Raw genomic sequence first — 43,354 nt, forward strand, 5'->3', positions numbered from 1 at the left:
CTAATAGCCGTATTGATGAGTTGTTGCCGTTAACGCCGGAATTTATCGAAGCATTAAAACAAGAAAAATTATAGATGGTCGCGCCGGACGCTTACAATATATTCATAAGATAATCCATGGAACCATATCTGACAATTCCCTGTTCTGCAGCGATCTGGGCAGCGCAAACTGTTGTGCGACATACGGCTGGTTACGATGGAAAGCGGTATCGAGACAGGCGATCTGGACCATGCCAGGATATAATTTCGCCAGGATTTCAATGGCTAAATTTGATAAGGTTGATGCAGCGGGGCGAGTGGAATAAAACTTTTCAGGTCTGAGAGAATTGCTTCATTCACCATTACCGGTGACGAAAACTTTACACCACCATGCACGACACGATGACCTGCAGCAATAAGTGAAAAATTACCTGCTTGATCATTTATCAGTCTACAATCACTGACAGTGCCTGATCATGGGTGCGTATCTTTGTGGTTTCTGTACGCAACCGTTCTGTGATGACAAGTGTGTCGCCATGGTTGTCTACCAGAGTAAAATCATTCTGATGCCCAATACCGGTCAGTTTTCCACGATAGTGCATATTAAACGAACGCGTGTTCTGTGCTGAGGCATAGACAGCAAACTTGATACTGGACGAACCGGCATTAATGACAACAATTGCTTCCTGCATTTTGATCCTGTTTTAGAGGTAAACTAAAACTGTTTCCGGTATTTCGTAAAAATAGGGTAAAGGGGCGTCTCCTTGGTAAGGATACTGCCTGACAATCGTTCGATATATGCTGTATATCGTATACCAGTTGATTTTATTTTTAAACTTAACTGACCATAGCTGAAAGTCCACGACAGGCGTTTTAGCCTTTGGCGTCGCATCTTGCCCAACAATCTCATCAATTTTCGACTCAACACGCTGCATCAATTTCCTTGTCAAGATCTGCGGCAGGTGCGATGGTTTAAGAGCCGGACAGGCTACGCTTCTTTAGCTGTTTTGTGTGTGTGACAGAAGTCTGAACAAAGCCCGATTGCAGATACGTGTATCATCAATTTCCAGAATATCAGAGAAAGTTTCTGAATGAATTATTTTACGGAAAGTCTGTGGTGATAAGTTCTGGAAAAATACCGAGTCCTATGATTAATGAATTGATTACAATCACGCTGGCGAGGGTGCCTCTCGGCAGTGGAACGATATATTGCCCTGTTCTTTCTTTTTCCTCTGCAAAAAAAATGATCAGGATATGTAAATAGTAGTAGAAGGCAATTGCAGTGTTGATTACTGCAATAATGGCCAGAATGAAATGACCAGCTTCGACCGCCGAACCAAAAGCGAGTAATTTGGCAACAAATCCAGCTGTCGGGGGCAGGCCTGCGAGGGCCAGCAGGCTGATAGCCATGGATATTCCAAGAATGGGATACTGTCGTCCAAGCCCACGATATTCCTCCAGACTTTGTCGATCCTTGTCTGACAGGGCGAGTGCGGCAACAACGGCAAAAGCACCGAGATTCATCAGTGCATACGCCAGCGAATAGTAAATGGCAGCGTCGCGTCCCAAAGAGTTACCGGCTGCCAGTGCAACGAATATGTAACCGATATGTGCTATCGATGAATAAGCAAGCAGCCGTTTTATATTCTGCTGAAATAACGCCAGAAGATTACCGGCAAACATGCTGATCACCGCAAGAATCCATAGCAGTGGCAGCAACGCTTCCCATACCGGCTGTAGATTCAGGCATAACAGACGAATAAGAAATATCAGTACGGCTGCCTTAGCGATACTGGCGAACAAGGCCGTTACCGGGGCGGGGGCAGCCTGATAGATGTCAGGCGACCACATATGAAAGGGCACCAGCGCCAGTTTAAAACCCATACCCACCAGCAACAGGGTGACGGCGATTGCAGGCAGATGCCCGTCAGATAGCGACTGACTAAGTGCGGTTATGTTCAAACTGCCGGAATTGACGTAGGCCAGAGTCGTGCCATATAAAAAAAAAGCCGCAGCAATACCTGCGAGCATGGCATATTTTATACCGCCTTCAATTGCGTGTTTCTGTTTTGGTAGCCACGCAATCAAAGCGAAAAGCGGTACTGACAGAATCTCCAGCCCGACAAAGGCCATCACGAGATTCTGAGAAGAAATGAATAGCACCATTCCAAGCGTTGTGAACAGTATCAGGCTTAAATATTCTTCCCGCATTTCTTTCTGAGTCGGCGGGTAGTACAAGGAGAGAACGGTTATGACTATCGCGCCGAGCATGCAAAGCTGGATGAATAAACGACTCAATCTGTCGAATACTAAGATCCCGTCTATTTCATGGGGCACTTTCCACAAAATGGTCGCAGCGGTACCGAGTATTAAAACTATAATTGTAACGGCAGTCAGAGTGCGCGTTGATACATGTCCAGGCAAGATGCCCAGGCCGAGTACAGTGATTCCACCCAGACCCAGTATAATAAAAGGTCCAAGATTGATCAGGTCAATGGCTTGCATCTTCCGTTCCTGTGATGACAACCGTATTCAATTCGATAATGGTATCGGTCGGATTCTGCAAATAATCCAGGAAAGGCGCAGGATATAAACCCAGCCAGAGTACAAGAATTGTCAGTATCGCAAGAACCGATAACTCCCGAAGATCAAGGTCGCGCCATGCCGGGCTTTCGTTTACTTCGCCGAGCATGGCACGCTGATACATCCAGAGTAGATAAATCGCACCCGCAACAATACCCATGGCACCAGCGATGGCGAACGAGGCGGAAATCTGGTAGACGCCGGCTAACACTAGAAATTCACCGACAAAATTGGCCAGTCCCGGCATTCCCATGGCAGAAAGTGTGAACAATAGCAGCATTGTGCCTAAACGCGGCATCGGTAGCAGCAATCCTCCCATACGAGACAGTAAACGGGTGTGCGATCGTTCCTCGAGCATGCCGACAATGGCAAACATCGCACTGGTCGTTATACCGTGAGCGAGTATCAGTATCATGGCGCCATGAAGGCTTTCCTGGTTCCAGGCATAAATTCCCAGTACGACAAAACCGAGATGGCTGATGGAAGAGTATGCGATCAAACGTTTGAGATCTTCCTGTACCAGTGCGAGGAAGGCGCCGTAAAGAATGCCGACTACACCCAGTGCCATCGCGAACGGTGCAAATTCGAGAGAATCTTCAGGAAACAGTGGCAAACAGAAGCGCAACAGACCGTAGGCTCCGGTTTTCAATAGCAGGCCAGCCAGTATGATACTGCCGGCAGTTGGTGCTTCTGTATGCGCATCGGGCAGCCAGCTGTGAACCGGAAAGACCGGAATTTTTACGGCGAACGCCGCAAAAAAACCCAGCATGAGCCACATTCCGGTATTGTCAGGGAGATCGGTGTGCAGCAGCGCGAAGTAATCGAAGGTATAAGTTCCGGTCTGCTCACCATGAATGAAGTACAGTCCCAAGATTGATACCAGCATTAACAAAGAGCCTGTCAGCGTAAAAAGAAAAAATTTATAGGCAGCATATAGCCGTCGTTCATGGCCCCATATTCCGATTAAAAAATACATCGGAACCAGCATGAGTTCCCAGAATACATAGAACAGGATCAGGTCAAGTGCCAGAAAAACACCCATAATACCAGCCTCTGTAGCGAGCAGGAGCGCAGCGAAAACAGGCCAGTGAAGCTTGATCGAATGCCATGATACCAATATCGCGATTGGGATGAGTAAGGCTGTCAATAAAACCAATAGCAGGCTGAGTCCATCCATGCCGAGCAGAAATTGAATGCCCATGGAAGGAATCCAGGATGCTCGGACGATGTACATATATCCATCAGATCCGGGATTGGCAAACCACCAGAGACCCAGGGCAATCAGAAGCTCGGCAGCAGAAAAAAGCAGTGCCGCCCTGCGGGCCATGACAACATTGTTGTGCCACGCCAGAACGATCAACAGGGCGCCAGACAAAGGCAAAAAGATTAAAACACTCAACCAGTACATCATAGATTTACCATAACCAGTAGCCCAATAAGAAGACAGCTCCAGCACAAATCATCAGAGCATAACGATTCAACAGGCCATTTTGTGCGGTGCTGAGTTGTGCATGTCCGAAACGTAATCCCGACAGCAAACCATTCAATCCCCTATTCAGCACGCCGTACTCGAATCCGGTGCGACAATATGTGGCGAAAACCTTGTATCCGCGTGTCATTTTATGCAGCATAGCGTCAATCAGTAGTGACTCTATCAATTTAAAAAAATGGGCCAGTCTGAAATAACCGCCTACCAGCACAATTTTATACGTAGCATCAAATTTCCAGCCATCACGCAAGAAATCCGATAGAGGAAGGCGGTAACCTGTTTTTTCGCGGCGCACCAGCAAAAAAGCAATGCCCGCGCCCAGTAGAGGCAGTAAACTGGCTATCAACTGCAATACGTATACTGTCGCAAGCGGTGGATGTGTTGCTGTACCAAATTCATTCTCTAACCAGGTGCTCCAGAGTTGCGGTCCCGGCCATCCGGCCGGGAACTCCACAAAACCGGCTGTAATACTGAGTAAAGCCAGGATGAACAGCGGCCAGACCATCATTCGATTGACGGGCGATATTGAAACAGCCTTTTGAGAATTCTGAAATAACAGAAAATAAGTCCGGAATATATAAATTGAGGTTACCAATGTACCCAACGCCGCAATAACCCAGAGCAGCTGACCGGTCGATGCCGGCCAGACGGTGGTCAGAATGGCTTCTTTGCTGTAAAACCCGGCGGTGATCACGGGGATACCCGCAAGCGAAGCGGCGCCGACCAGAAAACAACCGTGCATCAGAAGAGAGTGACCACCATGGCTTCCCAGACGGTGAATGTCATGCTCATGGTTGTTGGCCTGAATGATTGCACCTGCGGTGAGAAACAGCAAAGACTTGAAAAAAGCGTGCGTAACCAGATGAAACAGCGCGAATGCATATGCGCCGCAGCCCAGCGCTAGAAACATATAACCGATCTGGCTGATTGTTGAGTAGGCCAGTACGCGTTTCAAATCATTTTGAGCCAGTGCCGAGCTGGCCCCATAAAGTATCGTCACCGCGCCAATGGCTGCTACCGTCCATTGTACCAGCGGTGTCAGTTCAAATAGCGGATGCATACGGGCAATCAGGTAAACCCCGGCCGTCACCATGGTGGCGGCATGAATCAGTGCGGAAACAGGACTCGGTCCGGCCATCGCATCAGGCAACCAGACTTGTAGTGGAATCTGTGCTGATTTGCCGACAGCACCGGCGAAAATCATGAAAGCTGTAATTGCGGCCAGTTGCGAATTAGGCTGCCACTGTTCAGAGATGGCATCAAACAAAACTGGCAGCGATAGCGTATTAAATTGACTGAACAGCAGAAAGATACCAAGCGCCAGCGACAGATCGCCGATACGCGTGGTGATAAACGCCTTGCGCCCCGCAGAGGCACGCACAGGGTCGCGGTACCAGAAACCGATTAAGGCAAATGAGCAGAGTCCGACCAGTTCCCATCCCAGATAAAGTAATAGCAGATTGTCGGCCAGTACCAGCAACAGCATGCCGCCTAAAAACAGATTAAGAAAAAAATAATAGCGGCGGTAGTCATTGTCTTTCGCCATGAAGGCAATCGAATAGAGGTGAATCAGTAAACCGACGCCGCTGACGACACTGACCATGACCAGAGAGATCCGGTCAAGCATTAGCCCGACAGTGGGGCGCCAATCACCAACAGCCACCCAGGTGTATACTGTTTGTTGCAAAGGTTGAGCATTTGCAGCGCCGTTAAGCCATGCCAACAGCACGGTCAGAAAAGCGGCTGCTGCTGCGCAACTAGCAAGAACAGCGATATGCCTGTATCGCAAGAACCCACCCAGCAAGACGATGATCAAAGCGCTGAGGATGGGTGCGCCGGGTATCAACCATAGCAACTGATTCACGGCGGACCTCTGTCGATATTGTCTTTGAGCAGCTTTAAATTGTCTGCCCGTGTTGTATTAAGGCGCTCAAATACAAGCCACACCAGAATCAGCGCAATCGCCAGTTCAGCAGCCGTGACAACCGTCAGGAAAATCGTCAGTACCTGACCATCGGCGTTCGTCCAATACTGACCGGCCGCTATGGCTGTCAACGCGGCGCCGTTGAACATAACTTCCAGTCCCATCAAAATAAACAGCAGTTCGCGTCGCAGCATGATGATCAGCAGCCCCAGCGTGAATAGCAACGCGGCAATGATGAGACTATGGCTGAGCGGGATCATAAGCGCTTCTTTCGGCTGAGATATAGTACGGCAATGAGCGCGGCCAGCAGTAAAATAGCCGCAGCTTCGACCACCAGAAGATAAGGCCCGAATAACGACTCACCGACCACTTTGGGTTCGATAACTGTAATTGTTTCATCTGCGGGTTCGGGTAAAAGTCCGAAAAATAACACCAGCAATTCCAGCCATAGAATCAATGCCAAAAAAGCAGGTACTTTCCAGCCAGCAGACAAAAACGGCAGTTGTTCCTGTGTTGGTCGCAGATTCATTACCATAATTAAAAACAAGAATAACACCATGATGGCGCCTGCATAAATCATGACTTGCAGTGCAGCCAGCAATGGAGCGCCGAGCAGGAAAAACAAGAGTGCCAGCGCCAGCAAGGCAATGACAAGATACAACGCGGCATGTATCGGGTTGCGGACGATCAGTATTGAACCGGCCGCCAGCACAGTAACAGCAGCGGTAAGATAAAAAATAATTTCATACATAACTGTTTCCACAGATTTGATACAGTTTCCGATTATTCTTGCTATATGCCCTCATGTACATTACGCTGATTATGGTAAGTTGCTGTCACGATCGACGGGCGGAGTGTCGCATTCAGCTTCACCGATTGCCTTGCCGGGTATGGCTACGCCAGCGCGACGATAAAAATTGTAACCGGGATGTTTTCCCTGTCCGTCAATCAATAATTGTTGTTTGTCGTAAACCAGGCTTGCATGGTGTTTTTCACACATTTCAAAATCCGGTGTCAGCTGGATGGCCAGTGTCGGGCAAGCCTCCTCGCAAAATCCACAGAAAATGCAGCGGCTGAAATCAATGGTGAAAGTTTCAGGGTAGCGCCGTCCTTCGTCCATTTGTCGCGACTGCAGGTGAATGCAGTCCACAGGACAAACCGCCGAACAGAGATAGCAGGCTACGCAACGTTCCTCGCCGTCAGGGTCGCGCGTCAGCACGATGCGTCCACGCCAGCGGGCTGGCAAAGAGCGTTTTACATCAGGGTATGGTATCGTATCGCGCTTGGTAAATGCATGACGAAGCACTGTCCATAGTGATCGTAGTATTCCGGTTCCTTGCGTTGATTGGTAAGATGGGATTGGTTTTTTTAGCATGAACTTCACCCTTTTATCCAGAACAGCCCGATTACGGCTGTTATCATGAGGTTAATCAATGCCGCAGGTAATAACAGTTTCCAGCCAAAACTCATCAGCTGATCGTAACGCAACCTGGGCATGCTTGTACGCAGCCAGAAAAACAGCAGAATCAGTATCAGCATTTTTATTGCAAACCAACAGACACCTGGCAGCCAGGGGCCGTGCCAGCCGCCTAGAAACAGTACGGTTGCAAGTGCGGCAATCAGCAAAACACCTATGTATTCACCCAAGAAGAAGAGTGCAAACTGAATGCCTCCATACTCGGTGCTATAGCCTGCCGCCAGTTCATTTTCCGCTTCGGGAAGATCAAATGGCAGACGATTTGTCTCTGCAATGCCGCAAATCAGAAATATAAAAAAACCAATTGGCTGCAAAAAAATAAAAGGTAACGACTGGGCTGCGACAATATCGACCAGACTGAATGATCCGCTTAGCATCACTACGCCCATTAGCGCAAGCCCCATGGGTAATTCGTAGCTGATCATCTGTGCCGCCGACCTCAGACCGCCAAACAGGGGATATTTGCTGTTTGAGGCCCATCCGCCAAGCATGATGCCGTAAACTCGCAGTGATGAGAGTGCCAGGACAAACAACAACGCGATGTTGATGTCAGCCAGCCACCAGTCATCATCGACGGGTACGACAGCGAAACTCAGTAGCGCGGTAAACGGTACAATGATCGGTGCAATAGTATAGATACTGCGATCGGCAAAAGGGGGAATGAAATGCTCTTTGGTGATCAGCTTGAGAAGATCAGCGACAGGTTGCAGCAACCCAAAGGGACCTGCACGGTTTGGGCCGAGCCGGTCTTGCAACAAGGCAAGTACACGCCGTTCTGCATATACCATGAATGCGGCAATTAAAAACAGAGAAAGCAGAACCAGCAACAGTATTGAAAATGCAAACAGCCATTGAGTGATCGTCATACAAGTTGCTCCAGATTAACTGAATCTCCATGGCCGATACCCAGTCGGGCGAGTATGCTGCGCTGGATAGCGACAGTCCCATTTGCAACGCTCGGGTTGATCTGTATGGATGTTTCCACAGAACTGACAGAATTCCATAGTCTGACTCTGGCACCGTTTTTTAAACTCGCACGAACGGCTGATTCGGGATTGATCAGTGCTGCGTTTGGAGGTGCAAGTTTCGTCAGAGCAGGGGAAAAACCGGCGAGCGGATCGTCACCTAACCAGCTTGCCAGTGCTGCTTGCCAGCCGTTATTAGATGAATGCGACTTGGTTTGAATCAATTCGCTATACTGTATGGGCAAGTGTTGGGCGGAAATGTGCGCACCTGGCGTACCGGGTGCTGGTGCTTGAAAACCGGGAAAGCTGTCCTGTAGCATGGATGCGGCATCACGGAGTGGATTTCCCAGTAAGTGGGATATCTCTGAGATGATATCTGCTGTGCTGGGTAGATATTCCGGACGATGAAAGACTGTGGAAAATCCCTGGGCGCGACCTTCGTAATTGACGAAAGTGCCGCTACGCTCAGGCCAGGCGGCAACGGGGATCAGTATATCGGCAGCCTCTGCCGTAGCGGTTGCGATACAGTCAAGCACAATCAGTGTATTAATATTTTGGCGTGCTGCGCGCCAGCGTGCTCCGGAACGTGGCTCGCTGAGCGGATCGCTGCCGGCCACGATCAGTGTCTGGACTTCGCCTCGTTCAGCTGCTCTCAGCAAAGTAACCGTTTCGCCCGCCGCGGAAAGCAGGGCGGCGCCGTAGGCATTGGGTCCGGGTAATACATAAATGAGTTGTGCTGTTGACTCCAATGCTTTTGCCAGTTCCGCCAGCGCGATTATGTCTTGTGCAGTTGAAGTTTCTACAACACCGGCCATCAGAGGCTGGCGTGCCTGTGAAAGTGTAGCAGCGATTGTTTTTATAGTTTGAGTGACTGCATCGTTAGCCCCGGACTGTCTGCTAATCTGCCTGTACAGTTGCGTTAGCATATCGTGCATTTTACGGGGGGCAATAGTTGCAGCCGTGGATGCGAATTGCGTCAATTGCGCGGCGCTGCTGTGCAGCATGGCCAGCTTGGCGCCATTGCGCCAGGCCTGGCGCAAGGCAAGGTCAATCATTGGTGCATGAAAGGTCAGATCGCCTGTAATTAAAGCAGCGTCAGTCTGTTCCAGGGCTGCGAGATGCGGTGTATTGTCGAGTTCCTGCATCCGGCTGACTGCGGTGAGTGTTGCTGTCTCCAGTTCGGGATCATTGAATGCTGTAAAAATCCCTTTCAAATCATTTAACAAACTCCGAAGCATCACGTTGCCTTCCAAATCTTCGCGCACGGATCCGATCCCGCCAGTACGCTCCGCTGCAGCCTGTATTTCTCTGGCTGCCGCAGCAAGAGCACTCCGGTAATCTGTATTGGTTCCGGAAACCCGCGGCGACAAGGGACGGGTATTGTGTTCACTGTACTGATGGCCGTATTGCCCCCTGTCGCAAATAAACCAGCGGTTCAATTCTTGGTGTTTGCGATTGCGTACTCTGCGTAGCGTGCCATCCCGGGCTCCTGGCAGTGTATTGCAGCCGACGCTGCAATGTGGGCAAATCGACGGTGCTGTTTTTAAATCCCAGGTGCGTGCAAAATGCTGCCGAAAGACAGCATCGGTAAATACGCCAGTCGGACAGATTTCAACCAGATTGCCGGCAAAGGGGTTTTCCAGCGGGCCATCCTGAAAGCGGCCGAAATAAACTTCGTTACGCAAGCGCATGGCGCCAAAGTCATTGCCCAATGCATAGTCCTGGTAAAAACGTGTGCATCGGTAGCAAGTGATGCATCGGTTCATTTCATGGTGGATCAACGGGCCAAGATCCTGGTTAGGGAAGGTGCGCTTGTTACCACGGTAGCGGCGGTATGACGGGCCACAGGCAACAGTCATTTCCTGCAGATGACACTCACCTCCTTCATCACAGATGGGACAGTCATGAGGATGATTGACCATCAGCAGCTCGATAACATGTCTTCTGACCTGTTGTGCTGCTTTGGCTGAGAGCGATACTTCCAATCCTGTTTGGGCAGGTTCAAGGCATGCCATAACCACGTGCGCGGCTTTATCAGAATCCTTGGGTTTGATTTCGACAGCACAGAGACGGCATGCACCCAGACTGCCAAGCGCAGCGTGATAGCAAAAATGGGGAATTTGGATATCCGCTTTCAGCGCGGCCTGCAGAATATTTTCTCCAGGTTCGAATGGAATGCTGCGGCCGTCAATCAGAATCGTATCCATTTTACACCGCTTCCTTTCCGCTAGCATCAAACGGGCAGCGTTGGGTTATGACATGTTGCTCGTAGTGTTCATAATAATTTTTAAGGCTGCTGACGAGTGGCATGACTGCTCCGGGTGCAAATGCGCAAAATGACTGCGTAGCTATTGTGGAACAGAATTCATCCAGCAGTGTCAGATCATCGGCTGAACCATTTCCGGTTGCGATGGCGGTCAGAATTTGTGCCAGATAAGGCAATCCGTCGCGGCAGGGAGTGCAGAATCCACAGGATTCACGTGCAAAGAAACGCGTGAGATTCAGCACGGTTTCGATCGGACAGGTGGTGTCGTCCAGAATAATCAGGCTGCCTGTACCGAGCCGGGAGCCTGCTTCGGCAACCGGATCGAAATCCATCGGTACATCCAGATGTTGGGGTAGCAAAAATGCAGTTGAAGCGCCGCCGGGTAGAAAACCGAGCAAAGTTCTTTCGTCATTATCCAAACCTCCAGCGTGTTTGAAGATCAATTCCCTTGCCGGCGTGCCGCAGGGCAATTCGAATACACCCGGATGCTTTACTTTGCCACTGACGCAGAACAGCTTTGTTCCGCAGCCACCATTGATGCCAAGACGGCGAAACCATTCGGCACCGTTAATCAGTATATGCGGAACATTGACCAGGGTTTCAACATTATTGGTAGTCGTTGGCTGGCCCCAGAGTCCATGCGTGCTCGGACGCGGAATTTTAGGACGCGGATTGGGGCGTTTGCCTTCAATGGCATTGATCTGGGCGGTTTCCTCGCCACAGATATAACGTCCGCCACTGAGGTGCACTTCGATATGCAGATCAAAACCGCTGCCCCCCAGATTGCGCCCCAACAATCCGGCTGTTTCCGCTTCACGGATTGCCTGAATCAGCCTGTGGCCACCTTTGGCGTACTCACCCCTGACAAATATAAAAGCGCGTTCGGCCTGAAGTGCGAAGGCAGAAACAATAACGGCTTCAATAATGGCATGTGGAGCACCGTAAAGCAGGTAGCGATCCTTGAATGTGCCCGGTTCGGATTCATCAAGATTACATACCAGATAACGCGGTGACGGCGCATCTGCTCCCCGCAAACGCCATTTCATCCCGCATGAAAAACCGGCGCCGCCCCGACCGCGTAGGTTGGCTGCTTCCACTGTTTCAATTATTTTTTCAGGTTTGAGGTCAAATGCGGCACTCAGACTGCGATAACCTCCAATAGCCTGGTAAGCGGCCAGATTCTGCGGATTGTCCTGATCGAGATGGCGGGTCAAGATGGCTTCCATACACTATTCTTCTGTTTGTAGACGTTTCAGCAACGCTTCCAGCAAGGTGCGACTCAAAGGACCTGCAGCTTCGCCGTCAACCAGGGCTGCAGGTGCCTTGTCACACAGGCCCAGACAGATGCTTGGCAGGACGGTGGGGGCGTTTTCTGACGCGAGGTTGCCGAGTGAAACACCAAGATAGTGTTCGGCTGCGGTCAGTAGCTGGTCTGCGCCGCGCATGCTGCAACAAACGCTGTCGCATATTTGGACAATGTGGCGTCCAGTCGGGCGACGGTAAATCAGGCTGTAAAATGTCGCCAGTTCTTCAATCTCTGTTGAGGACAAACCAGTAACTTCGGCAATTTTTTCAATGGCGGCGTCGTCAAGATATCCGGTTTCGGATTGTAAGGACAGCATGGCCGGTACCGCTGCTGCCCGGCGATCCGGATGATCGGGTGGCAGATTGGCCAAATCTTTTTGCAATGTATCTATATCAGTCATACAAACGCTCCCGTTAACGGTCGATATCAGCCAGGATATAATCAATGGAACCGAGAATGGCAAACAAGTCAGCGAGAAAATGCCCGGTTGCAAGTAACGCCAGAGCCTGCATGTGCGGAAAAGAAGGCGTACGGATGCGCAGACGGTATGGGTGTTCGGTGCCATTACTGACTACATAATAGCCATTCATGCCTTTGGGTGCCTCAGTAATGAACAGGCTTTCTCCTGTAGGAAACGTCATGCCATGCCCTACAGTGATAAAATGATGAATCAGTGTTTCAATATCCTGCAGCGTTGCTGCTTTTCTCGCAAAGGCGTAACGTGCCTGGTCGGAGAGTATCGGTCCTTCCGGCATATTTGTCATTGCCTGTTCGACAATACGCAGACTTTGCCGAATTTCTTCCAGCCGTAATTCGGCGCGGGCGAGTGAATCACCTTCTGTAGCAGTCGGCACATCGAAATCATAGTGTTCGTAGCCGCTGTAGGGGCGGCGTTTACGCAAATCCCAGTCAACCCCGCTGGCGCGTAGATTGGGGCCGCTGATTCCCCAGTCAATTGCATTCTGCGCGGACAATATGCCGATGCCACGACTGCGGTGATGCATAATAGTATTACCGGTCAGTAATGCTTGGTATTCATCGACCGCATCAGGCATGCGCTTTAAAAAAGCCTGCAGTGCTGTGTGCCACCCCTCTGGTAAATCCAGGGCAACGCCGCCGATACGGAAAAAAGCCGGATGCATGCGACCACCCGTTATCATTTCCATGACATCGAACAGATATTCGCGATCGCGAAATGTATAAAATGGCGGAGCCAACGCACCCAGGTCATGTGAATAACTGGCCAGCCAAACCAGATGACTGGAGATACGAAACAGTTCGCAGAGCATGACGCGCATGACCTGTGCACGTTCCGGCACTTCGATTCCGGCTAGTTGCTCGACTGACAGGACATAAGGCAATTCATTCTGTACACCGGAGAGATAATCGATCCGATCGGTATAGGGAATATAGCTGTGATACGTCTGGCGTTCGGCCATTTTTTCAGCACCGCGATGGTGAAAACCGATCTCCGGACGTACGCTGCGGATTGTTTCGCCTTCCAGCCGGACAACCAGGCGCAGCAAACCGTGGGTACCGGGGTGGGTGGGGCCGATATTCAGCGTGATTTCATCTTCAGCGTTTCCGGGTTCGTGATAGTCCTCGGCACGATAGCTCTCCATGATTGTACGATAGCGTTCTTCCGGAAGACTGTAGGGCGCCATTTCTGTGGCGCGGCTCGGATGTTCCTTGCGTAGAGGATGGCCTTCCCAGTATTCAGGCATCAGAATACGCCGCAGGTTTGGGTGATCGCTGACATTAATACCGAACATGTCGTAGAGTTCGCGCTCGTACCAGTTGGCACATTGCCAGACAGAGCAGATGCTGGGCAATACCGGATCGTTTGAAGGTATGTGCACCTTGATACGCAGGTCCGTATTACCGGATAGCGATAACAGTTGATAAAATACTGTCAATCTGTTCTTGCGTTCTGTATCGTCGATTGCAGAAAGATCGAAAAGCATCTCATATCGCGGTGTCGCAGTATATTTTAGAAATTTCAGGGTGTCGGCAATCTGCTCCGGTGCCACTGATACAGTATTAATACTGTCGCACGGCAGTTCGTCGATAACAGCGTTGAAGCGGGTTGCTAGCTGACTCATGAGTTCCGCATCCGCATCAGTCATCTTTGTCTCCGACTCTCAGACCAAGCGGACGATGTTCGCGGCCGATCGAATCCTGTAGCAAAACCAGTCCTTCAAGTAAGGCCTCGGGTCTGGGCGGGCAGCCTGGTACGTAAACATCGACCGGAAGAATACGGTCAATTCCTTGAACTACGCTGTAGATATCATACATACCGCCGGAATTAGCGCAAGAACCCATCGAGATAACCCATTTAGGCTCGAGCATCTGATTGTACAGGCGCAGAATCATGGGAGCCATTTTGATGAACACAGTACCTGAAACAATTAACAGATCAGCCTGCCTCGGTGAGCCACGCATTACCTCAGCGCCGAAGCGGGCGATGTCATGGCGTGGTGTAAATGATGCCATCATCTCAACGAAGCAACATGAAAGGCCAAAGTTAAATGGCCACAAAGAATATTTTCGTCCCCAGGAGACCATTTCCTCGAGTCGGCCGAAAACTGCTGTTAATGGTCCTTGGGTGTTTTGTCCGAAATCCACTCCAGACCTCCCTTTCGCCACTCATAAATCAAGCCAAATAGCAGAATCAAAATAAAAACACACGCGCCGATTACTCCTCTGATACCGAGCTCCCAGTAAGTCACCGCCCAGATAAACAAGAATGCGGCTTCGATATCGAATATCAGAAAAGAGACTGCGATGACGTAGAATGATACTGGCATACGTGTTCGTGCATCACCCGTTGGTGGAACACCGCACTCAAATGGTTGTTCTTTGTCCCACTGAGCGCGATAACTGCCCAGCCATCGTGCGATCCATAACAAGCTGCCTAACACGAACAGAATCAACAACGAAAAAGAACCGATTATGGCAGCAGGTTCCATATTTTGCACTTTGGACACCTCCCATGGGCGTATATACAGTCGGGTATTTGTCGACTGCACGAAAAAAAGTCTGTGCAGAAACGGCATAACGATTAAAGAAAATAATCGCCCGGATAATACAAGTTTCAATAAAACGCTACGATAAGTCAAATTAAAAGTCAAGCTGGGTGATTCGAGCGTCTCAGCGAAATGTGAGCATACTGGACTAGAGTGCTATACTGTGCTTATAGTGCCTGTAGACGAAACGGATTGTGCAAGTATTTCTAGGAAACCAGTAGGAGATATAGGATGAAAACTGTAGGGCAATTACTTGATGAGAAAGGTCATGAAGTCAAAAGTATCGCGCCGGAAACTGCGCTCACCGAAGCCATGCAGCTGATGGCAGACAGTAATATCGGTGCTTTGCTGGTTGTGCAGGATGAGAAACTTGTGGGAATTTTGACAGAAAGGGATTTTTCTCGAAAATCGTATTTAATGGACAAGCCTGTCAAAGATATGCGAGTCAATGAAATCATGACGCGTCAGGTAGCTTATGTACATCCGGATTATACCAACAAGGACTGCATGGCGTTGATTACCGAAAGGCGCGTGCGTCATTTGCCTGTTTTGGAAAATGAACGCGTAGTTGGCCTGATTTCCATTGGTGATCTGGTAAAAGACATCATTTCAGAGCATCAATTTATCATTCATCAGTTGGAGCGTTATATATATAGTACACCGGAATAACACGGGTAACAGCTTGAGCGCAGGGGTTTGAAGACTGTCTGCCTGGGTTGCATGCCGGTTCTGTTGTGTCTGGTCCTTTTTGTTTCACAATCGCATGAAGGCTCTTAGTGTGTTGTCTAAGCGGCCGGTTCATTAAAACCGGCCATTTGAAACCAGAGAAAACAGAATAGACTGGAGCAATCCTGCTTTTATGCAGATCATAGCTCTGATATATTATCTATTGGCTCTGGATCTACAAGACTGCTATTAAACGATGCCATACATTACATCGTTACAATTTGTCTGCGTGATCACGGAGGTACTCTGAGACTCCTTCCGGACTTGCTTTCATGCCTGTATCTCCTTTTTTCCAGCCAGCCGGGCAGAGTTCACCCTGTTCTTCAAAAAATTGCAGCGCATCCACCATTCGCAACATTTCGTCAACATCGCGTCCAAGCGGCAAGTCATTGACAACTTGGTGTCGAACAATGCTTTTTTTGTCGATCAGGAAAGAACCTCTGAGCGCTACATGATTCGGGTGACTGACGCCATATGCTTTCATAACCTCGCCACCAAGATCCGATACCAGGGTAATATCAATCGGCCCGATACCGCCTTGGGTTATGGGCGTGTTGCGCCATGCATAATGTGTAAAATGCGAATCTACAGATACACCGATGACTTCTACATTGCGTTGCTGAAAATCCTTGGCACGATGTGAGTGTGCGATAATTTCCGAAGGACAGACGAAGGTAAAATCCAGCGGATAAAAAAACAGCACTGCATATTTGTCTCGAATATGTGCATGAAAATTAAAATTTTCATCAATACTACCGTCGGGTAAAACAGCAGGTTTTGTAAAATCGGGAGCAAGATACGTGACAAGCGTAGACATAAATTAACCTTTTAAGTGTTATTTGGGAGTTCCGGATTTTAGGCAATCCGGCTTTTACATTTCAGTACAGTGCATACAGATAATATAATTATAATTTGTTTCATTTTATGAAATATGTTTGTTGGTTTTACTACGTAAAGGTTCAGTATTAATGCTCGTAAAGCTACAATTAAACGTATGGAAACTACAAAAAGATGAATGAACGACTATCTGAATACAACGCAGCCTTACGAGACAAATCCGCTTTGGAGATTGTAAACTGGGGTATTTCCAGAGCGAACAATCAGGCAATGGTGTCAACCAGTTTCGGCCCTCTGGAGGCTGTTGTTCTTCATCTCTGCACCCGGGTGCAGCCTCATATTCCTGTGTTATGGATAGATCATGGATACAACAGACCTGCGACTTATCGACATGTCGAAAAACTTAGGGAAACACTCGATCTTAATCTCAAAATCTACGTCCCCAGGTTGACTGCCGCGTATCGAGACGCAATTTATGGGCCTGTTCCGAATATTGACAATGAAGCAGAGCTTAAAAAATTCAGCGAGATGATGAAATTAGAGCCTTTTAACCGTGGTATGAATGAACTTTCACCCGTCGTTTGGTTCACGTCATTACGCAGAGTACAGAATCAGTTTCGTGAAAAACTGGATATTGTCTCCGAAGACAAAATTTACGGGACAATTAAATTAAACCCTGTTTTTTATTGGACAGACGCCGACATGGAGGCTTATCTAGTACAACATGATCTTCCAAATGAATGGGATTACTTTGATCCGGCCAAAGCGGAACAAAAACGGGAATGCGGACTGCATGTCAGATGAATGTTTATTTCTGGTTTTGTAGAAATTGGGCGTTCAACAATCAGATAAAAAGTGTCATGTTGAAATGATTGGCTTGCAGTTACAGCGACTGCAGCTTGATCGTTTCTCTTTATTTCGATGAATAAATAAGTAGCAATGGGCTATTGATGATTACTAAGCGACATCTGTGCCAACCAGAATATTAACTGGCTGTATTAACCTTCAGTCTGCTGACGACATTGTTTATATACAGGCTTGTTTTACTGCAAGTAGTAAATAACAGTACATACAGAGAGTCTCAATACATTTCCAGAGTATTCAATAATGGCTTGCGGTTTCCTGCAAGCCATTATTCATAAAACAAGGATATATTCAAGTTTAATGTTTGATGACACGATTCGTCATTTTATCCTCTGTACCTGACTGAATTGTCGCTGCCGAGGCTGGTATTGGTGTTGGTACGGATTGCGGTTTGTGTTCGAGCGCAATCTCCAGAACCTGGTCAATCCATTTGACAGGCTTGATGGTCAAACTGCTCTTGATATTGTCTGGAATATCCGCAAGATCTTTGACGTTTTTTTCTGGAATGATCACTTTCTTGATGCCGCCGCGATGTGCAGCCAGCAGCTTCTCTTTGAGTCCACCTATTGGCAGTACCTCGCCGCGCAATGTGATTTCTCCGGTCATTGCTACATCAGATCTAACGGCAATATCTGCCAGCGTTGACACCATGGCTACACAGATACCGATACCAGCGCTGGGACCGTCTTTCGGGGTGGCGCCCTCGGGCAGATGAATGTGAATGTCCTTTTTCTGATAAAACTCTTCCTGTATGCCCAGCAGATGAGAGCGACTGCGAACAACCGATAATGCCGCCTGTATGGATTCCTGCATAACCTCACCGAGTTTACCGGTGGTTATGGTTTTTCCTTTGCCCGGGACGACCACTGCTTCAATGGTCAGTAATTCACCACCGACTTCTGTCCATGCCAGTCCGGTAACCTGTCCGATCTGGTTTTCTTTCTCGGCAACGCCGTACGAGTAACGGCGCACACCCAGAAACTTGTCAAGATTGCGTGAGGTAACAGATGCCTTTTTTTTCTCACTGTCCAGCAACAACTCCTTGACAGATTTTCTGCAGGTTTTGGAAATTTCTCGCTCCAGCGCGCGAACACCTGATTCACGCGTGTAGTATCGCACGATATCACGCAATGCTGTGTCTGAAAGTGAAAGCTCGCTTTTTTTCAAACCGTGGTTTTTTAACTGTTTTGGTAGCAGATATTTTGAAGCTATATTCAGTTTCTCATCTTCGGTATATCCAGACAGATGAATTACTTCCAGACGGTCGAGTAGGGCAGGTGGAATATTCAATGAATTGGCGGTTGCCACAAACATCACATCCGATAAGTCATATTCGACCTCGACATAATGATCGACAAATGTATGATTTTGCTCTGGATCAAGTACCTCCAGTAATGCCGATGCAGGATCACCGCGAAAATCCATTCCCATTTTATCGACTTCATCCAGAAGAAATAATGGATTCTTAACACCAACTTTGGTCATGTTCTGCAGGATTTTTCCAGGCATTGAACCAATGTACGTTTTGCGGTGGCCACGTATTTCAGCTTCATCTCTGACGCCACCGAGTGCCATACGGATAAATTTTCTATTAACTGCTCGTGCAATGGATTGCCCAAGAGATGTTTTACCTACCCCGGGCGGTCCAACAAGGCAGAGTATCGGTGCTTTCAGTTTGTCAACCCGCTGCTGAACAGCCAGGTATTCGACAATTCGTTCTTTGACTTTTTCTAAACCATAATGATCTTCATTCAAAACAGTTTCGGCTGCACTAAGATCCATACTGATTTTGCTTTTCTTTTTCCAGGGCAAACCAATCAGCACATCAATATAGTTACGTACAACAGTCGCTTCCGCGGACATTGGTGACATCAGTCGCAGTTTTCTGAGCTCGGATTCCGCTTTTTCGCGTGCTTCCTTGGGCATATGGGCTGCTTTGATTTTGCGCTCGATTTCTTCCAGATCAGCGCCATCTTCTCCTTCTCCAAGTTCTTTCTGAATGGCCTTAACCTGTTCATTCAGATAATAGTCGCGCTGACTTTTTTCCATCTGACGCTTAACCCTGCCGCGTATACGTTTTTCTACCTGCAGGATGTCGAGCTCGGTTTCCAGAAGTCCAAGCAAGTGCTCTAATCTTTTGGCGACATCAAAAATTTCCAAGACGTCCTGTTTCTGTTCCAGCTTTAAGGGTAGGTAAGCGGCAATAGTGTCGGCAAGGCGACCTGCTTCGTCTATTCCGCCCAGCGACGTAATAATTTCTGGCGGGATTTTTTTGTTGAGTTTGACGTATTGATCAAATTGCGTCATCAAGGCCCGTCGCATTGCTTCTGCTTCTGGTTTATCGTCCGGTTCTTGTATGATTGGTACGGCTTTTCCATCGAAATGGCTTTCAGCATCAATGAATTCCAGTATGCGGGCACGCTGATTGCCTTCAACCAGAACTTTAACAGTGCCATCTGGTAATTTAAGCATCTGTAAAATATTCGCAATACTGCAGACATCGTACATGTCATCAGGTTCTGGTTCATCCTTGGATGCTACTTTCTGCGCGACCAGCAAAATGTTTTTGTTGGACTCCATTGCAAGTTCAAGTGCTTTAATTGATTTTTGCCGTCCGACAAATAACGGAATTACCATATGCGGAAATACGACCACGTCCCGCAGTGGGAGTAGTGGCAGTGTCAACTGTTCAGAATTATCTACTAGGGAAGTCATATCTGTTTACTTTTTAAATTGAATTGTTGCATCTAACAATGAGTATATGTCCGCTTATCAAAATCTCAAGCCTATATTGTGTATAACAGTAACATAGTTCCAACTACGAAATGATAAAAACAGCAGGGTAATTTTATGTCTGTTCGATTATGTTAAAGGTGCCACTTGTCATGTCGAAACCATGAAATGCTTCAGTATGTTTTGCCAATAAATGATGGACTGAAGGCTAAGAAGAGAGTGAAATGCCGAGTGAGATGCAAACAGAAATATTTTTAATTTAGATCATTACAATTAAGCAATGCAATATTTCTGTTTGATCAGAAAAATAGTTGAGATTAACTTGAAGTTTTTGCGACTTTTTGTTGTTCTGAATAAATTAATATTGGTTTGATATCTTCATTCGCTGTATTGAAATCAATAACAACTTTTGTTACGTTCTCGAGAGAAGGCAGATCGTACATGATATCAAGTAAAATATCTTCCATGATTGAACGCAAGCCGCGCGCGCCTGTTTTGCGCGAAAGTGCTTTCTGAGCAATAGCTTTGAGTGCGGCTTCTCGGAATTCCAAATCGACGCCGCCTTCCATGTTAAACATTTTCCAGTACTGTTTAACCAGTGCATTTTTTGGTTCGGTCAAAATCTGCACCAAAGCATCTTCGTTGAGTTCATCCAGCGTAGCGACAACAGGCAGGCGGCCGACAAATTCCGGAATCAAACCAAATTTGACCAGATCTTCGGGTTCTACACCCTGCAGAACTTTATTGATGTCCTTACGCTTCTGGCTTCTTACATCGGCCCCAAATCCAATTCCACCTTTTTCTGAGCGTGCACGGATGACTTTGTCCAAACCGTCAAATGCACCGCCACAGATGAATAATATGTTCGTTGTGTCGACCTGGACAAATTCCTGGTTCGGATGTTTGCGACCACCTTGTGGCGGAACCATCGCAGTAGTACCCTCGATTAGCTTTAACAGCGCCTGTTGAACCCCTTCACCGGAAACATCGCGAGTGATTGATGGGTTATCGGATTTGCGCGAGATTTTATCGATTTCGTCAATGTAAACAATACCACGTTGCGCTTTTTCAGCATCGTAATTACATTTTTGTAATAGTTTCTGAATAATATTCTCGACGTCTTCACCAACGTAACCTGCTTCTGTCAATGCGGTTGCGTCCGCCATGATGAAAGGTACATCAAGCAACCGAGCCAGCGTTTGCGCCAACAAAGTCTTTCCCGAACCTGTCGGACCAATCAGCAGGATATTACTCTTGGACAACTCTATTTCATCATTATCGTTCGGTTTTGAAATATTTCTCAATCGCTTATAATGATTGTAAACAGCAACCGATAGAATCTTCTTGGCAGATTCCTGTCCAATAACATATTGATCCAGCGTTTGTTTGATTTCATGAGGCACGGGCAAGTTGGATTTGACCAGCTTGGTAGCCTCATCACCCTGCATTTCCTCGCGAATGATATCGTTACACAACTCTATACATTCATCACAAATAAAAACCGAAGGACCTGCAATCAGTTTTCTTACCTCATGCTGGCTTTTACCGCAAAATGAACAGTAAAGCAGTTTCTCGCTATTAGTTTTTTCTGCCATATAATCTTTATCCTGACGTCATTTAGCCAATGGCAATGTTAAAATTACAATACACTATTATTAAAAATGTTTAATCGGCAGTTTCATCGCGATGTGTTAGCACAGCGTCTACCAATCCATAACTTACTGACTCTTCAGCACTTAGAAAGTTATCACGATCAGTGTCCTTTTCTATTTCTGTTATCGGCTGACCGGTATGCTTTGCCATAATTTCGTTTAGCCGCGATTTCAAATAAAGTATTTCTCTTGCATGAATTTCAATGTCAGACGCCTGACCCTGAAAACCACCAAGCGGCTGATGAATCATCACTCGTGAATTCGGCAGGCAGTACCGTTTGCCTTTTGCGCCTGCTGTTAATAGCAATGCTCCCATGCTGGCTGCTTGTCCGATACATAATGTACTGATATCCGGTTTAATGTATTGCATTGTATCGTAAATGGCAAGTCCTGCAGAGACCACGCCACCAGGAGAGTTTATATATAAATGAATATCCTTTTCAGCATTTTCCGATTCAAGGAAAAGCAATTGCGCAACAACAAGATTGGCGGTCGTTTCATTTACAGGTCCGACCATAAAGATGACTCGTTCTTTTAACAGTCGCGAATAAATGTCGTATGCGCGCTCTCCACGTCCACTTGTTTCTATGACCATCGGAATCAGTCCAAGGTTTCTTGGTTGCATGGCTTGCTGCCATTCAAAGTTTTCCGTCATATCAGGCAATCCCCATCAGTTCGTCAAATGTAACTTGTTTTTCAACCACTTTTACCTGTTGCAGGACCCATTGCACTACATTGGCTTCTAAAGCTATTGATTCTGCTTCCTGAAGGCGGTCTTTGGATGCATAATGCCATTTCACAATTTCTTCAGGGTTTTCGTAGCTACGGGCATTTTCTTCAATTACTTTTCGTATTTGTTCGGGTGTTGCTTTTAGCTGATATATTTTAAGCAGCTCGGCCAAAATTAGCCCGAGCTTTATTCGATGCTCCGCTTTATTTTTGAACATATCGGATGTAAGCTGGATGTCATCAGCCTGCATACCTCGAGCGCTAAAGTCTTTACGTGCATTTTCCATCAACCGTGTGGCTTCCTGATCAACAAGCGCTTTTGGTGCGTCAATCGGTATGGCCTCCATTAGGCACTGCATTGCCTGATCTTTGAGCTTTGAATTGATGCGCTTCGCGATTTCATGTTCCAGATCGTGGCTTATGTCCTCGCGCATTTTTTCAAGGTCACCATCCTGAATACCCAGTTGTTTTGCGAATTCTTGATCAACCTCCGGCAACACGGGCAGCTCTACAGATTTCAGTTTGACATTGAAAACAACAGTTTTTCCAGCGATTTCTTTACCGTGATAATCTTCAGGAAATACTACATCAAACGTCTTGTCATCGCCTGCCTTCATTCCTAATAGTGCGGCTTCAAAATCTTTGATGAATTTTCCATCGCCAGCTATCAGATAAACATCTTTACCTTCGCCTCCCGGAAAATCTTCTCCATTCATTTTTCCGTGAAAGTCGACTTTAACACGATCACCCTCTATGGCTGCGCGTTCGGCAGTTTGATATTGAACATGTTGTTTCCGGATCATTTCAATGGTTTTATCAATATCCTCAGCAGCAACCTGAGTTACCGGTTTCTCGATTGACAACTGGCTTAAATCGCCTACAACTATGTCCGGGTATACTTCAAATTGGGCACTGAAAGCATAAAGTGCGGAATTGTCGCTATTTTGCTTGGTTTCATAGCGTGGGTAGCCGACAACCTGAAGATTATGTTCCTTGACAGCTTCGCTGAATTTTTTACTTAATGCATCCCCGAGCACTTCCTGTTGTACTTCTGCGCCATACCGCTGCGATACCAGTTTTAATGGAACTTTACCAGGTCGAAAACCATGCATCTTGACTTTCTTTGCCAGTTGTTTCAGGCGCTTGTTCACTTCTTCCTGTATCTGGTCTTGTGGAATGGATATATCGATGCGACGTTCAAGGGCTCCGAGATTTTCTACATTTGATTGCATTAAAATTCCTGACTGATTGAATAACAAGGTAAAAAATAAATGTTCAAGTGTACAATAATATATTGTGACTACAAAAAAAAGAGCTTAGCTTTGTAATTAGCATGCAGTAAGCCGAATATCGAATAACAGCAAAGACAAATAAACTTATGGTGCGAAAGGGGGGACTCGAACCCCCACACCTTGCGGCGCCAGAACCTAAATCTGGTGCGTCTACCAATTCCGCCACTTTCGCTCAGTTCTTGTTTTGAATTTCCTTTTAGCGTGTGTCTTATACAACCTTATGATTATACCCGTTTAACTGGAATTTAGTATTAAATGCTGCATTTAGCATAGAATGATTTCGCCTGTTATTGCTCTGCTTTCAGGGCCCATAAGAAACAAGTATACAGGCATCAGGTCTTCCGGTTGAGGTAACGTTTTTTTTACTTCTCCGGGATGCGTTTTTACGCGTTGTGGTGTATTAACCGCTCCGGGAATTAATGCGTTGATACGTACATTAGGCAACATACTCCATTCATCTGCCTGTATTTTTACGAATGCTTCAATTCCTGCCTTGGCAACCGAAAATCCTCCCCAGTATGCTTTGGGGTCATGACCATGTGTGCTTCCCGTCATAATGATGCTGGCATCAGGCGCGGTTTTCAACAGTGGCAAGCAGGCCTTGGTCAATGCAAATGGCGCTATCAGATTGACTTGTAACAGGGTCTGCCATTGTTCGAGTGTTTGAGATTCCATGGGACTCGGGCCATGAAGAAAAGCTGCATTATGCAAGATGCCGTCGAGTCGTCCCAATTGTTCAGTAATCGCCTGCGCTAACAGGTTGTAATCTTTTTCTGCTGCTTTTTCCAGATCCAGTGGGTAAATGACAGGTTGCGTAATATCGAGTGATTCAATCTCGTCATATACGCGTTCCAGTTTCTTGGTTGATTTGCCATGCAGTATGACGATTGCACCATGTTTTGCAAAAGCAATTGCCGCGGTGCGTCCTAAACCCTGTCCAGCGCCTGTCACAAGAATGACGCGATTTTGCAACAGGTTTTCGGGTGGTGAATAATTTCTATACTGGCTCATGTGGCAAACTGTATCATGTATCTGGTAGCTCGATAAAAGAATAAGTGATGTTCTTGTTTTGTATTCCCAGGCATTCCTGCTAAATCAGATCATCTGGTTTACACGCACTTAAAAAAAAGCAACAACCCGATGCCAACAGGGTTGTTGCTTGATATTGGCAGGCTCGCTACGGCAATGAACCATAACGCTGTGGGGGTATTACATATCCATGCCGCCCATGCCGCCCATGCCGCCCATGCCGCCCATGCCGGCCGGGCCACCCGCAGGTTCCTCTTTCGGTAATTCGGCAACCATGGCGTCAGTTGTCAGAATCAAACTGGCAACAGATGCAGCATTTTGTAGAGCGGAGCGCGTTACTTTGGTAGGATCCAGGACGCCGCTTTCAACCATGTCTCCGTACTCTCCTGTAGCTGCGTTATAGCCGAAGTTACCGTTGCCCTCAACTACTTTGTTGACAACAACAGAAGGTTCATCGCCTGAGTTCAGCACAATCTGACGCAGTGGCTCTTCGAGTGCGCGTATAACGATCTTGATTCCGGCATCCTGATCATGGTTCTCTCCTTTCAGTTTATTGATAACCGGTATTGTTCTCAGCAGTGCGACACCGCCGCCGGCGATGACGCCTTCTTCGACAGCTGCGCGTGTTGCATGCAAAGCATCTTCAACACGTGCCTTTTTCTCTTTCATTTCTACTTCGGTCGCAGCGCCGACTTTAATCAATGCAACACCGCCGGCAAGTTTGGCTACCCGTTCTTGAAGTTTCTCTTTATCATAATCGCTGCTTGCTTCTTCAATGAGTGCGCGAATCTGTTTGACACGGCCTTCGATATTGGCTGCATCGCCCGCGCCATCAATGATTGTCGTATTTTCTTTGCCAACTTCGACGCGTTTTGCCTGGCCTAGATTATCCAGTGTGACTTTTTCAAGCGACAAACCAACTTCTTCTGAAATAACAGTACCGCCGGTCAGAATGGCGATATCCTCCAACATGGCTTTTCGGCGATCACCGAATCCTGGTGCTTTAACTGCGCATGTTTTCAAGATGCCGCGAATATTATTTACCACCAGTGTAGCCAGCGCTTCGCCTTCAATATCTTCTGCAATAATCAGTAATGGTTTGCTGGCCTTGGCAACTTGCTCCAGTACAGGCAGTAAGTCCCGTATATTGGATACCTTTTTATCGTGCAACAGAATATAAGGATCTTCCAGTAATGCGATTTGTTTTTCAGCACTGCTGACAAAATAAGGAGACAGGTAGCCACGGTCAAATTGCATGCCTTCAACCACTTCCAGTTCATTCTCGAGCCCTGAGCCGTCCTCAACTGAAATCACACCTTCTTTACCTACTTTGTCCATCGCGTCAGCAATAATTTTGCCAATTTCAGCATCTGAATTTGCAGAGATGCTGCCAACCTGAGCGATTTCTTTTGCTGTCGCACATGGTTTTGACATTTTTTTCAATTCCTCCACTGTAGCACTGACAGCCTTGTCAATACCGCGCTTCAAATCCATCGGGTTCATTCCTGCGGCGACATAGCGCATGCCTTCTTTAACAATAGATTGTGCCAATACAGTTGCGGTTGTTGTTCCGTCACCAGCTACATCGGATGTCTTGCTGGACACTTCCTTGAGCATTTGAGCGCCCATATTTTCAAACTTGTCTTTCAGTTCGATTTCTTTAGCGACTGAAACACCATCCTTGGTAATTGTTGGTGCGCCGTAAGCGCGGTCTAGCACAACATTACGACCCTTTGGTCCCAGCGTTACTTTAACTGCATCAGCCAGTACATTGACTCCATCAATCAGTTTATGGCGTGCTACATCTCCAAATTTTACTTCTTTTGCTGACATAATTTTCTTTCTCCTAATTCTTTAACTTATAGTTTTGCAAGACACATCTTAATTTAGCCGGATAACATCAGCTTTCAATGACACCCATGATGTCTTCTTCGCGCATCACCAACAGCTCTTCGCCCTCAACTTTGACAGCCTGACCGGAATATTTGCCGAACAATACTTTATCGCCCACTTTAACTTCTAATGCGCGTACATTGCCATCGTCACTTGCCTTACCTTTACCGACCGCTAGAATTTCACCCTGATCGGGCTTTTCAGTGGCGCTGTCTGGAATCACAATCCCCGATGCTGTTTTGCGCTCTTCCTCCAGCCGTTTAACGATTACGCGGTCATGTAATGGACGAATTTTCATGCTTTTGTCTCCTATTAAAAAATTTACGCAACTATTTGAAATATTGAGTCAATCAATTGATATTCTGTTCTGATAAGCCCAGGATTTTATAATCTGGAAAATTATTAGCACTCGCTATCAATGAGTGCTAGCAATAATAAGGCCTGTCTCGAAGAATTTCAAGGCCATCATTAAGAAATTTTTTTGTTGTGAAAAAGGAGAGTGCAATCGGGATGTTCAGAAACCAGAATCCGGATCGAAGTGTGGAATCAGTTCAGAGATATTCAGGTTTCTTATGTTTCGTGGCTTTTGTTTAGAGTAACAGGCGTTCTGACAGTAGTAAGAAACGCGATTTCAGGTTTTTCGGTTCAACCAGTCTTCACGCATTTTTCGTGCCTGAGAGAATGATTCTTTTAGTGCTTTTCCGTCACTGTTTGTCAACATAGACTGTAGACAGCTTAATTCTTCCTGATACGCTGATATCTGTTTTACTAGCGCTTCCCGGTTAGCTAAGCAGATATCGCGCCACATTTCTGGTGAACTGCTGGCGATACGAGTAAAATCACGAAACCCACTGCCGACAAAGCGCAGTAAGTTTTCTGAATTATTTGAATTTTTGTGCAGGTAATTCATTAGAGTGAATGCTAGCATATGCGGCAAATGACTGGTGGCGGCAAGTATCTCATCATGCTCTTCGATACGCATAAGCGAGACCTTCGCTCCACAAGCCAGCCATAGTGCTGAGGTCAATTCAATTGCCATTTTCTGTGTTTCTTCAATAGGGGTGAGAATGACATGTTTGTTAATATACAGGTCATTCTGCGCTGCCAGAACGCCGCTGTATTCGGCACCTGCAATCGGGTGCCCGGGAACGAAGTTTTTCAGATGAACGCCTAAATGATTGCGGGCTGCTGTGACGACATCCTGTTTGGTGCTGCCAGCGTCCGAGATGACAGTACTGTGCTCCAGACATGGTGCAATCTGTGCCATGATGTGTTCGGTTTGGCCGACAGGCATGGCTAGCAGAATAAAATCAGTTCCTTCAAGCGCCGATGGCAAATCCGTTGCAATTTCATCAATCACGCCAAGAGCCAGCGCGCGCTGCATATTTTCCTGACTGCGTCCGATACCGACTATCTTGCTGGCGATGCCCGCCTTGCGTATTGCAAGACCAAACGAACCGCCAATCAGACCGACACCGATAATAACTAGTTTGTTCAGCGTGATACGTGTCATGAATATTTTGATAATGATTTAAGTGTTCGATCTACAATTAGATCTGGGCAGTGCCTTTCAGTAAATTCAAAGTGATTTGATTCGTGCGATATCGACTTCATGGTCGATTGAATTTAGTACGCTATCAATATCATATTGATAGCGTACTGGTAGTGAAATTCAAATTTGCTTGTCAGTCTTCTCTTCGTTGATAACAATAATCACGCAAGTTCTCCCAGTGCGTTTGCTAATGCACTGAGGAATCTTTGATTTTCCGATTCGAGCCCGATGGTAACTCTCAGATGATGCGGCATTTCGTAAATGCCGAGCGGTCGAACTATAACACCCTGACGCAACAGGTTTTGAAAAACAAGGCTTGTGTTTGCGGCGTCACCTTCGACTCTGAATGTAATGAAATTGCCATACGATGGAATATATTCGATGCCGAGTTTGCGGAACCCATCGGTGAGTTGCAGCATGCCTGCGCGATTGAGAGCATACGAGCGCTGGATGAATTCTCTATCCTGCAGTGCTGCAAGAGCACCGACCAGTCCGATACTGTTGACGTTAAATGGCTGGCGTACACGGTTCATGAGATTGGCAACTTGCGGATGTGCGAGACCGAAACCTACGCGTACACCGGCGAGTCCATAGACCTTGGAGAAAGTGCGTGTGATAACCAGATTGGGGAATCGCTTGAGCCAGTTGATACTGTCAGACTGGTTAGCCGGGGGCAGATATTCATTGTAGGCCTCGTCAAGAACGACTAGCACATCTTTTGACACGCGTTCCATGAAACGCAACAAATCATCGGGGGGTGATAATGTACCGGTTGGGTTGTTAGGGCTGGCGATGAACACCATACGTGTTTCCTGCGTGATCGCGTCAAGCATGGCCGGCAAATCATGGCCGTATTCCCTTGCTGACACGGAAATACCGTTTGCACCAATTGTTTGTGTCACAAGGGGATAGACCGCAAATGCATGTTGAGAATATACGGCAGCTGCACCAGGTTTCAGGAACACGCGTGCTGCGAGATCGAGTACGTCATTAGAGCCGTTGCCGAGAACGATTTGCTCGGTATCAACTGCATACAGCTTGGATAATGCTTGTTTGAGCTCAAAACCGCTTCCGTCCGGATAACGGGCGCCATCATGTAATGCATGAATCATGGCTTCAAGCGCTAATGGGCTGGTTCCCAGGGGGTTTTCATTGGAAGCCAGTTTTACAATGCTGCGTTCATCTAGTCCCATTTCTCTAGCCAGTTCTGATATGGGCTTGCCAGGCTGGTAGGGATGTATAGCGCGTATATATTCCGGTGCAAAATCACATAGATTCATAATGTTCAGTTTTTGTTGATAATTATAAAGCTGGTAAATGTGTATGGTTGGTCAATTCCAGGCTGTCGGGCGCATCCTAGGATGCCGGATACGATCCAAGAATTTTCAGGAATGCGGCTTTTTCATTGAGTTCCTTGAGCGCTTCTGCAACATTGGCGTCTTTTTGATGACCTTCGATATCGACAAAAAAAACATACTGCCATAGATGAGTACGTGAAGGACGGGATTCGAGACGAGTCATACTGACATTATGAACAGAAAACGGTGTCAATAATTTATGAATGGCACCAGCATAATTACCCGTAGACATGACCAGAGACGTTTTATCTTTACCGGAAGGCGCTACCTGTTGGGTTCCGAGCACTAGAAAGCGCGTGGTGTTTTTAGAGTCATCTTCGATATTTTCTGCGCAGATTTTCAGTCCGTAAAAATCCGCTGCTCTTTTACCAGCGATGGCCGCAGCATGCGAGTCTTGTGCGGCCAGACGGGCAGCGTCAGCATTACTACTGGTATTGATATAGGCAGTGTTGGAAATTCCGGGCAGCTTTGTCTGCAGCCAGTGATGACACTGTGCAAAAGATTGCGGGTGAGAATATATTTTTTCAATTTTTGTCAGATCAGTTTGTAAAGCCATCAGAGATTGATGGACAGGTAGCTGAATTTCTCCACAGACTGTCAGCGAAGTTTGCAGCAGTAGATCCAGTGTACGGCCTACCGCGCCTTCGGTAGAATTCTCCACTGGCACCACACCATAGCCTGCATTGCCGGATTCAACATTGCGAAATACTGCATCAATAGAATCACATGGAAGTGTGGTAAAGGCGCCTCCAAAGCGCCTGGTCGCTGCCTCTTCCGAGAATGTACCTTGTGGTCCCAGACAGGCCACTGTCATTGGCTTTTCCAGTGCCCGGCAAATCGACATGATTTCTGTGAAAAGCTGGGCTATGCGCGCATTATCCAGCGGCCCGGGATTATCCTGTTGTACCCGTGCCAGTATCTGTGCTTCACGTTCCGGCCGGTAAATAATGTTGCTTTTTTTAATCAAGCCGATTTGCTGAGCGAGTGCAGCGCGCTTATTGACGAGTTGCAGTATTTCGTTGTCAATTTTATCAATCTCGTTGCGTAACTGTTTTAATTGTTCAAGAGTCATAGGATTGATCAATTAACCTGTCGAGTCGGGAAAGGCACATAGCGTGCAGATAAAACACCTGAAATCGAAGAGATTTTGTTAATTAACTGCAGTGGAACCGGACTGTCAACATCGACCAGCGTATAAGCCATTTCACCCCGAGATTTGTTTACCATGTTATGAATGTTCAATCCGGCTTTTGCCAGATCCGTAGAAATCTGTCCTACGATATTGGGAACATTTGAATTGGCTACGGCAATCCGATAGGACGATTCCCGTTCCATACTGGTATTGGGGAAATTAACGGTATTGGTGATGTTGCCATTTTGCAGAAAATCGACGAGCTGATTCACAACCATTACCGCACAGTTTTGTTCCGCTTCCAGTGTGGAAGCGCCTAGATGCGGCAAGGTGACGACGGATTCATGACGCTGTAATTTACGACTAGGAAAGTCGCATACATATGACTTTATTCTTCCCGACGAAATCCCGTCCAATACCGCCTCTTCATCGACGATAGCATTACGCGAAAAATTCAGCAGGATTGCGCCTTGCTTCATATTACTGATGCTTTTTTCATTGATAAGGTGGCGGGTGGTATCGAGTAAGGGCACGTGTACGGTGATAAAATCACTGGCACGCAACAAGGCTTCAATGCTCTGTGCTTTTTTGACTTCCGACGATAAGCTCCAGGCGGATTCAACTGTAATGTTGGGATCATATCCGATGACCTTCATACCGAGTTTAAGCGCCGCATCGGCGACTAACCTGCCTATTTCACCCAAGCCAACTATGCCAAGTGTGCGTCCTGGTAACTCTATACCCGAAAAGCGCTTTTTTTCACGTTCTGCGAGTGTATGCAGAGTATCGTCATCACCTTGCAGCGTTTCGACATAACGCAATGCGGGCAACAGATTACGTGCGGCCAGAAATAAACCTGCAAGCACCAGTTCTTTAACGGCATTGGCATTGGCGCCCGGGGTATTGAATACTGGAATACCGCGTTCGCTCATGGCCTTGACCGGAATGTTGTTGGTACCTGCACCAGCGCGCCCAACGGCCAGTACTGTTCGGGGAATATCCATGTTCAGCATGTTGTGCGAACGGACCAGAATGGCGTCTGGTTGTGCGCTATTCTCGCCGACCTGGTAATTGTCTCTGGGGAAACATTCCAGTCCTGCGGAAGCAATATGATTCAAAGTCAGAACCTTGAAGACTGTTTGTTGATACTCAGGCATTTTTTTTAGCAAACTCTTTCATGAACTCAACCAGTTGTACAACGCCATCGATAGGCATGGCGTTATATAGCGATGCACGCATACCGCCTACAGAGCGATGACCTTTTAGCTGGATCAGGCCTTTTGCTTCGGCTTGTTCCAGAAACATGTTGTCCAGTGCGGGATCTTTCAGCGTAAATGGAATGTTCATTCGGGATCGATCATGCTTGGTGACAGGGCACTGGTAAAATTCACAGGCATCTATTAATTCATAAAGCAGCGCTGCTTTGCGAATGTTGGTTTGCTCAATAGCCGAGAGACCGCCTTGCCGCTTTAACCATTTCGTAACCAGGCCCGTAATGTAAATTGCGTAGGTAGGGGGCGTGTTATACATGGAGTTATTGTTGATGTGCACCTGGTAATCAAACAGTGTTGGTGTTCCCGGCTGAACGAAGCCAGCTAGGTCTTCACGGATAATGACTATTACCAGACCCGCTGGCCCAAGATTTTTCTGTGCGCCTGCGTAGATCAGTCCATACCGGGTTACATCCAGCGGCCGCGATAGAATATTTGAAGACATATCGGCTACTACCGGTATATTATTTTTATCGGCAGGAAATTCCGGTGACCAGTGATACTCTACACCACCAATGGTTTCATTGGATGTCAGGTGTATGTATGCCGCATTGTTATCAAGACGCCACTGGTCTTGTGTGGGAACATACGTAAAACGGGCGTCCTCGGAAGAAGCGGCAATGTTGACCTGACAGTAACGCTTTGCTTCTTTTATGGCTTTATCAGACCATTGCCCGGTATGAATGTAATCAGCTTTGGTTTTGCTGCGAAGCAAATTCATGGGCACCATTGCAAACTGGCTGGATGCGCCGCCCTGAAGAAATAATAGTTTGTAGTTAGACGGAATGTTTATCAGTTCGCGTAAATCTTGCTCCAGGTCCTCTATGATCGAGGTAAATTCTCGGCCGCGGTGACTCATTTCCATAACCGACATGCCGCTTCCATGCCAGTCCAGCATTTCATCGCGTGCCTGTTGCAAAACTTCCCTGGGTAATACTGCTGGGCCTGCGCTAAAGTTATAGATTTGATTCATTTTTGTCGTGCCTGGAAAACTATTAGATTTGTTTGAATTAACGAAAACGCTTTGTCTGATTATTCCTCTGTGCTTTCAATAACTTTTTCCAACCCTGCCAGTTTTTCTCCTTCGTCGAGATTTATCAGTGTGACACCCTGGGTAGCACGGCTCATTTCCCGTACTTCGTTGACGCGTGTTCGTATCATGACGCCCCCGGATGTGATCAGCATGATTTCATCATCGGGTTTGACAAGTTTTGCGGTGACGACCTTGCCATTGCGTTTGCTAGTTTTAATAGCAATCATGCCTTGTGTTCCACGGCTATGGCGCGTGTATTCGCCGATCGGTGTACGTTTTCCGTAGCCATTTTCGGTTACAGTCAGAACGGCTTGAGTTTCGTCTTCTGCAACAAGCAATGAAATGACTTTTTGTTCCGGGCCCAGCTTCATACCGCGTACGCCGCGAGCACTACGACCCATTGGGCGTACGTCATTTTCATTAAAGCGCATGGCCTTGCCATGATCGGAAAACAGCATCACGTCGGAGTGACCGTTTGTCAATGCAACACCGATTAGATAATCGTCTTCGTTTAATCCGATGGCGATAATACCATTGCTGCGAGGTCTCGAAAATTCCGATAAGGGTGTTTTCTTGACGGTTCCTGTTGCCGTCGCCATGAAAACAAACCAATTCTCGTCAAATGTTTTGACAGGTAGAATGGCATTGATTTTTTCGTCATCTTCCAGCTGAACCAGATTTATGATTGGTTTTCCGCGAGATGTTCGTCCGCCCAGTGGTACTGAGTATACTTTTATCCAGTAAACGCGCCCGCGACTGGAAAAACACAAAATATAGTCATGCGTATTGGCAATAAACAGATTGTCAATAAAATCATCTTCTTTGGTGCTAGCGGCCTGTTTGCCGCGTCCGCCGCGTTTTTGTGCCCGGTATTCGTCAAGTATTTGTGATTTGATATAACCGGTGTGGGAAAGTGTAACGACTACATCTGCAGGAGCAATGAGATCTTCGATACTCAGATCCTGCGTGTCGATAACAATTTCACTACGGCGTTTATCGCCAAACTGCTGCCGTATGGTTTCAAGCTCGTCGCTGATAATGTCAGTAATTCTTCCAGGAGTGGCCAGAATGTCCAAAAAATCGACAATTTTGTCCATTACGTCTTTATATTCGTCAACAATTTTGTCTTGTTCGAGGCCGGTCAGTCGCTGTAGGCGTAAGTCCAGAATAGCCTGTGCCTGTACGTCGGATAGCCTGTAGCCCTGCGATTGCAGCCCAAAATCAGGCGCCAGCCCTTCCGGGCGCAACGTTTGTATGTCGGCCACGGCTCTTGCGAGCATTTCTTCGACCAGTGAAGAACGCCATGTTCTTGACATGAGTGCTTTCTTGGCATCTGAAGGTGTTGCAGATGATTTGATGAGCGCAATAATTTCATCAACATTAGATAGCGAAACGGCCAGCCCTTCGAGTATGTGCCCGCGTTCACGCGCCTTTTTGAGTTCAAATACGGTTCTTCGTGTTACTATTTCGCGCCGATGGCGAAGGAAAGCAGCGAGAATTTGCTTTAAATTCAATTGTCGTGGCTGACCATCCAGCAAGGCAACCATGTTCATGCCGAAAGTATCCTGCATTTGCGTATCTTTATACAGCTTATTGAGGATAACTTCGGGAAGTTCGCCACGTTTTAGTTCAATGACAATGCGCATGCCGGATTTATCTGATTCATCGCGCAAATCAGAAATACCTTCTATTTTTTTATCACGAACCAATTCACCGATTCGCATGAGTAAGTTGGCCTTATTTACCTGATAGGGCAATTCATCAACTATGATGGCTTGGCGACTGCCTTTGTCCAGGTCTTCAAAATGAGTACGTGCACGCATCACAACCCGGCCGCGTCCTGTGCGATATCCGTCATGCACACCGTTGATGCCATATATGATACCGGCAGTTGGAAAATCGGGCGCAGGGATGCATTCGATCAGCTCCTCGACACTGGTTTCAGGGTTTTTCAGAAGCTTCAGACTTGCTTCAATCACTTCAATCAGATTATGTGGTGGTATATTGGTCGCCATGCCCACCGCGATGCCAGAGGATCCGTTGATCAGGAGATTGGGTATTTTGGTTGGAAGAATAAGAGGTTCTTGCTCTGATTCATCATAATTGGGTCCGAAATCAACCGTTTCCTTATCAAGATCGACAAGCAATTCATGAGCAATACGTGACATACGGATTTCCGTATAACGCATTGCAGCTGCATTATCACCATCAATGGAACCAAAGTTTCCCTGGCCGTCTATCAGCATATAGCGCAAAGAAAAGTTCTGTGCCATGCGTACAATGGTATCGTAAACTGCAGTGTCGCCGTGTGGATGGTATTTACCAATAACATCACCAACGATACGGGCTGATTTTTTATATGGTCGGTTCCAGTCGTTTGATAATTCATGCATTGCAAAAAGTATGCGCCGATGGACTGGTTTAAGACCATCTCGGACATCGGGCAGTGCGCGCCCAACTATAACGCTCATAGCATAATCGAGATATGATCGGCGCATTTCCTCTTCGAGGCTTACTGGCAGAGTTTCTTTGGCGAATTGATTCATTTTTTATGATTAATTAAGAAACAGCTGGTTAAAGTAAAAGTGCTGGCTTGGATTTCCGGCAAGTCAAAATTCTTTTATTTTACCATGTTGGAATTCTTCCTCTGGAACTTTAACGTGCCGTAGTCGAAAAAAACGATGCATGGTATGCCGGTAACAGAAAAAAAGCTTGAAAATACAAATGATATAGGCGAAGATTATAGCTTTTTTTAAATTTGGGTGTGGCGGGATAAGTGAATGTATCACACTGAATTAAAGTCTTAAATTTTCTCTGGGTAACTTTTAAAATGTACAATAAGCGAGCAGAATAAAGACATGTCATATGTGATGAATACTTATGCACAGCTTCCTGTCACTTTCGTCAAAGGTGAAGGTGTCTGGCTGTGGAGTGACGCGGGCGAGAAATATCTTGATGCGCTATCAGGGGTGGCTGTATGCGGATTGGGGCATTGCCATCCACGGTTGGCGGAAGCGCTGTGTAGGCAGGCTCGCACGTTGATACATACATCCAATATTTATTTTATCGAAAAGCAGGAACAGCTTGCTGCCAGACTGATTTCATTGTCAGGTATGGAAAAGGCTTTTTTTTGCAATTCTGGAGCTGAAGCGAATGAAGCCGCCATCAAGCTTGCGCGGCTTTACGGCCATAACAAGGGCGTGTCTTTGCCAACCATCGTTGTTATGGAACGCGCATTTCACGGTCGTACTATGGCGACATTGACAGCGACTGGTAACCGTAAGGTGCAAGCGGGATTTGAACCGCTGTTGTCTGGTTTCGTGCGCGTACCATACAATAATCTGGAAGCTGTGCGGCAGGTTGCTGTTAACAACAAGAATGTAGTTGCGGTCCTGGTTGAGCCGTTCCAGGGAGAGGGTGGGGTAAATATTCCACAGGCGCATTATTTGCATGAATTGCGCACGATATGTGACGAGTACGGCTGGTTGTTGATGCTTGATGAAGTTCAATCGGGAATCGGGCGTAGCGGAAAATGGTTTGCGTTTCAACATAGCGAAATTGTTCCCGATGTAATGACGCTCGCCAAGGGTTTGGGGTCGGGTGTTCCGATTGGTAGCTGTCTGGCCCGGGGCATAGCTGCAAATACATTTAAACCGGGCAATCACGCATCAACATTTGGTGGCAACCCATTAGCGTGTACGGCTGCCATTGAGACTCTTGCAGTGCTTGAGGAAGATGAACTTATTAATCATGCCAGCGCCTTGGGAAAGTTTATTCATGATCGTCTGGAATCGCAGCTAGCTGGACTGGATAAAGTTGTTGAGATAAGAAGCCAGGGATTGATGATTGGTATTGAGCTTGCGATGCCTTGCACTGAACTGGTGAGAAGGGCGTTGGAACAGAAACTGCTAATCAATGTGACCTCTGAGAAGGTGGTTCGTTTACTTCCAGCGCTCGTGATGAAGCAGGAAGAGGCCGTTTTGGTCGTGGATACGGTCTGTCAATTAATAAAGGAGTTTGTTGTAGCTGGTTAGATGGTGGGCTTATGTGCTATCTCTCAGCCACGACTGTTGTTATTTTATGCAATTGAAGCATTTTCTGCAGGTCACTGATTTAAGCCGGGAAGAATATGAACATTTGTTCGAACGTACCCGGTGGATGAAGCATGCGTTTAAAGAATATCATCAATATTGGCCACTGGTAGACCGAACGTTGGCGATGATTTTTGACAAAAATTCAACCAGAACGCGATTGTCGTTTGAAGCTGGTATGAATCAGCTTGGCGGCACGGCAATTTACCTTTCGACTCGTGATACACAACTGGGGCGTGGAGAGCCGGTAGAGGATGCTGCGCGTGTGATATCACGTATGGTAGATCTGATAATGATTCGCACGCACGAACACGATATTTTAGAACGTTTTACGCAGCATTCCCGTGTTCCTGTTATTAATGGCCTAACCGATGAATATCATCCCTGCCAGATAATGGGAGATATTTTTACCTATATAGAACACAGGGAAAATATCGCGGGTAAGAAAGTGGCCTGGATTGGTGATGTAAACAATATGTGTAATTCGTGGTTGCAAGCTGCGGAGATATTCGATTTTAAAGTTCATGTTTCCGCGCCGCCTGGTTATGAAGTCAATGCAGAACGGATAGGCTTAGTCGGTACAAAAAATTTTGAATTGTTTTCTAACCCGCACGATGCGGTCAGGAATGTGGATCTGGTAACGACAGATGTCTGGATTAGTATGGGTTTTGAAGCCGAGGCTGAACAAAGAAAAGCAGATTTTTCAGATTTTTGCGTGGATGCGGAAATGATGTCCCTGGCAGACAAAGAAGCTGTTTTTATGCATTGCCTGCCTGCCCATCGAGGCGAGGAAGTAGCTGCAGAGGTTATTGATGGTCCTCAATCTGTTGTGTGGGATGAGGCTGAAAATCGCCTGCACACACAAAAGGCGTTGATGGAGTACTTGCTGCTTGGGAAGATACGGCACAGTTGATTGTGATGCATTGAAAGTGCAGCCTGGTAATTCACGGATAATTACAACATGAAAAAAATAAATAAAGTAGTACTTGCCTTTTCAGGCGGACTGGATACATCGGTTATTCTCAAATGGTTGCAGGATACCTATCAGTGTGAGGTGGTAACATTTACTGCAGATATTGGTCAGGGTGAAGAGGTTGAGCCTGCACGTGCAAAGGCGCAACAACTGGGTGTCAACGAAATCTATATTGAAGACCTGCGGGAAGAGTTTGTACGTGATTTTGTCTTTCCTATGTTCAGAGCCAATGCCATATATGAAGGCGAGTATTTGTTGGGAACCAGCATAGCGCGTCCGCTAATTGCCAAGAGGCAGATAGAGATTGCACAGGAGACAGGTGCGGATGCTGTGTCTCATGGCGCTACAGGAAAGGGGAATGATCAGGTGCGATTTGAATTGGGATATTACGCGCTGCAACCTGATATCCAAATCATTGCACCATGGCGCGAATGGGATTTGACTTCACGGGAAAAACTTCTGAAATATGCAGAGTCGCATCGTATCCCTGTCGAAATGAAAAGAAAGGAAGGGTCGCCATACAGTATGGATGCTAATTTACTCCATATATCCTATGAGGGTCGTGGTCTGGAGAATCCAGCTGTCGAGCCTGAAGAATCCATGTGGCGCTGGAGTGTTTCTCCTGAAAATGCGCCTGATACAGCAGAGTACGTGGAAATTGAGTTTGAGCGCGGGGATGCGGTAGCGCTCAATGGAAACTCAATGACACCAGCGCAAATATTAACGACACTGAATCAGCTCGGCGGAAAACATGGTATTGGAAGACTGGATCTGGTGGAAAATAGATATGTAGGTATGAAATCGCGTGGCTGTTATGAAACGCCGGGGGGTGCGGTTTTATTACGCGCCCACAGGGCTGTGGAGTCTATCACTCTGGATAGAGAAGTCGCGCATCTGAAAGATGAATTGATGCCGCGATACGCTGCATTAATTTATAATGGTTACTGGTGGAGCCCGGAGCGTAAAACATTACAGGCACTGATTGATGGAACTCAGCAAAATGTCAATGGATGGGCAAGGCTGAAATTATATAAAGGAAATGTCATTATCGTTGGGAGGGATTCAAGAACACATTCACTGTTCGATGAGAATGTGGCAACTTTCGAGGATGATGCAGGTGCTTACAATCAGGCCGATGCCGCGGGATTTATCAGGCTCAATGCGCTTCGCTTGCGTATAGCAGCTAAAATAAAATAAATATGATTGTCCATAATTGATACATCATTTTTGTGAGGTGGCGTGGATGCCAACATTTGACATCGTTTCAGAAGTTGATGGCCATGAAGTAAGAAATGCTGTTGATCAGACGAATAAAGAAGTAAGCTCAAGATTTGACTTCAAAGGAACAGACGCACGAGTCGAGCAGTCTGAATTGTTGCTTACCGTATATGCTGATGATGAGTTTAAGCTTGAGCAGGTTCTGGATATACTGCGCTCAAAACTTACTAAACGTAAAATAGATGTTCGTTGCCTGGAAAAAAAACAGCTAGAGAAAATTAGTGGTAACAAAGTAAAACAGGAAGTTTGTGTCAAAACAGGATTGGACTCAGATTTAGCTAAAAAAATTGTCAAGATCCTTAAAGAAAATAAATTGAAAGTACAGGCAAGTATACAGGGCGATAGTGTTCGTGTTTCGGGAGCAAAAAAGGATATATTGCAAGAAGCAATACAGTTAGTGAAGCGTACGGTCACTGATTTTCCCTTACAATATCAGAATTTCAGAGATTGATTCTGGATTAAGAATCAATACAAATTGTTATCGAGGACAAACCAGAGTGTTTGTGCTGAAAGATAATCATGGCGGATACCCTCCTTTATAGTTGTGAATCAATAAATTTATTCTTCCTGGACGATTGAACTAAACCTTGACACAAACTGGAAAACCCCATAAAATCCGCAGTCTTTTCTATCGCACAAGCACTTAGAGCCGAAATCAAAGAGCTGGTGCGGTAAGACCTATTCGCTGAAAGTGGTAGCAAAAAATCTAAGTAAATAAGTTTGGACGGCTTTTGCCGTCCCAGTTTTTTAGGACATAGTAATATGCCGACTATTAGTCAATTAGTACGCAAGCCGCGCGAAGCAAAGCGCGTAAAAAGTAATGTGCCTGCACTAGAAAGTTGCCCGCAGAAAAGAGGTGTTTGTACAAGGGTTTACACTACGACACCAAAGAAACCGAACTCGGCGCTGCGTAAAGTGGCCAGGGTCAGACTGACAAATGGTTACGAAGTATCAAGTTATATTGGCGGTGAAGGACATAATCTCCAGGAGCATTCAGTAGTGCTGATTCGGGGCGGCAGGGTAAAAGATTTGCCTGGCGTACGCTATCACACAGTGAGGGGTAGTTTAGATACTGCGGGTGTGAAGGATCGTAAACAGGCGCGATCTAAATATGGCTCGAAAAAGCCTAAAACTGCTTAATGATTTATTACCCCAAAGGATAAAGAATAATGCCAAGACGTAGAGAAGTGCCAAAGCGTGAAATATTGCCGGATCCTAAATTTCATAATATCGAACTTGCTAAATTCGTCAATGTGTTAATGACGCGCGGAAAAAAATCCGTGGCTGAAAGAATAATATACGGAGCGTTAGAACATATTGAAAAGAAAACTGGCGGAGATCCAATGGAAGTGTTTACTCAGGCTCTAACAAATGTGCGCCCGTTAGTTGAGGTAAAAAGTCGCCGCGTTGGGGGTGCGAATTATCAGGTGCCTGTGGAAGTGCGCTCAATACGTCGGAATGCTTTGGCGATGCGATGGTTGCGGGATGCGGCAAGAAAGAGAAGTGAAAAATCGATGGATATGCGATTGGCGGGTGAATTGGCAGAAGCAGCTGAAGGCAGAGGTGGGGCTGTCAAGAAAAAGGAAGAAGTGCACAGAATGGCGGAATCCAACAAAGCATTTTCTCATTTCAGATTTTGATTTTTGTAAACTAGTACTCTTAATACAATAATTTTTTTAGTAGGGCAATTGACTGTGGCAAGAAAGACACCAATAGAGCGATATAGAAATATCGGAATTATGGCGCATATCGACGCTGGTAAAACAACCACTACTGAGCGAGTGCTCTTCTATACTGGCGTATCGCATAAAATTGGTGAAGTGCATGATGGCGCTGCCACCATGGATTGGATGGAGCAGGAGCAGGAAAGAGGAATTACTATAACTTCGGCAGCTACAACTTGTTTTTGGAAAGGTATGGATGGCAGCTACCCCGAGCATCGTATCAATATCATCGATACCCCGGGGCACGTCGATTTTACCATTGAGGTTGAGCGTTCACTGCGCGTTCTTGATGGAGCGTGTACAGTATTTTGTGCTGTAGGTGGAGTTCAGCCGCAAACTGAAACGGTTTGGCGGCAAGCAAATAAATATCATGTTCCGCGCTTGGCGTTTGTGAATAAGATGGACAGATCAGGTGCAGATTTTATGCGCGTTCATGAGCAGATACAAACGCGGTTGAAAGCGACGCCTGTGCCAATACAACTACCGATAGGCGCTGAAGATAAGTTCGAGGGTATTGTGGACCTGGTTAAAATGAAAGCCATTTATTGGGATGAAGAAACCAAGGGCCTTAAGTTTGAAGAGCGCGATATTCCGGAAAATCTGAAGAACGAAGCTCAGGAATGGCGTGAAAAGATGCTCGAGACAGCGGCAGAAGCTGATGAAGATCTGATGAATAAGTACCTTGAAAATGGTGATCTGGATATTTCAGATGTCAAGAAAGGAATTCGTCTGAGAACCATTAATAATGAAATTGTTCCCATGTTGTGCGGCACGGCTTTTAAAAATAAGGGTGTACAAGCAATGCTGGATGCGGTATTGGATTATATGCCGTCACCAACAGATGTGCTAGCCATACAGGGTACGAAAGAAAATGGGGATGCTGAGAAAAGAACATCTGATGATAATGCTCCATTCGCCGCTCTGGCCTTCAAAGTTGCTACAGACCCGTACGTTGGGCAATTAATTTTCTTCAGGGTTTATTCGGGTGTAGTTAATTCTGGTGACTCGGTATATAACCCGATCAAGGCACGAAAAGAAAGAATAGGTCGTATTCTTCAAATGCATGCAAATCAGCGTGAGGAAATTAAGGAAGTTAGGGCAGGGGATATCGCCGCTGCAGTAGGTCTGAAAGATGTGACAACAGGTGATACTTTATGTACGCCCGATTCGATTATCACATTAGAAAAAATGGATTTTCCGGATCCGGTCATACATGTAGCGGTTGAGCCAAAGACAAAGCTGGATCAGGAAAAAATGGGTATTGCATTGAACAGACTTGCTCAGGAGGATCCGTCTTTTAGGGTGCGAACCGATGAAGAATCTGGGCAAACAATCATTTCTGGAATGGGTGAACTGCATCTGGAAATCATTGTAGATCGGATGAAGCGTGAATTTGGCGTCGAGGCTAATGTGGGCGCTCCTCAGGTGGCATACAGGGAAGCAATCAAAAAACTTGTTGAAATTGAAGGTAAATTCGTTAAGCAATCAGGTGGACGCGGGCAATATGGTCACGTTTGGCTAAAAATGGAACCGAATGAAGCCGGTAAAGGATTTGAGTTTGTAGATGAAATTAAAGGTGGCGTAGTTCCACGCGAATATATACCAGCAGTTGAAAAAGGTTTGATTGACACTCTGCCAAATGGTATATTAGCGGGTTTTCCGGTCGTTGATGTAAAAGTAACGCTGTTTGATGGTTCGTATCACGACGTGGATTCAAATGAGAATGCTTTCAAAATGGCGGCATCAATGGCATTTAAAGATGGGATGAGAAAGGCAAATCCAGTGCTGCTTGAGCCAATGATGGCGGTCGAAGTGGAATCGCCGGAAGAGTTTATGGGTAATGTTGTAGGTGATTTGTCTTCGAGACGTGGAATGATTCAGGGTATGGATGATGTGCCTGGCATGAAAGTGATTCGCGCAGAAGTGCCATTGGCGGAAATGTTTGGTTATTCAACTGCATTGAGATCGGCAACTCAAGGCCGGGCTACGTATTCAATGGAATTTAAGCATTATGCTGAGGCACCTAAAAATGTAGCCGAAGCGGTCATTAACAAGAAATAAGGTTAAAAGCATAAAGGACAGGTCATGGCAAAGAGCAAGTTTGAGCGTTCGAAACCACACGTAAATGTGGGCACGATAGGACATGTGGATCATGGTAAGACGACGCTGACGG

The 43,354-nt window shown here is 46.6% G+C and carries 40 protein-coding genes and 1 tRNA gene; 10 read left to right on the forward strand and 31 right to left on the reverse strand.

Annotation, left to right across the window (positions count from 1 at the left end):
- Positions 1 to 102: 102 nt before the first annotated feature.
- The 16 genes from BMX44_RS17575 to BMX44_RS14320 form a co-directional block, all read right to left on the reverse strand.
- Entirely contained in the window at positions 103 to 261 is a 159-nt protein-coding gene (locus tag BMX44_RS17575; RefSeq protein WP_425433719.1) for a hypothetical protein, read from the reverse strand.
- A 2-nt stretch (positions 262 to 263) separates the two neighbouring features.
- Complete coding sequence (locus tag BMX44_RS17580) at positions 264 to 428, reverse strand: hypothetical protein (protein ID WP_090634285.1); 165 nt, start codon at positions 426 to 428, stop codon at positions 264 to 266.
- Entirely contained in the window at positions 425 to 670 is a 246-nt protein-coding gene (locus tag BMX44_RS14250; protein ID WP_090634286.1) for a hypothetical protein, read from the reverse strand. Before BMX44_RS14250 ends, BMX44_RS17580 begins: the two co-directional genes overlap by 4 nt.
- Positions 671 to 1,079: 409 nt before the next feature.
- Entirely contained in the window at positions 1,080 to 2,483 is a 1,404-nt protein-coding gene (locus BMX44_RS14260) for an NADH-quinone oxidoreductase subunit N (RefSeq protein ID WP_090634290.1), read from the reverse strand.
- Positions 2,470 to 3,972, reverse strand: coding sequence for a complex I subunit 4 family protein (locus tag BMX44_RS14265; protein WP_245738952.1), 1,503 nt, complete (start codon positions 3,970 to 3,972; stop codon positions 2,470 to 2,472). Before BMX44_RS14265 ends, BMX44_RS14260 begins: the two co-directional genes overlap by 14 nt.
- A gap of 4 nt (positions 3,973 to 3,976) precedes the next feature.
- Positions 3,977 to 5,914, reverse strand: coding sequence for an NADH-quinone oxidoreductase subunit L (gene nuoL, locus BMX44_RS14270; protein ID WP_090634293.1), 1,938 nt, complete (start codon positions 5,912 to 5,914; stop codon positions 3,977 to 3,979).
- A complete protein-coding gene (gene nuoK, locus BMX44_RS14275; RefSeq protein WP_090634295.1) occupies positions 5,911 to 6,234 on the reverse strand; it encodes an NADH-quinone oxidoreductase subunit NuoK in 324 nt (107 codons plus the stop codon). Before nuoK ends, nuoL begins: the two co-directional genes overlap by 4 nt.
- Positions 6,231 to 6,725, reverse strand: a complete 495-nt coding sequence (locus BMX44_RS14280) for an NADH-quinone oxidoreductase subunit J family protein (protein WP_090634297.1) — start codon at positions 6,723 to 6,725, stop codon at positions 6,231 to 6,233. Before BMX44_RS14280 ends, nuoK begins: the two co-directional genes overlap by 4 nt.
- 69 nt (positions 6,726 to 6,794) lie before the next feature.
- A complete protein-coding gene (nuoI, locus tag BMX44_RS14285) occupies positions 6,795 to 7,349 on the reverse strand; it encodes an NADH-quinone oxidoreductase subunit NuoI (RefSeq protein ID WP_090634299.1) in 555 nt (184 codons plus the stop codon).
- A gap of 5 nt (positions 7,350 to 7,354) precedes the next feature.
- On the reverse strand, positions 7,355 to 8,317 hold the full coding sequence (gene nuoH / locus BMX44_RS14290; protein WP_090634301.1) for an NADH-quinone oxidoreductase subunit NuoH: 963 nt from the start codon (positions 8,315 to 8,317) through the stop codon (positions 7,355 to 7,357).
- A complete protein-coding gene (gene nuoG, locus BMX44_RS14295; protein ID WP_177167777.1) occupies positions 8,314 to 10,623 on the reverse strand; it encodes an NADH-quinone oxidoreductase subunit NuoG in 2,310 nt (769 codons plus the stop codon). Before nuoG ends, nuoH begins: the two co-directional genes overlap by 4 nt.
- Position 10,624: 1 nt before the next feature.
- The gene (locus BMX44_RS14300; RefSeq protein ID WP_090634304.1) at positions 10,625 to 11,908 is read right to left on the reverse strand and encodes a complex I 51 kDa subunit family protein; all 1,284 of its coding nucleotides are present in this window, start codon (positions 11,906 to 11,908) and stop codon (positions 10,625 to 10,627) included.
- Positions 11,909 to 11,911: 3 nt separating this feature from the next.
- Positions 11,912 to 12,388, reverse strand: a complete 477-nt coding sequence (gene nuoE, locus BMX44_RS14305; RefSeq protein WP_090634306.1) for an NADH-quinone oxidoreductase subunit NuoE — start codon at positions 12,386 to 12,388, stop codon at positions 11,912 to 11,914.
- 13 nt (positions 12,389 to 12,401) lie between these two features.
- Positions 12,402 to 14,114: an NADH dehydrogenase (quinone) subunit D gene (gene nuoD, locus BMX44_RS14310; protein WP_090634308.1), complete on the reverse strand. Its 1,713-nt coding sequence runs from the start codon at positions 14,112 to 14,114 to the stop codon at positions 12,402 to 12,404.
- Positions 14,107 to 14,613: an NADH-quinone oxidoreductase subunit B gene (locus BMX44_RS14315; protein ID WP_281246255.1), complete on the reverse strand. Its 507-nt coding sequence runs from the start codon at positions 14,611 to 14,613 to the stop codon at positions 14,107 to 14,109. The genes nuoD and BMX44_RS14315 overlap by 8 nt, the downstream gene beginning before the upstream one ends.
- A complete protein-coding gene (locus BMX44_RS14320) occupies positions 14,580 to 15,017 on the reverse strand; it encodes an NADH-quinone oxidoreductase subunit A (protein WP_218143982.1) in 438 nt (145 codons plus the stop codon). The genes BMX44_RS14315 and BMX44_RS14320 overlap by 34 nt, the downstream gene beginning before the upstream one ends.
- 228 nt (positions 15,018 to 15,245) lie before the next feature.
- On the opposite strand from BMX44_RS14320, the gene BMX44_RS14325 reads away from it, so the two are divergent.
- The gene (locus tag BMX44_RS14325; RefSeq protein ID WP_090634311.1) at positions 15,246 to 15,683 is read left to right on the forward strand and encodes a CBS domain-containing protein; all 438 of its coding nucleotides are present in this window, start codon (positions 15,246 to 15,248) and stop codon (positions 15,681 to 15,683) included.
- A 271-nt stretch (positions 15,684 to 15,954) separates the two neighbouring features.
- Here the strand turns inward: BMX44_RS14325 and BMX44_RS14330 are convergent, their stop codons facing one another.
- A complete protein-coding gene (locus BMX44_RS14330) occupies positions 15,955 to 16,557 on the reverse strand; it encodes a peroxiredoxin (protein WP_090634313.1) in 603 nt (200 codons plus the stop codon).
- Between the two features lie 194 nt (positions 16,558 to 16,751).
- On the opposite strand from BMX44_RS14330, the gene BMX44_RS14335 reads away from it, so the two are divergent.
- Positions 16,752 to 17,381 carry a phosphoadenosine phosphosulfate reductase domain-containing protein gene (locus BMX44_RS14335; protein WP_090634314.1) on the forward strand — a complete coding sequence of 210 codons (630 nt, stop codon included), beginning with the start codon at positions 16,752 to 16,754 and terminating at the stop codon, positions 17,379 to 17,381.
- Positions 17,382 to 17,738: 357 nt separating this feature from the next.
- Here the strand turns inward: BMX44_RS14335 and lon are convergent, their stop codons facing one another.
- From lon to gyrA, 14 genes are all read right to left on the reverse strand, one after another.
- Positions 17,739 to 20,156, reverse strand: coding sequence for an endopeptidase La (lon, locus tag BMX44_RS14340; protein ID WP_090634316.1), 2,418 nt, complete (start codon positions 20,154 to 20,156; stop codon positions 17,739 to 17,741).
- Between the two features lie 335 nt (positions 20,157 to 20,491).
- Positions 20,492 to 21,769 (reverse strand): ATP-dependent Clp protease ATP-binding subunit ClpX, encoded by a 1,278-nt coding sequence (gene clpX / locus BMX44_RS14345; protein ID WP_090634318.1) that lies wholly within the window; start codon positions 21,767 to 21,769, stop codon positions 20,492 to 20,494.
- Between the two features lie 70 nt (positions 21,770 to 21,839).
- Entirely contained in the window at positions 21,840 to 22,481 is a 642-nt protein-coding gene (gene clpP / locus BMX44_RS14350; RefSeq protein WP_090634319.1) for an ATP-dependent Clp endopeptidase proteolytic subunit ClpP, read from the reverse strand.
- Position 22,482: 1 nt separating this feature from the next.
- Complete coding sequence (gene tig, locus BMX44_RS14355; RefSeq protein WP_090634321.1) at positions 22,483 to 23,787, reverse strand: trigger factor; 1,305 nt, start codon at positions 23,785 to 23,787, stop codon at positions 22,483 to 22,485.
- 147 nt (positions 23,788 to 23,934) lie between these two features.
- Positions 23,935 to 24,019 (reverse strand) — tRNA-Leu (locus tag BMX44_RS14360).
- A gap of 92 nt (positions 24,020 to 24,111) precedes the next feature.
- A complete protein-coding gene (locus tag BMX44_RS14365; protein WP_090634323.1) occupies positions 24,112 to 24,858 on the reverse strand; it encodes a YciK family oxidoreductase in 747 nt (248 codons plus the stop codon).
- Positions 24,859 to 25,056: 198 nt separating this feature from the next.
- Positions 25,057 to 26,709: a chaperonin GroEL gene (groL, locus tag BMX44_RS14370; RefSeq protein ID WP_090634324.1), complete on the reverse strand. Its 1,653-nt coding sequence runs from the start codon at positions 26,707 to 26,709 to the stop codon at positions 25,057 to 25,059.
- 67 nt (positions 26,710 to 26,776) lie between these two features.
- On the reverse strand, positions 26,777 to 27,067 hold the full coding sequence (gene groES, locus BMX44_RS14375; RefSeq protein ID WP_090634326.1) for a co-chaperone GroES: 291 nt from the start codon (positions 27,065 to 27,067) through the stop codon (positions 26,777 to 26,779).
- 333 nt (positions 27,068 to 27,400) lie between these two features.
- Entirely contained in the window at positions 27,401 to 28,282 is an 882-nt protein-coding gene (locus BMX44_RS14380) for a prephenate dehydrogenase (protein ID WP_090634327.1), read from the reverse strand.
- A gap of 200 nt (positions 28,283 to 28,482) precedes the next feature.
- On the reverse strand, positions 28,483 to 29,601 hold the full coding sequence (gene hisC / locus BMX44_RS14385) for a histidinol-phosphate transaminase (RefSeq protein ID WP_090634329.1): 1,119 nt from the start codon (positions 29,599 to 29,601) through the stop codon (positions 28,483 to 28,485).
- Positions 29,602 to 29,677: 76 nt separating this feature from the next.
- Positions 29,678 to 30,751: a prephenate dehydratase gene (pheA, locus tag BMX44_RS14390; RefSeq protein ID WP_090634331.1), complete on the reverse strand. Its 1,074-nt coding sequence runs from the start codon at positions 30,749 to 30,751 to the stop codon at positions 29,678 to 29,680.
- An 8-nt stretch (positions 30,752 to 30,759) separates the two neighbouring features.
- Positions 30,760 to 31,968: a phosphoglycerate dehydrogenase gene (locus BMX44_RS14395; RefSeq protein ID WP_090634332.1), complete on the reverse strand. Its 1,209-nt coding sequence runs from the start codon at positions 31,966 to 31,968 to the stop codon at positions 30,760 to 30,762.
- The gene (gene serC, locus BMX44_RS14400; RefSeq protein ID WP_090634334.1) at positions 31,961 to 33,055 is read right to left on the reverse strand and encodes a 3-phosphoserine/phosphohydroxythreonine transaminase; all 1,095 of its coding nucleotides are present in this window, start codon (positions 33,053 to 33,055) and stop codon (positions 31,961 to 31,963) included. Before serC ends, BMX44_RS14395 begins: the two co-directional genes overlap by 8 nt.
- A gap of 59 nt (positions 33,056 to 33,114) precedes the next feature.
- Entirely contained in the window at positions 33,115 to 35,661 is a 2,547-nt protein-coding gene (gene gyrA, locus BMX44_RS14405; RefSeq protein WP_090634335.1) for a DNA gyrase subunit A, read from the reverse strand.
- Positions 35,662 to 35,973: 312 nt separating this feature from the next.
- Here gyrA and BMX44_RS14410 point away from each other — a divergent pair, with 312 nt between their 5' ends.
- The 8 genes from BMX44_RS14410 to BMX44_RS14445 form a co-directional block, all read left to right on the forward strand.
- Positions 35,974 to 37,149, forward strand: coding sequence for an aspartate aminotransferase family protein (locus BMX44_RS14410; protein WP_090634337.1), 1,176 nt, complete (start codon positions 35,974 to 35,976; stop codon positions 37,147 to 37,149).
- Between the two features lie 46 nt (positions 37,150 to 37,195).
- The gene (gene argF, locus BMX44_RS14415) at positions 37,196 to 38,119 is read left to right on the forward strand and encodes an ornithine carbamoyltransferase (RefSeq protein WP_090634339.1); all 924 of its coding nucleotides are present in this window, start codon (positions 37,196 to 37,198) and stop codon (positions 38,117 to 38,119) included.
- A gap of 48 nt (positions 38,120 to 38,167) precedes the next feature.
- Positions 38,168 to 39,376: an argininosuccinate synthase gene (locus tag BMX44_RS14420; RefSeq protein ID WP_090634341.1), complete on the forward strand. Its 1,209-nt coding sequence runs from the start codon at positions 38,168 to 38,170 to the stop codon at positions 39,374 to 39,376.
- Between the two features lie 46 nt (positions 39,377 to 39,422).
- On the forward strand, positions 39,423 to 39,908 hold the full coding sequence (locus tag BMX44_RS14425) for a YajQ family cyclic di-GMP-binding protein (RefSeq protein WP_090634342.1): 486 nt from the start codon (positions 39,423 to 39,425) through the stop codon (positions 39,906 to 39,908).
- Positions 39,909 to 40,219: 311 nt separating this feature from the next.
- Positions 40,220 to 40,597 (forward strand): 30S ribosomal protein S12, encoded by a 378-nt coding sequence (rpsL, locus tag BMX44_RS14430; protein WP_090333649.1) that lies wholly within the window; start codon positions 40,220 to 40,222, stop codon positions 40,595 to 40,597.
- Between the two features lie 29 nt (positions 40,598 to 40,626).
- Positions 40,627 to 41,097: a 30S ribosomal protein S7 gene (gene rpsG / locus BMX44_RS14435; RefSeq protein ID WP_090634344.1), complete on the forward strand. Its 471-nt coding sequence runs from the start codon at positions 40,627 to 40,629 to the stop codon at positions 41,095 to 41,097.
- Between the two features lie 54 nt (positions 41,098 to 41,151).
- The gene (fusA, locus tag BMX44_RS14440; protein ID WP_090634346.1) at positions 41,152 to 43,242 is read left to right on the forward strand and encodes an elongation factor G; all 2,091 of its coding nucleotides are present in this window, start codon (positions 41,152 to 41,154) and stop codon (positions 43,240 to 43,242) included.
- A 24-nt stretch (positions 43,243 to 43,266) separates the two neighbouring features.
- On the forward strand, positions 43,267 to 43,354 hold an 88-nt coding region (locus BMX44_RS14445; RefSeq protein WP_090333656.1), incomplete at its 3' end, for a GTP-binding protein.

This window comes from Nitrosomonas marina, from assembly GCF_900110145.1.
GTDB classification, from domain to species: Bacteria; Pseudomonadota; Gammaproteobacteria; order Burkholderiales; family Nitrosomonadaceae; genus Nitrosomonas; species Nitrosomonas marina.

Bases quoted from the DNA above. Each gene is read 5' to 3' on its own strand.
- BMX44_RS14250 (WP_090634286.1), bottom strand. From the start codon at position 670: ATGCAGGAAGCAATTGTTGTCATTAATGCCGGTTCGTCCAGTATCAAG.
- BMX44_RS14260 (WP_090634290.1), bottom strand. From the start codon at position 2,483: ATGCAAGCCATTGACCTGATCAATCTTGGACCTTTTATTATACTGGGT.
- BMX44_RS14265 (WP_245738952.1), bottom strand. From the start codon at position 3,972: ATGATGTACTGGTTGAGTGTTTTAATCTTTTTGCCTTTGTCTGGCGCC.
- nuoK (WP_090634295.1), bottom strand. From the start codon at position 6,234: ATGATCCCGCTCAGCCATAGTCTCATCATTGCCGCGTTGCTATTCACG.
- BMX44_RS14280 (WP_090634297.1), bottom strand. From the start codon at position 6,725: ATGTATGAAATTATTTTTTATCTTACCGCTGCTGTTACTGTGCTGGCG.
- nuoI (WP_090634299.1), bottom strand. From the start codon at position 7,349: ATGCTAAAAAAACCAATCCCATCTTACCAATCAACGCAAGGAACCGGA.
- nuoH (WP_090634301.1), bottom strand. From the start codon at position 8,317: ATGACGATCACTCAATGGCTGTTTGCATTTTCAATACTGTTGCTGGTT.
- nuoG (WP_177167777.1), bottom strand. From the start codon at position 10,623: ATGGATACGATTCTGATTGACGGCCGCAGCATTCCATTCGAACCTGGA.
- BMX44_RS14300 (WP_090634304.1), bottom strand. From the start codon at position 11,908: ATGGAAGCCATCTTGACCCGCCATCTCGATCAGGACAATCCGCAGAAT.
- nuoE (WP_090634306.1), bottom strand. From the start codon at position 12,388: ATGACTGATATAGATACATTGCAAAAAGATTTGGCCAATCTGCCACCC.
- nuoD (WP_090634308.1), bottom strand. From the start codon at position 14,114: ATGACTGATGCGGATGCGGAACTCATGAGTCAGCTAGCAACCCGCTTC.
- BMX44_RS14325 (WP_090634311.1), top strand. From the start codon at position 15,246: ATGAAAACTGTAGGGCAATTACTTGATGAGAAAGGTCATGAAGTCAAA.
- BMX44_RS14330 (WP_090634313.1), bottom strand. From the start codon at position 16,557: ATGTCTACGCTTGTCACGTATCTTGCTCCCGATTTTACAAAACCTGCT.
- BMX44_RS14335 (WP_090634314.1), top strand. From the start codon at position 16,752: ATGAATGAACGACTATCTGAATACAACGCAGCCTTACGAGACAAATCC.
- lon (WP_090634316.1), bottom strand. From the start codon at position 20,156: ATGACTTCCCTAGTAGATAATTCTGAACAGTTGACACTGCCACTACTC.
- clpX (WP_090634318.1), bottom strand. From the start codon at position 21,769: ATGGCAGAAAAAACTAATAGCGAGAAACTGCTTTACTGTTCATTTTGC.
- clpP (WP_090634319.1), bottom strand. From the start codon at position 22,481: ATGACGGAAAACTTTGAATGGCAGCAAGCCATGCAACCAAGAAACCTT.
- tig (WP_090634321.1), bottom strand. From the start codon at position 23,787: ATGCAATCAAATGTAGAAAATCTCGGAGCCCTTGAACGTCGCATCGAT.
- BMX44_RS14365 (WP_090634323.1), bottom strand. From the start codon at position 24,858: ATGAGCCAGTATAGAAATTATTCACCACCCGAAAACCTGTTGCAAAAT.
- groL (WP_090634324.1), bottom strand. From the start codon at position 26,709: ATGTCAGCAAAAGAAGTAAAATTTGGAGATGTAGCACGCCATAAACTG.
- groES (WP_090634326.1), bottom strand. From the start codon at position 27,067: ATGAAAATTCGTCCATTACATGACCGCGTAATCGTTAAACGGCTGGAG.
- BMX44_RS14380 (WP_090634327.1), bottom strand. From the start codon at position 28,282: ATGACACGTATCACGCTGAACAAACTAGTTATTATCGGTGTCGGTCTG.
- hisC (WP_090634329.1), bottom strand. From the start codon at position 29,601: ATGAATCTATGTGATTTTGCACCGGAATATATACGCGCTATACATCCC.
- pheA (WP_090634331.1), bottom strand. From the start codon at position 30,751: ATGACTCTTGAACAATTAAAACAGTTACGCAACGAGATTGATAAAATT.
- BMX44_RS14395 (WP_090634332.1), bottom strand. From the start codon at position 31,968: ATGCCTGAGTATCAACAAACAGTCTTCAAGGTTCTGACTTTGAATCAT.
- serC (WP_090634334.1), bottom strand. From the start codon at position 33,055: ATGAATCAAATCTATAACTTTAGCGCAGGCCCAGCAGTATTACCCAGG.
- gyrA (WP_090634335.1), bottom strand. From the start codon at position 35,661: ATGAATCAATTCGCCAAAGAAACTCTGCCAGTAAGCCTCGAAGAGGAA.
- BMX44_RS14410 (WP_090634337.1), top strand. From the start codon at position 35,974: ATGTCATATGTGATGAATACTTATGCACAGCTTCCTGTCACTTTCGTC.
- argF (WP_090634339.1), top strand. From the start codon at position 37,196: ATGCAATTGAAGCATTTTCTGCAGGTCACTGATTTAAGCCGGGAAGAA.
- BMX44_RS14420 (WP_090634341.1), top strand. From the start codon at position 38,168: ATGAAAAAAATAAATAAAGTAGTACTTGCCTTTTCAGGCGGACTGGAT.
- BMX44_RS14425 (WP_090634342.1), top strand. From the start codon at position 39,423: ATGCCAACATTTGACATCGTTTCAGAAGTTGATGGCCATGAAGTAAGA.
- rpsL (WP_090333649.1), top strand. From the start codon at position 40,220: ATGCCGACTATTAGTCAATTAGTACGCAAGCCGCGCGAAGCAAAGCGC.
- rpsG (WP_090634344.1), top strand. From the start codon at position 40,627: ATGCCAAGACGTAGAGAAGTGCCAAAGCGTGAAATATTGCCGGATCCT.